The organism is Colwellia sp. MB3u-8 (assembly GCF_014076985.1).
Taxonomy (GTDB): Bacteria; Pseudomonadota; Gammaproteobacteria; order Enterobacterales; family Alteromonadaceae; genus Cognaticolwellia.
Genome location: NZ_JACGVA010000030.1, coordinates 1 through 57,671 on the forward strand (window position 1 = coordinate 1; position 57,671 = coordinate 57,671).

At 38.7% G+C, this 57,671-nt stretch carries 44 protein-coding genes and 10 tRNA genes (1 of these 54 running past the window's edge); 20 read left to right on the forward strand and 34 right to left on the reverse strand.

Annotated elements, in window-relative coordinates; translation table 11 throughout:
* Positions 1-373 precede the first annotated feature (373 nt).
* The 14 genes from H4J54_RS00220 to H4J54_RS00285 all read right to left on the reverse strand — a co-directional run bounded on the left by H4J54_RS00220 (position 374) and on the right by H4J54_RS00285 (position 12,508).
* On the reverse strand, positions 374-1,066 hold the full coding sequence (locus H4J54_RS00220; RefSeq protein ID WP_220464143.1) for a glycerophosphodiester phosphodiesterase family protein: 693 nt from the start codon (positions 1,064-1,066) through the stop codon (positions 374-376).
* Between the two features lie 134 nt (positions 1,067-1,200).
* Positions 1,201-3,177 carry a tetratricopeptide repeat-containing sulfotransferase family protein gene (locus H4J54_RS00225; RefSeq protein ID WP_182188845.1) on the reverse strand — a complete coding sequence of 659 codons (1,977 nt, stop codon included), beginning with the start codon at positions 3,175-3,177 and terminating at the stop codon, positions 1,201-1,203.
* 142 nt (positions 3,178-3,319) lie between these two features.
* Entirely contained in the window at positions 3,320-5,719 is a 2,400-nt protein-coding gene (locus tag H4J54_RS00230; RefSeq protein ID WP_182188846.1) for a TonB-dependent receptor, read from the reverse strand.
* A 398-nt stretch (positions 5,720-6,117) separates the two neighbouring features.
* Positions 6,118-7,455, reverse strand: a complete 1,338-nt coding sequence (locus H4J54_RS00235) for an MFS transporter (RefSeq protein ID WP_182188847.1) — start codon at positions 7,453-7,455, stop codon at positions 6,118-6,120.
* Positions 7,456-8,069: 614 nt separating this feature from the next.
* Positions 8,070-8,156: transfer RNA gene (locus tag H4J54_RS00240), tRNA-Leu, on the reverse strand.
* A gap of 62 nt (positions 8,157-8,218) precedes the next feature.
* Positions 8,219-8,294: transfer RNA gene (locus tag H4J54_RS00245), tRNA-Gly, on the reverse strand.
* A 69-nt stretch (positions 8,295-8,363) separates the two neighbouring features.
* Positions 8,364-8,439 (reverse strand) — tRNA-Gly (locus tag H4J54_RS00250).
* Between the two features lie 64 nt (positions 8,440-8,503).
* A tRNA-Leu gene (locus H4J54_RS00255) sits at positions 8,504-8,590 on the reverse strand.
* A gap of 4 nt (positions 8,591-8,594) precedes the next feature.
* A tRNA-Cys gene (locus tag H4J54_RS00260) sits at positions 8,595-8,668 on the reverse strand.
* Positions 8,669-8,739: 71 nt separating this feature from the next.
* A tRNA-Gly gene (locus tag H4J54_RS00265) sits at positions 8,740-8,815 on the reverse strand.
* Positions 8,816-8,957: 142 nt separating this feature from the next.
* Positions 8,958-9,542 carry a CDP-diacylglycerol--glycerol-3-phosphate 3-phosphatidyltransferase gene (pgsA, locus tag H4J54_RS00270; RefSeq protein WP_182137737.1) on the reverse strand — a complete coding sequence of 195 codons (585 nt, stop codon included), beginning with the start codon at positions 9,540-9,542 and terminating at the stop codon, positions 8,958-8,960.
* Between the two features lie 74 nt (positions 9,543-9,616).
* The gene (gene uvrC, locus H4J54_RS00275; protein WP_259366970.1) at positions 9,617-11,470 is read right to left on the reverse strand and encodes an excinuclease ABC subunit UvrC; all 1,854 of its coding nucleotides are present in this window, start codon (positions 11,468-11,470) and stop codon (positions 9,617-9,619) included.
* Positions 11,471-11,472: 2 nt separating this feature from the next.
* Positions 11,473-12,117 (reverse strand): UvrY/SirA/GacA family response regulator transcription factor, encoded by a 645-nt coding sequence (gene uvrY / locus H4J54_RS00280; RefSeq protein ID WP_182188848.1) that lies wholly within the window; start codon positions 12,115-12,117, stop codon positions 11,473-11,475.
* Between the two features lie 136 nt (positions 12,118-12,253).
* On the reverse strand, positions 12,254-12,508 hold the full coding sequence (locus tag H4J54_RS00285; RefSeq protein ID WP_182188849.1) for a hypothetical protein: 255 nt from the start codon (positions 12,506-12,508) through the stop codon (positions 12,254-12,256).
* 176 nt (positions 12,509-12,684) lie between these two features.
* Here H4J54_RS00285 and fabA point away from each other — a divergent pair, with 176 nt between their 5' ends.
* The gene (gene fabA / locus H4J54_RS00290; RefSeq protein ID WP_182137993.1) at positions 12,685-13,200 is read left to right on the forward strand and encodes a 3-hydroxyacyl-[acyl-carrier-protein] dehydratase FabA; all 516 of its coding nucleotides are present in this window, start codon (positions 12,685-12,687) and stop codon (positions 13,198-13,200) included.
* 122 nt (positions 13,201-13,322) lie between these two features.
* Here fabA and gltX read toward each other — a convergent pair whose 3' ends face one another.
* On the reverse strand, positions 13,323-14,735 hold the full coding sequence (gene gltX, locus H4J54_RS00295; RefSeq protein ID WP_182188850.1) for a glutamate--tRNA ligase: 1,413 nt from the start codon (positions 14,733-14,735) through the stop codon (positions 13,323-13,325).
* Positions 14,736-15,012: 277 nt separating this feature from the next.
* Here gltX and H4J54_RS00300 point away from each other — a divergent pair.
* From H4J54_RS00300 to H4J54_RS00315, 4 genes are all read left to right on the forward strand, one after another.
* Positions 15,013-15,088, forward strand: a tRNA-Val gene (locus H4J54_RS00300).
* A 31-nt stretch (positions 15,089-15,119) separates the two neighbouring features.
* A tRNA-Val gene (locus tag H4J54_RS00305) sits at positions 15,120-15,195 on the forward strand.
* Positions 15,196-15,227: 32 nt separating this feature from the next.
* Positions 15,228-15,303 (forward strand) — tRNA-Val (locus H4J54_RS00310).
* 32 nt (positions 15,304-15,335) lie between these two features.
* Positions 15,336-15,411: transfer RNA gene (locus tag H4J54_RS00315), tRNA-Val, on the forward strand.
* Between the two features lie 484 nt (positions 15,412-15,895).
* Here H4J54_RS00315 and H4J54_RS00320 read toward each other — a convergent pair.
* Both H4J54_RS00320 and H4J54_RS00325 read right to left on the reverse strand, forming a co-directional pair.
* The gene (locus H4J54_RS00320) at positions 15,896-17,467 is read right to left on the reverse strand and encodes a sulfotransferase (RefSeq protein ID WP_182188851.1); all 1,572 of its coding nucleotides are present in this window, start codon (positions 17,465-17,467) and stop codon (positions 15,896-15,898) included.
* Positions 17,468-17,846: 379 nt separating this feature from the next.
* Positions 17,847-20,336 (reverse strand): TonB-dependent receptor, encoded by a 2,490-nt coding sequence (locus H4J54_RS00325; RefSeq protein WP_182188852.1) that lies wholly within the window; start codon positions 20,334-20,336, stop codon positions 17,847-17,849.
* Between the two features lie 497 nt (positions 20,337-20,833).
* Between H4J54_RS00325 and H4J54_RS00330 the strand changes: the two genes are divergently transcribed.
* A complete protein-coding gene (locus H4J54_RS00330; protein ID WP_182188853.1) occupies positions 20,834-21,229 on the forward strand; it encodes an RNA-binding S4 domain-containing protein in 396 nt (131 codons plus the stop codon).
* Positions 21,230-21,567: 338 nt separating this feature from the next.
* Here H4J54_RS00330 and H4J54_RS00335 read toward each other — a convergent pair whose 3' ends face one another.
* Positions 21,568-24,474: a TonB-dependent siderophore receptor gene (locus H4J54_RS00335; protein ID WP_182188854.1), complete on the reverse strand. Its 2,907-nt coding sequence runs from the start codon at positions 24,472-24,474 to the stop codon at positions 21,568-21,570.
* A 399-nt stretch (positions 24,475-24,873) separates the two neighbouring features.
* On the opposite strand from H4J54_RS00335, the gene H4J54_RS19280 reads away from it, so the two are divergent.
* The 8 genes from H4J54_RS19280 (at position 24,874) to H4J54_RS00365 (ending at position 31,423) form a co-directional block, all read left to right on the forward strand.
* On the forward strand, positions 24,874-25,008 hold the full coding sequence (locus tag H4J54_RS19280) for a hypothetical protein (protein WP_259367389.1): 135 nt from the start codon (positions 24,874-24,876) through the stop codon (positions 25,006-25,008).
* A complete protein-coding gene (locus H4J54_RS19285) occupies positions 25,005-25,163 on the forward strand; it encodes a kelch motif-containing protein (protein ID WP_259366969.1) in 159 nt (52 codons plus the stop codon). The genes H4J54_RS19280 and H4J54_RS19285 overlap by 4 nt, the downstream gene beginning before the upstream one ends.
* On the forward strand, positions 25,160-25,954 hold the full coding sequence (locus tag H4J54_RS00340) for a kelch repeat-containing protein (RefSeq protein ID WP_259366968.1): 795 nt from the start codon (positions 25,160-25,162) through the stop codon (positions 25,952-25,954). Before H4J54_RS19285 ends, H4J54_RS00340 begins: the two co-directional genes overlap by 4 nt.
* Positions 25,955-26,071: 117 nt before the next feature.
* Complete coding sequence (locus tag H4J54_RS00345; RefSeq protein ID WP_182188855.1) at positions 26,072-27,781, forward strand: proline--tRNA ligase; 1,710 nt, start codon at positions 26,072-26,074, stop codon at positions 27,779-27,781.
* 798 nt (positions 27,782-28,579) lie between these two features.
* Entirely contained in the window at positions 28,580-29,806 is a 1,227-nt protein-coding gene (locus H4J54_RS00350) for a pyridoxal phosphate-dependent aminotransferase (protein WP_182188856.1), read from the forward strand.
* A gap of 9 nt (positions 29,807-29,815) precedes the next feature.
* Positions 29,816-30,421 (forward strand): 5'-deoxynucleotidase, encoded by a 606-nt coding sequence (gene yfbR / locus H4J54_RS00355; RefSeq protein WP_182188857.1) that lies wholly within the window; start codon positions 29,816-29,818, stop codon positions 30,419-30,421.
* 87 nt (positions 30,422-30,508) lie between these two features.
* Entirely contained in the window at positions 30,509-31,111 is a 603-nt protein-coding gene (locus tag H4J54_RS00360; protein WP_220464149.1) for a paraquat-inducible protein A, read from the forward strand.
* 78 nt (positions 31,112-31,189) lie between these two features.
* Positions 31,190-31,423, forward strand: a complete 234-nt coding sequence (locus H4J54_RS00365) for a DUF2789 domain-containing protein (RefSeq protein ID WP_182188858.1) — start codon at positions 31,190-31,192, stop codon at positions 31,421-31,423.
* A gap of 457 nt (positions 31,424-31,880) precedes the next feature.
* On the opposite strand, the gene H4J54_RS00370 is transcribed toward H4J54_RS00365, so the two are convergent.
* From H4J54_RS00370 to H4J54_RS00385, 4 genes are all read right to left on the reverse strand, one after another.
* Positions 31,881-32,318 carry a hypothetical protein gene (locus H4J54_RS00370; protein WP_182188859.1) on the reverse strand — a complete coding sequence of 146 codons (438 nt, stop codon included), beginning with the start codon at positions 32,316-32,318 and terminating at the stop codon, positions 31,881-31,883.
* Positions 32,319-32,538: 220 nt separating this feature from the next.
* Entirely contained in the window at positions 32,539-33,429 is an 891-nt protein-coding gene (locus H4J54_RS00375; protein WP_182188860.1) for a cation diffusion facilitator family transporter, read from the reverse strand.
* Between the two features lie 160 nt (positions 33,430-33,589).
* Complete coding sequence (locus H4J54_RS00380; protein ID WP_182188861.1) at positions 33,590-34,894, reverse strand: inosine/guanosine kinase; 1,305 nt, start codon at positions 34,892-34,894, stop codon at positions 33,590-33,592.
* Positions 34,895-35,105: 211 nt separating this feature from the next.
* A complete protein-coding gene (locus H4J54_RS00385) occupies positions 35,106-35,282 on the reverse strand; it encodes a DUF3545 family protein (protein WP_182188862.1) in 177 nt (58 codons plus the stop codon).
* Positions 35,283-35,671: 389 nt separating this feature from the next.
* On the opposite strand from H4J54_RS00385, the gene H4J54_RS00390 reads away from it, so the two are divergent.
* Positions 35,672-35,872, forward strand: coding sequence for a hypothetical protein (locus H4J54_RS00390; protein ID WP_182188863.1), 201 nt, complete (start codon positions 35,672-35,674; stop codon positions 35,870-35,872).
* A gap of 228 nt (positions 35,873-36,100) precedes the next feature.
* Here the strand turns inward: H4J54_RS00390 and H4J54_RS00395 are convergent, their stop codons facing one another.
* On the reverse strand, positions 36,101-36,592 hold the full coding sequence (locus H4J54_RS00395) for an EF-hand domain-containing protein (RefSeq protein ID WP_182188864.1): 492 nt from the start codon (positions 36,590-36,592) through the stop codon (positions 36,101-36,103).
* A gap of 420 nt (positions 36,593-37,012) precedes the next feature.
* Positions 37,013-37,336 (reverse strand): ribonuclease E inhibitor RraB, encoded by a 324-nt coding sequence (locus H4J54_RS00400; protein ID WP_182188865.1) that lies wholly within the window; start codon positions 37,334-37,336, stop codon positions 37,013-37,015.
* Between the two features lie 1,286 nt (positions 37,337-38,622).
* Here H4J54_RS00400 and H4J54_RS00405 point away from each other — a divergent pair.
* A complete protein-coding gene (locus H4J54_RS00405) occupies positions 38,623-39,198 on the forward strand; it encodes a hypothetical protein (RefSeq protein ID WP_182188866.1) in 576 nt (191 codons plus the stop codon).
* Positions 39,199-39,255: 57 nt separating this feature from the next.
* Here the strand turns inward: H4J54_RS00405 and sucD are convergent, their stop codons facing one another.
* From sucD to sdhC, 8 genes are all read right to left on the reverse strand, one after another.
* On the reverse strand, positions 39,256-40,128 hold the full coding sequence (sucD, locus tag H4J54_RS00410; protein WP_182188867.1) for a succinate--CoA ligase subunit alpha: 873 nt from the start codon (positions 40,126-40,128) through the stop codon (positions 39,256-39,258).
* Positions 40,128-41,294, reverse strand: coding sequence for an ADP-forming succinate--CoA ligase subunit beta (gene sucC / locus H4J54_RS00415; RefSeq protein ID WP_182188868.1), 1,167 nt, complete (start codon positions 41,292-41,294; stop codon positions 40,128-40,130). The genes sucD and sucC overlap by 1 nt, the downstream gene beginning before the upstream one ends.
* Before the next feature lie 161 nt (positions 41,295-41,455).
* Positions 41,456-42,973 (reverse strand): 2-oxoglutarate dehydrogenase complex dihydrolipoyllysine-residue succinyltransferase, encoded by a 1,518-nt coding sequence (gene odhB, locus H4J54_RS00420; protein WP_182188869.1) that lies wholly within the window; start codon positions 42,971-42,973, stop codon positions 41,456-41,458.
* A 51-nt stretch (positions 42,974-43,024) separates the two neighbouring features.
* Entirely contained in the window at positions 43,025-45,829 is a 2,805-nt protein-coding gene (locus tag H4J54_RS00425; protein WP_182188870.1) for a 2-oxoglutarate dehydrogenase E1 component, read from the reverse strand.
* A gap of 92 nt (positions 45,830-45,921) precedes the next feature.
* Positions 45,922-46,632 (reverse strand): succinate dehydrogenase iron-sulfur subunit, encoded by a 711-nt coding sequence (locus H4J54_RS00430; protein WP_182188871.1) that lies wholly within the window; start codon positions 46,630-46,632, stop codon positions 45,922-45,924.
* Between the two features lie 12 nt (positions 46,633-46,644).
* Positions 46,645-48,414 carry a succinate dehydrogenase flavoprotein subunit gene (sdhA, locus tag H4J54_RS00435; RefSeq protein ID WP_182188872.1) on the reverse strand — a complete coding sequence of 590 codons (1,770 nt, stop codon included), beginning with the start codon at positions 48,412-48,414 and terminating at the stop codon, positions 46,645-46,647.
* Positions 48,415-48,762, reverse strand: a complete 348-nt coding sequence (gene sdhD, locus H4J54_RS00440) for a succinate dehydrogenase, hydrophobic membrane anchor protein (protein ID WP_182188873.1) — start codon at positions 48,760-48,762, stop codon at positions 48,415-48,417. It abuts the gene before it with no gap.
* Positions 48,756-49,130: a succinate dehydrogenase, cytochrome b556 subunit gene (gene sdhC, locus H4J54_RS00445; RefSeq protein WP_182188874.1), complete on the reverse strand. Its 375-nt coding sequence runs from the start codon at positions 49,128-49,130 to the stop codon at positions 48,756-48,758. Before sdhC ends, sdhD begins: the two co-directional genes overlap by 7 nt.
* A 408-nt stretch (positions 49,131-49,538) precedes the next feature.
* Here sdhC and H4J54_RS00450 point away from each other — a divergent pair, with 408 nt between their 5' ends.
* The 3 genes from H4J54_RS00450 (at position 49,539) to tcdA (ending at position 54,100) form a co-directional block, all read left to right on the forward strand.
* Positions 49,539-50,825, forward strand: coding sequence for a citrate synthase (locus tag H4J54_RS00450; protein WP_182188875.1), 1,287 nt, complete (start codon positions 49,539-49,541; stop codon positions 50,823-50,825).
* A 210-nt stretch (positions 50,826-51,035) separates the two neighbouring features.
* A complete protein-coding gene (locus H4J54_RS00455; RefSeq protein ID WP_182188876.1) occupies positions 51,036-52,580 on the forward strand; it encodes a hybrid sensor histidine kinase/response regulator in 1,545 nt (514 codons plus the stop codon).
* A gap of 734 nt (positions 52,581-53,314) precedes the next feature.
* Positions 53,315-54,100 (forward strand): tRNA cyclic N6-threonylcarbamoyladenosine(37) synthase TcdA, encoded by a 786-nt coding sequence (gene tcdA / locus H4J54_RS00460; RefSeq protein WP_182188877.1) that lies wholly within the window; start codon positions 53,315-53,317, stop codon positions 54,098-54,100.
* A 37-nt stretch (positions 54,101-54,137) separates the two neighbouring features.
* Here the strand turns inward: tcdA and H4J54_RS00465 are convergent, their stop codons facing one another.
* Positions 54,138-55,829, reverse strand: a complete 1,692-nt coding sequence (locus H4J54_RS00465) for a SufS family cysteine desulfurase (protein ID WP_182188878.1) — start codon at positions 55,827-55,829, stop codon at positions 54,138-54,140.
* A 169-nt stretch (positions 55,830-55,998) separates the two neighbouring features.
* Here H4J54_RS00465 and H4J54_RS00470 point away from each other — a divergent pair, with 169 nt between their 5' ends.
* Complete coding sequence (locus H4J54_RS00470; RefSeq protein WP_182188879.1) at positions 55,999-56,241, forward strand: hypothetical protein; 243 nt, start codon at positions 55,999-56,001, stop codon at positions 56,239-56,241.
* A 198-nt stretch (positions 56,242-56,439) separates the two neighbouring features.
* Here the strand turns inward: H4J54_RS00470 and H4J54_RS00475 are convergent, their stop codons facing one another.
* Positions 56,440-57,671: the 3' portion of a lipopolysaccharide assembly protein LapB gene (locus H4J54_RS00475; protein WP_182188880.1), read on the reverse strand. 190 nt of this gene lie beyond the right edge of the window; 1,232 of the gene's 1,422 nt are visible here — the last part of the coding sequence; its start codon lies off the right edge, out of view; the stop codon is at positions 56,440-56,442.

Consider the following 57,671-nt stretch of genomic DNA (forward strand, 5'->3'; position numbering starts at 1 on the left):
TCAACAAAGGTGAATGTCCAACTAATGAATATTTATTCAAATTAATATACATAACTTAATATTAACATTCAACACGTTAATTTTACTTTTTGAATATAGCGATGTAGAAAGACAGATTAAATCCCGCTTTATACATAAAAGCGGGATATGAAGGTAGGCTGTATGTATATACAGTATTAATTTAAAATTAATAAGGAATGATTATGAAATCTGAATTGCTCTCGTATTTCAAATAAACTATGTGGACAGTATGTTTCGCCAAGTCGTAAACCCAACGAATATAGGTTTGTTGAGTTATCATTTAAAAGTGCCGTACTTGCATACAGTCAAGTAACGGTTGTTTGAGTGGTGTCATATAGTTAAGTGGCTTTGTTTAGTGTAATCTTTCTGGAAAATTACAAAAAATACCATCAATATTCAGTTTTTCCATTTCGGCAATATCATCATAATCATTAACCGTATACACATAAACTTTTAAACCGTTGTTATGGGCGTGGTTAACAAAGTCCTGGTTAATAAAGTCTACACTTAAATTAATCGACTGGGCATTAAGTTGAACCGCACAATCAGAATAAGAAAGTGGTATACCGTCAAGTAAGGCACCAATAGGTATTTGGGGAGCTAGCTGTTTAAATTTATTTAATTCATGATGATCGAATGAAGAAACCATAAAATCAAGCGCTGACCAAGCATGTTTTTTAATATATTTATCTATGACTTGATACGTTGCAAGGGCTGTGTTTCTGCCCTTTAGCTCTATATTTACCATCACTCTTTTATCAACAAAGTCTAAGACCTCTTCGAGTGTTGGGATAAGTTCACCTTTACCCGCATCTAGTTGTCTTAATTGTGCAAACGTTTTATCTTGGGTATAGCCAACACCATTAGTTGTTCTGTCTACTTTATCGTCATGGATAACGACAAGCTCACCTGTCTTGCATACGTATACATCTAACTCTATCGCATCAACATTTAATTCTATTGCTTTTTTAAAAGACCTTATCGTGTTTTCTGGCTCATGTCCCATTGCACCGCGATGTCCAATTTTTAGTATTTTTTTAGCCAAGATTGATTCCTTTATATTTTAGATATAATAATAGTTAACGGGTGCTAAAAGCTGCTGGTTAATTGCAGACACCGCGGCTTCTTTATTGACCCTTAATGCCAATAAAGAAAATGCAGTGCTTGCTTATTTGAGGCTTACTTAGGACTGCTTAATGCTTTTTTCAGTGGCCCTAGATGTGATTCATAGTTGCGCCATTGTTCCAGACCACTTTGATAAATAGGTTGGCGAACCTGCTCAGAACTTGGTGTACGAACAGCACGTTTATTGGTGTGAAAATCAATACAGGCCTGTTCAAAAGGCAAACCACAGTAGTCCAATATACGCCGAACTTGAGTGTCTAAATCAGCAACCACATCTTCATATTGTACCCGTAAAATTTTGCCTGGTAATGCTTTGTCCCAGTGGTCCATTATTTCAACATAGTTGCGATAATAATTGCCAATGTCCTCAAGATCATAGGAAAACTGTTGGCCTTCGCCAAAGAGTTGTTTATAACCGCTAAAACAACAAGATAAAGCGTCACGTCTGGCATCTATAATTTTAGCGTTAGGGAGAGTTAGATGGATAAGAGCGATATGTCTAAAATTGTTTGGCATCTTGTCGATGAAAAAAATCGCTCCTTGGCGATGATGCTGAGTGTCTTCAATATAACGTTCGCCCATTTTAGTCAGCTCATCAGCTGATAACTCTTTTAGGATGCTGGGATATCTCGGCTCATCCTGCTTGGCTTGTCGTCCATTCAAGCGGTGTGCTAAGCCGATGATATTGGCCAATTCCATCGTGCCATCAACCTGTGAGTGTGAAGCAAGAATTTGTTCTAAAAGTGTTGAACCCGCGCGTGGTAGTCCAACAATAAATATCGGATCAGGGGCAGAACAACCGGCAAGTTTATTACGTTCAAAAAACTCGGTATCAAAATTATTTTTCTGAAATTCAAACGATAATTCTAGAGATTTACGATCAAATTGGTCTTGTTCGCTTTTCAGTTTATTGCCGCGATGGTAAAAAAAGAAAGCTTCATCAAAGTGTTCGCTGTCCTCCAAGTCTTTACCTAGGGCAAAGCAGAAATGAATTTTATCATTTATCGCGGTTGTCGGGCTTGCTTCCTGATCCCGCATTTGCTGGCGTTCATTGGCAGTAAATCGGTAAGTTTTTAAATTGGCCAAACTCCAGAACGCATCGCCAAAATCAGGTTTGATACTATAGCTTTTACGGTACGCGGTAATAGCGTCGTCAACACGGCCCATTGTTTTTAAAGCATGGCCTAGGGTTAGGTAGATTGAATTATTGGCTGCGTTGTTATGCAATACACTTTCAAAGGTGCTAATAGCCGCTTCAAAATCTCCGGTTGCCTGTTGCGCATTGCCAAGGCCAATTTTAAAATTTGAATTTTTTGGGTCTGAATCTAACAGAATTTTTGCTTGCTCAAGTGCCTTTTGAAATTTTTGTCGCTTATGCAGCACATGAACATAGTCCAAACGGGCCCTTTTATAGTTTGGTTCAAATTCAAGGCAGCTAGCTAATAAGAATTCTGCGTCGTCAAGAATTTGAAACTTTGTCCCTAACTCAGCCAGTAAGCGCATAGCTTCTGGTTGATGTGGATTGTCTTTGAGAAAGTGACGACAGAGCCATTCTGCGCGATGTAATTGTTTTTGGTATATTAGGCTAGAAACAGAAACCAATGCCGGTGGCAGGCTAGAGAGCCATTCAACACGCTGCTTAGCTTCTTCACGCATTGGATAGTCAGGCTCTGCAGCAAGTACACGCCAACTGCCAAACAATGCTGGGTTTAAGGTAACCGCTTTTTCAAAGCACGCTATGGCTTGGCTAGTGTTTGCCATTGCTTTGTGAATATAACCTTGCTCTTGATGAGCTCTGCCGTGCTCAGGCATTTTTACTAGAATTTGATCAAGACTTGCCATGGCTTGGCTATGCTTTTGTTGTTTACGCTGACAAACGGCAAGACAATAAACACCTTCAATATGTCCTGGATTTTCCACCAACATATCTTCAAGATTTGCAGATGCTTGGCTTAAGTGGCCTTTCTTAATCAAGAGTTGACACTGTTTAATCACTTCGTCAGGTTGGAGGTTTTTCAATTGATTTGGCAAAATAATCTCTCGCTAAATATCAAGATACCATTGATATTATCTATGAAGGTTCAGAATCTATAAAGGTCCAGAAAAAAATAGGTCGGCGTGATTAAACGCCGACCCTAACCTATCTTAAAATACTTTAAAATAATGTCAAATGCTAATAATCATAGCTTAGTCTAAAGCCAATAGTACGAGGTCTTGTCGGTGAAACCCTGTAGATATTATCGGCTGAACCTGCGGCAACTTGTCCAAGAGAGTCGGTAGCATTGTCAATAAAGAACGTTGCTTTCCAGTCATCTTTGCCAATAGAGGCTGACAGGTTAACCTGAGTATAAGACGGTAATTCAACACGGTCAGCATCAACTAGACTGTTAAAACGTGAGTCTGTCCACTTGAATACGCCTTGGAAAACAGCAGAAAAATCGCCGATTTCTTGATAGTAACGTCCGCCAATAACGCCTTCACTTTCTGGTGCGTAAGGCAGGTTTGACCCTACCGGTGTGATATTCACTAGCGTATTTGGAATATCGGTCAATTCTGAATCTATATAGCTAAATGAGCCAAAAAGATCGACATTATCGGTCGCCGCCCAATTAAGTTCAGATTCAAGACCATTGATTTCAGACGATCCAACATTGTCAAAAAATGAGTTGTTGGCGATACTAAGATCTAGAACACCTTGCTGCATATCACTGAAGTCAACATGATATATAGCGCCGTTAAAACGTAATGTATTGTCAAGCCAAGCTGTTTTCCAGCCAAATTCAACACTGACGACAGTATCGGTATCAAAGGTCGCTGGAATGCCACCCGTGCCAGCTGAACGGTTGAATCCGCCGCCTCTAAAGCCTTCTGAATACGTGCCATAAAACATCGCGTCAGCATTCATTTTCCAGCGTATATTGGCTTTGTAAATAGTTCCTGATATCGTTGCAGGAGTCAAACCAGCCAGTCTTGAATCGACATTGGTTCCGGCATCAGCTTCTGGTCCAGATGCTCTTTGGCCAAAAGGCGATTGTCCCATTAAGCCCATTTCAATTTCGTAGTGACGAGCACCTAAGGTTACGGTGACATCGTCAGTAACATCGTAAGCAAGTTCACCAAATACCGATAGCTCTTCGCGATCTGTTTGGTAATCATTGAAGTAGGTTACGCCAGGAGGTCGAGCACTACCATCTGTATTAGTAAAAGCGCCCGGTATTGGGAAGTTTGGTGAGAAACCTGCAGCAATAGACCCAGCATAGTTGAAGTCAGTTAAGGTGTTAAGTTGCTGATCATCATAGAAAACACCACCAATCGCTCGAAAACGATCTTCAGCATTGGTTGCCACACGAATTTCGTGTACAACACGCTCTGTTTCGAATTGCTCAGAAGTCGTCATCACAGGACTAAAACATTCATCATAACCTGGGTAACTACAAGTGTAGTAAGGCACATATGGGCCTATTTCAATATAAGCCGTGTAATCAGTGTTACCTTGGAACGTTCGGTTGGTGAACGAGCCGTTATAGATAACTTCAAGTCCGCCAAGCATACCATTTAGCGTCCATTGTGTGAGGTCGACCTTATCATCACCTACAGTAGGAGAGAAAGTCGAAGCATTTAAGTCACCTTCAGAACTAATAGCCGGGTCGTATTCGAAAGAGCCTTCAGTATCAAGCTGTTGGTTTGTGTGTTGTACTAACAAATCCCAATCGTTATCGATTTGCCATAATGCACTAACTCTCATGCCTCTATGTGTCGCTTCATTGTAATCATCTTTTGCAAGCGTAGCGTTACTTACCACCTGTCGAGATGAAGGAACGCTGCCACCTAATGCTGGATTAGTCAATGGTAATTGAGTCGTGGCAAGGGCATTATCAATAAAGCCAGCATCGGTAGAATTATAAGCCGCAATTCGTATTGCAAATGTATCGTCTACAATGGGAAGATTGAGATAACCCTCAGTTTTATTACTGATGCCACCACTCTTAGTAGATGACATACCTACCTCACCACCTGCCCTGAATTCGTCTAATACCGGTTTATTGGTAATAAGACGTACAGTACCTGCCTGTGAACTAGCGCCAAATAATGTACCTTGAGGACCTTTTAAAACTTCAATGCGTTGTAGATCAACTGCATATAAGTCTATATTACGACCAGGCGTGGTGATTGGTGCTTCGTCGAGATAAAAGGCAACACTTGGCTCGCCGCCAATGCCAGCCAGTCTGACATCAGAACGACCCGCGGATACACCGCGGATATATGTTTCTTGTTTACCGGGACCTTGACCTTCAGAGCTAACACCTGGTAGCAATGCAATGTAGTCTTCAAAACTATCAATGCCTAGTTCTTGAAGTTTTGCACCACTCATCGCCTGTACAGCCAGCGGTACAGTTTGTTGGTTCTCTGCTCTTCGAGTTGAAGTAACAACTATAGTTTCGACCTGACGTTCGGTCTCAACTTTTTTGTCTTCTACTGTACTATTTTCTTGAGCTTGTACTGTGCCATTGCTCAATGCCAGAGCGATCGCCATAGTCAGTGCTGTTTTAGCGGGTCGGTTTATATGATACATGTATATCCTCGTTGATTATCTTCGTTGATTATCTTTTTGCAACTTAGCCAATTTTAATTGCTACTAAGTAAATTAATATCTTAATTGTGAAGCAAAGCGCTTATCAACAGCGACATCCTTTTGCCTCTTAGCGACAAACCGTTAACCATAATTAGAAAACGGCTCTAGCCTAGAAATTATATGTTTTATAACTCCATTATTTAATATGGCAGAAATTTTGACGCTATAGCATACTACAATGTTTAAAAAATTACTGGATTTAGGGGAAATAAACAGTAATCTTCGGTGAAAAGTCTCTATTTAGAAGAAGTTTTTTTGAGCCACCCGCCAATATTACTTGGGCGGATGGCGATAAAATTTTTACAAAAATTAAACAATTTACCTGATCAGCGCTTAATTCACACTTCCCCTGACTTTGCCGCTTTATGTTCTGCATGCATAAATGCCCAAACAGAGATAATACCAACCGCTGAAATCAATATAAGCATATTCATAAAACTGGACCAACCACCCGCACTATCTGCCAATCTTCCACCAATAAAAGCAAATGTTGCACTGGCCGCAAAGCCAAAAGCATCAATGAAACTCACCAGTTTTGCACTATGTGGGCCACCATATTCGATGGAGAATATTGACATAGGTAAGTAATAAGCGGGAGAAATTGAAAAAGCAAATAAGAAAATAGCACTCAAAGCCACTATGTAGTTCACCTCAACACTGAGGTTAAACCAAGTTAAATATTTCAAGGTCAGTACACTCAATAAACTCAGCGTCATCGCGATAGTTAATACTGTCCGTATGCCCTTTTTTGAAAAACGGTCGTAAAATGCGATCGACGCTAACAGTCCAGCTAAAGAACCGACAGGAAATATAGTAGAAGCCATTGCTGCCTGTGAGGGTGATAATTGGTAAGTTTCCATAAGATAAACCGCAACAAAGTCTAAAAAGGCCATCATACAAGTAAGCATCATTAGCATGAGCACGACCAACCAAACTCTAGGGCTTTTAACAAATGCCTGCATACCCGCTAGCATACTTGTGCCCTGAAGTGGGTGATTGTATTTGTTATCAATCGCCTGTTTTGATGCTTTCGCCAACTCTATACCTTCGGCGCTGGTGTCGGTATGATCACCTTCATTTTCTCTGAAAAAATTTGGGTTTTCAGGTTTTTCTTTCAGGAAAAAATAACAACCAATAAATATAACCAATGCAAAGGCCGCAGCGATGAAGGCTACTGAGCGCCAATGCATAAAGCTTAACAACCAACCAAAAAATAACGTCGCTAACACCACACTAAATCTAGAACTGGTGGAAATAATACTCCACACCCGCCCGTAATGATGAGGATGATACCATTCTCCAACCAGTTTAGTCATACCTGGCCAGCCTGAAGACTTTGTGCAGTAAAGCAAGAATGAAAAAACAGTAAAAGCCATTACATTAGGCGAAAGTCCAAAGGCGATGACAAACAGCGCAGTAAGAAAAATTCCAATTAAAAAAGTAAAGCGCCCACCAATCACATCAGCAAGAGGCCCCCAGATGAGTTTACCCACCAGTGCACCTAGTGTGCCATAAGCTGCAAAGTCTCCAAGATTTGTTTTTGTTAAGCCTAAGGTATCATCGGCAAGCATGGCAGGGCTTAGAATAGTAATCATTTGACGGCAGATCATCATGGCGGCATAACCAAGATACATGGCGATAATAATATTTAATTGTTTTGGGGGTCGGATAGACATAATTTCTCTGTGAACTGTTGCAATATAGTTGACGGGGCTGCTATAAAACTAGGGCTCTGTTGGGGTTAATTGTTATTATTATTGTTTAGACGAGACTATGTTGCTCAGTAGCTTACGTCAAATTAACGCATAAACAGTCAGCATTGAATGATACTAGACTTAAGTAAAATAAGGAAATTTCTCTCCGTACTATTTCTATTAGTCAGATTTTGGTAAATAAAGCTTAAATTTTTAGTCTCGATAATGTTAAAAATATTGTTATCGGTAGTAATAAATTCAAATGGCGTAAACGAAAATAGTGGTTGAATTTTTATTTAGGTGTTCGAGAGGTAGCATTGAAGGCTTGTGCTGATAGTCATGATACAAGTATGAGTGAATTTATGCGTGATGAACTTATGCGTGGTAAATTTAAACAAAGGTTTAAGTCGTTAAAAGCATAAAAATTTTCAGACAATCTAAATATTAATACAAAACATGAAATCTAGTCAGTGACTATTACAGAGAGGTAGTTAAAAATTTATATATACCATACTGGCAAGGTTTTGATTATATTGGGGGAAATTTGAATTGCTATAGAAGTTTTAATTTACTCAACAGAAGGTAAAATAAAAAGATGGTACCCGAGGCCGGACTTGAACCGGCACACTCTTACAAGCGAGGGATTTTAAATCCCTTGTGTCTACCAATTCCACCACTCGGGCATCGAGAGTATTTTTTATAGTAGAGATTGGGACCCTACTTTGACCGTAATAACTGTCATATTTGGAGCGGCTGACGAGACTCGAACTCGTGACATTCACGTTGGCAACGTGATGCTCTACCAGCTGAGCTACAGCCGCTTCATGGTCTTAATTTATAACTAGCAAAATTATCACTAGCAAACTAAGATTTTTAACACGTTTAAAATTTGGAGCGGCTGACGAGACTCGAACTCGTGACATTCACGTTGGCAACGTGATGCTCTACCAGCTGAGCTACAGCCGCTTCATTATTTTAAACTTTCCCATACATACGCCAATATGTATTAATTCTTACTGCACCAATGAAATGGTACCCGAGGCCGGACTTGAACCGGCACACTCTTACAAGCGAGGGATTTTAAATCCCTTGTGTCTACCAATTCCACCACTCGGGCAATGTGGAGGCGGGTCCCGGAGTCGAACCGAGGTACACGGATTTGCAATCCGCTGCATAGCCACTCTGCCAACCCGCCACTTACATCAAATACTACTTTCATTTACTACCCTAAGGTAGTCTTCCCTATATTTTTCTCTTAAGAGAAATTGGAGCGGCTGACGAGACTCGAACTCGTGACATTCACGTTGGCAACGTGATGCTCTACCAGCTGAGCTACAGCCGCTTCATGTGCTGACTCCCTGTCAACTGGAAACGCATTCTACATTGAAAAAATTATGAGTCAACCCTTTAATATCAATTTTATTTTGACTGCTCAAAAAGCGACTAATGTGGTGTTTTTTTAACTAAAAACAAGCTATTTAGCACTAATTAATCTTAGTTAACTCTGGCCAAGCCGCTTTGAAATAAATCACCATAGACCAAAAAGTAAGCACGGTGGCAATGGCATAAAAACTAAAAGCGGCAAAAAGTAAAATTTCATGGGGAAATTCAAACAAAATTAATGGGATATCATAAGTCGGATACCAAATTAATCCCATAATACCTAACATTTGTGTGGCCGTTTTATATTTACCCATTTGTGAAACAGCGATTATTTCTCTTTTACCTCGTGAAGACATGAACTCACGTAAAGCACTAATAAATATTTCGCGCGCGATCATTAATATCGCTGATATTGATATCCACCACACTTGAAGGTCTTGAATCAAAATTACCAGCGCAGCAACCACCATTAACTTATCAGCAACGGGATCAATAAAAGCACCAAAGGCAGACGACTGATTAAGTTTTCTTGCTAAATAACCATCAAGCGCATCACTCACAGCGGCAAACCAAAAAACAACAAAGGCACCAAAATGATTCCACGACACGGGCAAATAAAACACCACGATAAAAACCGGGATTAAAACAATTCTAAATAAAGTAATTTGGTTGGGGATTGTCCACATAATATGTCTTATATTCTTATCGTTAACTAATTAAAATTGTATCGAAGTAAAAGACATTTTACACAGATTGTGAGTTAATTGTCATGCAAGGCGTCATAAATATTTTCTGCCAATACTTTACTGATACCCGGCACTTTTTCTAGCGCGGTTCTGTCTGCCTTTAATACTTCTTGTAAGCCACCTAAATATTGTAAAAGCGCTTGTCTTTTCTTAGCCCCTATTCCTGGGATATCTTCTAATGTAGATTTTTTACTGGCTTTTTGTCGTTTCGCTCTGTGTCCCGTGATGGCAAACCGATGCGACTCATCTCGTATATGTTGTACAAGGTGCAGTGCAGGTGACGTAGCAGGTAACGATATGAGTTGATGACTACCGGCTAATATTAAGGTTTCTAGCCCTAGCTTTCTTGACTCACCTTTCGCAACCCCGACCAATAGCGGGGTTTTTACTTTATCTACGCCGGCAAAAAATTCTTCAGCTTTTGCCAACTGCCCTTTACCACCATCGATAAAAATAATGTCTGGCATTTTTTCTTCACTGGTGACTTTGCTATAGCGTTTATCTAAAGCAAATGCCATCGCGGCATAGTCATCACCTGGCGTAATGCCATGCACGTTGTAACGTCGATAATCACTTTTTAATGGCCCTTCTTGATTAAACACCACATTTGACGCGACGGTTTGTTGTCCCATAGTATGGCTAATATCAAAACATTCAATGCGTGATATACCATTGGTTAGTTCAAACACTTCATTTAATGCGACAAATCTTGCCTGCATTGATTCTTTATGAGAGTTTCTCGTCATTAAAGCCGTTGCAGCATTAGTGCAAGCTAATTTAAGGTATTGCGCGCGCTCGGTGCGAACATTATGTGATATTTTCACTTCATGCTCTGCTTGGGCGCTAATGACCTGAACTATGTCTTGTTGGTTTTCAATGGCCTCAGGGATAATAATTTCTTTTGGGATAGCGCCTAAGTTAAGTTCATTACCAATATAATGTTGGCTAATAAAAGCGGCCATTATTTCAGCATCGCTGGTATCAACGGGCACAGTTGGAAAATAACTTTTACTACCTAATATTTTATGTTCTCGAACAAATAATAAGTGAATACAAGCTTGAGACTTATGACGATGAAGCCCGATAACATCCATTTCCGCGGCAGAGCCACTGACAAACTGTTGCTGCTGAACTTTTCTTAAGGTCGCAATTTGATCTCGGTATTTTGCCGCATGTTCAAAATTGAGCGTTTTACTGGCGTTTTCCATATTCTCTACTAGGTGTTCAATCACAATCGAGCTTTTGCCCTTGAGAAACAATTTGGCTAACTGCACTTGCTTTTGATAATCCGTTGGCGATATTTTATCTACACAAGGTGCTGAACAACGGCCCAACTGGTGCTGTAAGCATGGCCGACTTCGGGCGCGATAGTAGCTGTCTTCACATTGTCTTAGTGGAAAAATTTTTTGCATTAAGCGCAAACTCTCCCAGACAGCACCTACCGTTGGGTATGGCCCAAAGTAATCACCTTTAACTTTTTTACCGCCACGGTGTAAACCTAATTTTGGATGTTTGTGATCTGTGATCAGTAAGTAGGGATAGGTTTTATCGTCGCGCAGTAAGATATTATATTTTGGTTGATACTTTTTAATATAATTGTTTTCGAGGATCAGCGCTTCGCCTTCCGTATGGGTTACGGTAACGTCAATAGCAGAAATTTGTTTAACCAGTGCGCGCGTTTTATTACTGCCCACATCTTTGCGAAAATAACTCGCTAAACGTTTTTTTAGTTGCTTAGCTTTTCCAACATAGATCACCGTTTGGGCTATGTTGTACATACGATAAACGCCAGCTTGTTCAGAAACGGCCGCTAGGAAGGCTTTATGATCAAATGAGCTTTCATCATTTGATAAAATTTTATCAGACAATGCTATAGCACTTCAGTTTTTAACATACCATGGCGAATAGCCAAATGCGTTAGCTCAACGTCATTACCGACATTAAGCTTATCAAACATACGATAGCGGTAGCTATTAATGGTTTTAGTACTTAGCACGAGTTGTTGTGAGATATCAGGTACTTTCTCGCCACGCGTGATCATTAACATGATTTGCAATTCACGTTCAGACAAACTACTGAACGGATTTTCATCTGGGGATTTGAATTGGCTTAACGCCATTTGCTGGGCAATCTCTGGTGTTATATAACGTTGACCACTATGAACAGCACGAATCGCATTGATCATTTCATCAGGACCGGCACCTTTGGTTAAATAACCTGCCGCGCCAATCTGCATAACTTTTGTCGGAATGGGGTCAGTGCAATAAACGGTTAACACAATAACTTTTACATCAGGTGCATAACGAATAATTTTTTTTGTTGCCTCTAAGCCACCAATGCCTGGCATGTTCATGTCCATAAGGACAACATCAGGCTCAACTTTACGACAAAATTGCACGGCTTCTTCGCCTGTTTTAGCTTCACCGATCACCTTAAGTCCTTTTACTTCGTCTAGGATTTTTCGTATTCCAGTACGAACCAACTCATGGTCATCAACTAACAAAACATTTATCAACGTAGAATTACCTTATTATCACTTTATAAAAAGCAGCAGAATTAATAAAAAGAATATAGCGAATTGGTCTCTAACACAATATAAATTCTTGCTTTTTCTCTAATTCATGACTTAATCAAGGTCGTTTCAGTCATGATTACAGCTCGTTTTTATTTAGCCAGTTATTTAACAAGTTAATTTGGCCATTTTTATATGCCGCATAAGTCAAACGCACGGCATTACTTAAAATGATACTGTCATTCCATTTTGTTTGCTCGGCAATCAGTTCGTAACATTTTTGCGCTTCTGGTGTCAGATAACCGCGCATTTCTTTTTTACCGCGAACTTTTTGCCGTTCACGATAACGTTTTTGTTTTTCCGCATTAGTTAATGCTTTCTTTTTTATATTCATCAATACCTTACCTATTAAAAGTTTAAAACCTTAGTAGTTATGTATAACCGATTCTTACAAAATATTTTGAATTTGTTAAGTCATATATCAATTTATTTAACTGTTCGGAGTTGTTTAGCGTACAAGTGTTAGCTAAAGTAAGGTCTTTGAAATTATTAATAAACGTAAGTGATGACATGGAACAACAAAATTCGTTCTCAAAAGAAGACCTAGTAAAAGCAGGTACTGGTGAAATGTTTGGCCCTGGCAACAGCCAGTTACCATCTGACAATATGTTAATGATGGATAGAATTGTTAGCATTAATGATGATGGCGGCGAACATGGCAAAGGCGAAATTATCGCTGAATTAGACATAAATCCAGATCTTTGGTTTTTTGATTGTCATTTCAAAGGTGACCCTGTTATGCCGGGTTGCCTTGGCTTAGATGCAATGTGGCAATTAACAGGTTTTTTCTTAGCATGGTCAGGTGGTCCAGGTCACGGTAGAGCTTTAGGTGTGGGTGAAGTTAAATTTACTGGCCAAATTTTGCCAACAGCTAAAAAAGTCACTTATAAAATCACCTTAAAACGCGTTATTAAGCGTAAATTATTTATGGGTATTGCTGACGGTACGGTTTCTGTTGATGGTCGTGTGATCTACACAGCGAAAGATTTAAAGGTGGGCTTGTTTACCGATACCACTAAGTTTTAATCACTATTTAACTAAGTGGTATTTAACTAAGTATTATCAGTAACATCGTTCTGAACATAAAAAGCCAGCAATTACGCTGGCTTTTGTTTATCCTTTTTTTCACAAATAGTTAATTTTATAAATTAACTATTTGCAATACGCGCATCAACCACGGCAATAGCTTGATCAATTCTAGCTAAAACTTTTTGCTGATCTAACAATGCTAAGGTAATGTCTAATGAGGGTGAATTGCCACCACCTGTGGCAGCAACACGCAAAGGCATGCCCACTTTACCCATGCCTACTTCAAGCTCTGTTGCTGTGTCGTTAATCGCGGCATGAATGGGTGCAGCTGACCAATCAGTCAAAGCCGCTAATTTCTCTTTTACTAACAACAGGGGTGCTTTTACTACTGGGCGTAAATGTTTTTTCACCGCACCCGCATCAAGTTCAGTAAAATCTTCATAAAAGTATCGGCTAATTTGTGCCATTTCTTTTAATGTTTTTACCCGGTCAGCTTGTATTTTTACAATTTCTTCAAGTGCTGGGCCATTTTCAACATTGATACCCTGCTCTTTCATATGCCAAGCAAGGTGAGTGGCAACATAAGCGGGATCGAGCGTTTTCATGTAATGCTGATTAACCCAGATAAGTTTGTCAGTATTAAAGCCTGAAGCTGCTCGGTTACAATCCTTAAGATCAAATAACTCAATCATTTCTTCACGAGAAAAAATTTCTTTATCACCATGTGACCAGCCTAAACGCACTAAATAATTCAATAGTGCTTCTGGTAAGAAACCGTCATCACGATATTGCATTACACCCACAGCGCCATGACGTTTTGATAAACGTTTACCGTCATCACCTAATATCATCGGGATATGAGCATATTCAGGTACAGTTGCGCCTAATGCTTTTAAGATATTAATTTGTTTTGGCGTATTGCTGATGTGATCATCACCGCGAACCACATGTGATACTTTCATATCCCAATCATCAACAACAACGGTTAAGTTATAAGTGGGTGTACCATCTGAGCGAGCAATAATTAAATCATCCAGTTGCTCATTACTAATAGTAATATCGCCCTTAACCATATCTTTGATAACAACATCGCCGCCTAATGGATTTTTAAAACGAATCGCATATGGCTTATCTGCTGGATAATCGGTACGTTCACGCCATAAACCATTGTATTTTTCAATTTCACCTTTCTCTTTCGCTTCTACACGCATAGCATCAACTTCTTCAGCAGTACTATAACAACGATAAGCGTTACCGGATGTTAGTAGTTGCTCAATCACTTCTTTGTAACGATCAAAACGTTGAGTTTGAAAATAAGGCCCATGAGTCCATGGTAGGTTTAACCAATTCATGCCGTCCATAATGGCGTCAACGGATGCCTGTGTTGAGCGCTCTAAATCCGTGTCTTCTATTCTAAGAATAAAGTCACCGCCATTTTTTTGCGCATAGAGCCAACTATATAAAGCAGTACGAGCACCACCAACATGTAAATATCCCGTAGGGCTAGGGGCGAATCGAGTTGTTAAAGTCATAAAAGTCTCAATGAAATATTTATTTGCGTAAGTCAGCAAATAAAACAAAGGTTATTAAAAAAGTTGCGGCATTTTATCAGGCAAGTGCATGAAATACACCTTTTAGCGCGTTAAATTTCCTGACGACCTGAGACAACAAATAAAAATAAAGTTCACAAAACCATCAGTCTGTCCAAATTTAAAGCATTCAAGCGCAATAGTGAAAATAAATATAAATAATTACTGAGTTTTGGTTGACAGCTTTTATGATCTCCCTATAATACGCCCCCACAGAGAAGGACGATTAGCTCAGTTGGGAGAGCACCGCCCTTACAAGGCGGGGGTCACTGGTTCAAGCCCAGTATCGTCCACCACTTCTCTGTGAGTACTGTTTAAATTTATATCGGACGATTAGCTCAGTTGGGAGAGCACCGCCCTTACAAGGCGGGGGTCACTGGTTCAAGCCCAGTATCGTCCACCACTTCTTTTACCATAAAGAAGCAAAACTAAAATGGACGATTAGCTCAGTTGGGAGAGCACCGCCCTTACAAGGCGGGGGTCACTGGTTCAAGCCCAGTATCGTCCACCACTTCTTTTGCCATAAAGAAGTAAAACTAAAATGGACGATTAGCTCAGTTGGGAGAGCACCGCCCTTACAAGGCGGGGGTCACTGGTTCAAGCCCAGTATCGTCCACCATCTTTATTTTCAGTTAAAATCTTCATATAATTAACACTCCTCTTAAAGTAAAACTAAAATCACCTTCACCTCTTTATTATCCGCGCCGGCTCACGGGTTCAAGCACATTATCGTCCACCATCTTTATTTCCAGTTAAAATTCCCATATTATTAACACTCCTCTTAAAGTAAAACTAAAAGCACCTTTACCTCTTTATTACTCGCGCCGGATCACGGGTTCAAGCCCAGTATCATCCACCATCTTTATTGCTTATTTAATTTCCTTATCATTAATATTAAAGTCATATCTGGTCTTTTGAATATTCACCTTCATCGTTGGCCGAAATGGCTCAATAAAGACTTTACGATGATATTCAAGAATCTACAAAGTGATTGATTAGTCGCTCAACATCATGTGTATTTTCTAGCTTTAGTGCTAATACATACGATTAATTTCTTTTAAAAATTCGCCAGATTTTTATAAAAATCAATCTAGATCAAAGCACTAAGTTTGCTCTCTGGTGGCTAATATCGCTTTTACGCCATCTAGATAAGCGTCATATTTTTTCCAGTTACCCACTGATCTATTATTAATTGGACTACGAACTTGCATTGCACTGGCTGTAGCGACAGGCGCAGAATTTTGGTCAATATCAACACATTGCTCTTGCCAAGAAAGATTACAAAATTCAATCAGCTGTTTGGCTTCATTTACTGGGTCATTAACCAACTTCTCATAATTAATCAAATAAAAATTTTCTGGAAAAAGTGCTAACCATAACGCCGCTAACTGTTTAAATAGTAAATAAAATTCTGTGGTGCTTTCTAAATCATATGAATAACTATAATAGGATTGATTAACCGCAAAAAGCTGCCGAAAATTACTCACTATGGTATCCAGTGGATTTCTATCTAAGCAGACAATTTTAGCTTTTGGTAATGCTTTTAAAATAAAACCAACATAAAGTACATTTAGCGGCATTTTATCGACAAATTTTTCTGTTTTTCCGGTTATTGCCCGCGTACTTTCAATATAATCTTCACCTAACTTGGCAAAATTTATATTTTCTGTCGCTGCTATTGTTTCTGCATCAATCACACGCTTGCTCGTGGTTTTAGCCATTTTTTTAAGTAGCAAACCAAAGTGCTGCAATTCACCTGCACTCGTTACTTCGCTATGCTGTGAAATAATTCGTTCAACCAGCGTTGTGCCTGATCTTGGCATACCAACGACAAATATGGGTTCATCTGTTTCAAAACCTTGAACCTTTGAGCTATCCACATTTTTAAAGTGACTTTCAAGCCGACTAAACAGCGCTTTATCTTCATCAAGATGGTAGTTAAATTGTTTGAGTTTACTTTTTTTTGCCGTATCCAAGTAGAAAAATGCTTTATCAAAATCTTTCAGTGCTTCATATTCTCGGGCAAGAGCATGGCCTATATATAAGCTGTCGTCTGCATGTTGCGTTTGTGAAAACAATTGTTCAAGTAGAGGAATATGGTTTGATGTTGCCGATATGCCGCCTAAACCCGTTAACGCGGCATGAGCTTTGTAATAATTTGGTGCTATGGCAATAGTTTTTTCATAGGCTTTTTTAGCGCCGTCAAAATCACCAATAAACTTGAGTGCTGCGCCTAAATTAAAGAAATAATTAGGATTTTTATCGTTAATAGTAACCGCTTGTTGAAAAAAAATTACCGCTTTTTCGTGTAAGCCAATTTTACTATATGCCACACCAAGCGTATCTAGCGTTAATGATGATTTTGAGGCAAGTTGAGCCGTAAGTTCAGCAAAGTACACCGCCTGCACATGATTATTTTCCAGTGCATAGTGCTTGGCCAATTGTGATAAATATTCGGCATTGTTAGGAGCAAGTTTGTTGGCTTGTTTAATTAACTCAATAGCTTTAAGAAAATTATGATGCGCACTAGCAATCATGGCTAGCAAAAAATAAGCATCTGCAAAATATTTATCTTGTTGTAAAATAGCGATTAGTTTTTGATGGGCTTGTTGATACAAACCTTGATTTAAAGCTTGTTGCGCCTGCTGATGCAATATTTTTGTTGTCTTAGACATACTTCAACTACTCAAATTTAGTTATTTTAAATCACACTTGTTGATATACTTTGCCAGTTTTTATCACAAAAAAATATCTACAAGGGTATTAATTCTTTCTATTGGATTATCATTAACCACAATAATATCCACAAAATTGCCCGCTTTTATTTATGCCACTTTTTTATCCGTTTAATCATCGCGCACTGTTAATAAGTCACGGCTTGCCTCGCTTGTAATGGTGTCATAACAAACTGTGCTATAAAGGTTTGGCGTTGTCGCTATGGGGATAAGTCGCTAAAAAAATGCTAAAAAGGCACAGTATCATTTAAACGTTTAACTGATACTGTGCCTTTGTTTTTTTATACTTTTTATTTAAGTAAAAATTATACTTAGATAATTACATATCGAATAAATATTCGAAACGTACACCTACTTTGCGTGGCGTGATTAAGTAATGTCCATAGTTACGCTGAAGACTCGCATCGTTCGAATTCATCACAGGAAACTTTGCTAAGCCAATATCACCTTGATCACGACGTACCGAGCTATAGGCATATTTATCAAACATATTATCCACGTATAAGGTTACCGACCAAGCACCTTCTGTTAATTTTGCTGACACATTACTTATCGCATAGCCGGCTAAAGCCTCACCATCTGCGCGTAAACCGACCTTAGAGTAAACATCACTTTGATAAGTCAAGCCGTAATTGATATCTAAACCTGTGCGACCAAAAATCTCGGTAGAATAGCTTGCGCCTAATGAAAACTGCTGTTCAGGTGAGCCGGGTAAACGATCACCATTTTTACCATCATAAAAACTTTGCTCTACACCTGCATCAAGCTGATCTTCACTTAAGACTTGAAATAGAAAAGGTGCGTCACTGGTTAATTCTGCATTGGTATAAGCGTAAGTAGCATAGGCGGTAATATTATCACTTAGCATGGCGCGAGTTGATATTTCAACCCCTTTTGATTCTGCTGCTGCGGCATTGCTGGTAATAGGTTGCTGACCATAGAAAGTAGCACCCGCGACTTGAGCATTGTCCCACTCAACCATAAATACCGCGGCATTAAAATGTAATTGGTTACTAAACCAAGTACTCTTAAAACCTAATTCATAATTAGTCGTGGTATCTGCTTCGTAAAGAGCTTCATCGGGTAAGGCACAAACATTTTGAAAGCCCGATTCTACGACGTCATCCGGGCAGGCCGCAACACCATTAGAGCCACCAATTCTAAAACCTTCACTTATCGTGGCATAGGCCATCACATCGTCACTAAACTGATAACTGGCATTCACTTTCAATAAGTTGCCATCACCATCAGCAGGTGGAGTGCTTTCAAGATCTAAATTGATTTCATTAGATGCATAATTATCAAATAAGGTGTAATACAAGGGTAAGTCTACTGCTGAAGACGAGTTAACTTCATAGTCATAAAAACGAGCACCCATCATCAGCGTTAATTTATCGGTTACGCTATAAGTTAACTCACCAAAAAGAGCTGATTCAGTGACTTCAGTATTATCCACCGAAATATACTCTAATGAATCAGGACGTAATTGATTGCCACCCCAGTTATCAACAGCATATTGATCGAAGCCTGGCGCATATTCACGGCTATCAACAAAACTTTCGAATTGGTTGTAGTAAGCACCTACAATCCAAGAAAGTGCTGAGTCTCCCGTTGATACTAAACGAATTTCTTGGGTAAAGTTTTCAGCCTCATCCACTTCTCGAGTAAAAGTAGAAAAACCTGGGAATTCTTCATAGCTGTAATCTAAACGGATAAGTAAGTCGGTTTGATCACGTTGCCCCAGTGCTTCAAATTCTGAATAACCGGTAGCTGAGGTCAGTTCAGCAAAACCTAAATCAAGGGTAATTTCTAAACTCAGTAAAGTGTCTTCTTTTTCTCTCGGTTCTTGGTAGCGATAACCTGAGTCATATTCTCCTATAACTGTCGTTAAAGGATTTGTCTCGCTTAAACTACTGTTATGAACAATAGAGCGACCGCCGATGTCTTGTTTTTGATAAAAATACGACAAGGTTGCATCAAAAACTTCATTCGGCTGCCAGCGGATCATCGCTTTAGCTGTACTCGTTTGTTCATCGTTAGCATCTTTTACCTGTTTTAGGTTAGCGCTAACTGCATCAGTATCTGACCAATCTGGATCAGGTAATGAAACACCTCCCTCGCGCACCACATAGTTGTAATCAATATAGCCAGGTTCATCTAAATAATTAAAGGCAAAACGCACGGCTAATTCATCTACAATTAATGGCGTGTTAAAAACAAAACCTGCTTCACCACCGGTATCATCACTTTCAGATAAAGTGAAAATGTCACCATAGAGCGAACCAGAGGTTACATCAAGTACGGGTTTATTCGGTAAATAGCGAATAGCGCCACCTAAAGTGCCTGCACCATATAAGGTCCCTTGTGGGCCAATTAATATTTCAACTCGTTCAACATCAATGAGTTTCATGTCAACGACTAGGGGAATTTCACCAATGTAAGTGGCCACAGTGCCACCATCAGAGCCAGGGCCTGATGAGTTAGTATTTAAACCTCGGACAACAATCGGAGAGCCCGTACGACCCCCTTGATCAGCAACACTTAAACCTGGTACCCAACGAGCAACATCTGATAATTGTGTAATATTTTGATCTTTCATCACATCACTATCAAGTGCAGTGATATTTAAAGGAGCTTCTTGCACAGTCGATGCACGACGTGAGGCCGTAACTTGAATGCGTTCAATGCCTTCAACAGCAAGTTTTCCAGCAGCTGCTTCAGCGTAACTATAGGTGGTTATAGATAATGCGGAACTGAGTGCTAAGCATACAACAGATTTTTTAAAGGTTTGCGAATTTTTTACATACATGGGTGGTTTCTCTTCCTCAGAGTTATTTATATAGCTTGTTACTATTTTTTATATTCAATTTTTTATATCAAGTGTTTTTATAATTGGTTTTTATTCGTTCAAATGTCGTTATTCATAAGTTTTAAAGCGTTACCATTAATTTTTTGATCAAAATTAACCACCAAACTTGTCAAATGAAAATATCGTTTAAAATGAAAAAACCTAATCTTTTAATGTGTTACATAATTTAGGCAACAAAAAAGCGGACAACAGCCCGCTTGTTTACATTAATAATTGCAATAATACTTTAATTTGACCATTAATGCATTTATTGCCGCTGCGGTTAATGCTGGCCAAATAATGGTTGCTAACGGGGATTTATCCTATTAGCTAGGCATTGATAATTGACGCTACTCTGGTTATTAACTTTACTTGCCATTCTCGCTAATACGACAACGACATCACAAAACAACTAAGATATAATCAGTTTTTTCGTTAACTACAAGAATAGACCTTACATGCCTTCAAATTTTCCACTTATTGATGTTTCTATACAACCTATTGAACTTTGCAAATTATTAAAAATAGCGAATATGGTCAGTGGTGGCGGTGAAGCTAAAATAGTGATCAGTGAGGGATATGTGTTATTGAATAACGAAGTAGAATTTCAAAAGCGCAAAAAAGTTTATCACGCCGATATTATAGAATTTAACAGTGAAATCATTCAGGTTAATGTGGTTAAGCTAGGTAAAGACGAACTCCCCCTAACAACAAAAAAACAAGCAGAGGCCACCTTAACTAAACAGAACGCGTTTAAAAAAGCTAAAAAGAAAAAATCCAGTAATAATGACAAAGCACAAAGTGTTCAAGTCACTGACAAAGCTAGATCAAAGCGTAAACCAATTTCTTTTTAATTTTGCTTAGTATGCGATTGTCGCCAGTAAGCGTGTAAACTGAACTTAGTGTTTTAAGTTGACTACATAAATCCCATCCTACAGCTAATATCGTGCCTATAAACGGCTTTACTCATTCAATTACTTAGCACAAAACGCTATAACTTAATTTTATATCAATCGCTCGCCAAAAATTTAACAAGCCAAACGGTATTAAGCAAATGAATGAATTGATTACCTTTACATCATCTAATTTTTTTTTGAAAGCCTAAGTTAACTTACTCAAAAAAAAAGCAATAATACCTCAGTATTATTGCTTTTATAATAAATTGGCTGTGTGCCAATTTATTGGTCAGCTATTAGAATCTTACGTTAACACCGGCAAATGCTCTACGACCAACTAAGTCATAAATAGCGTTTGCTGTATAGCCTGGCGCTAATTTGTCTGTTAGGTTTCGAATACCTGCGCTTACTGATACGTTATCATTTACTAGGTAATTAAATGATACGTCATGTGTCGTAACAGAACCAATATATGCAGGAGATGTATCTTCTGCTGTGTCGCCTGTAGGAGAAATATCGAGTGTAAAACTACGTTCGATAAAACGAGTTGACCAGCTTACAACTAAATCATCAATTTGATAATCTAAACCAAAGCGCAGTTGAAGTCCTGGATCACCTACTTCACCATCTTCAACGTTTATTTCGTCTGGACGGTCTTGAAATTCAAATCGTTCCAACTCTAGTAATTTACTCACCATTAGGTTAGTTTTTAACTCGCCTGGAAGATCAAAAGCGCTTAGATCTGTGGTATATCTAAACACAGCTTCAACACCTTTAGTATTTAACGCCGCAGCATTTAAATAACCAGAACGAACAAGTTCAATGTCATTTGTAGTTGAGTTACGATCGATTTGACTACAAAAACCTGCGTCAGGACCACCCGTTGCATCTACACAGTTATCAGCAACATTTTGTGCTGCAACGAATGTAATGGCGTCAGTGATTTCAATATCATAATAATCAACTGTAACAGAGAAGTCCTCAACAAACGAAGGAGTCCAAACAAAACCAACAGTCATAGACTCTGAGTCTTCCGATTGTAAATCCGGGTTACCGCCTGAAAGTAGATCTACCGATACATTATCGTTTGCTTGAAAATCAGCAGGAACACCCAAAGCAGCACAGTTGGCCGCGCGATCTGGATCATCTGAAATATTATCAGCATCACATGGATCACTAACGCGTGCAAAACCAGGAGAAATAGGGTCAAATGCTTCTGCGATATTTGGAGCACGTACGGCTTCACCTAATGTACCGCGAATACGCAAATCTTCGAATGGCGCATACATCAAACCAACTTTCCATGCTTCTGCCTTACCGGCATGAGAATAGTCAGCGGTACGAAACGCTGCATCTACAGTGAGTTCATGTGCGAATTTCATACCAGCAAGTAGAGGTAAACTTACTTCAACAAAAAATTCACTTACATCGTATTCACCGTATGAGTCTGGTGAAGCAGCACTCGTTAAAAAACCGCGCTGAGTGAATTCATCAGTAACTGACTCTGAAGACTCTTCACGATATTCAAAGCCCGCAGCAAAACCGATACCACCACCTTGTAATTCCATAAACTCTGCTGTATCAAACGAGATTGCACCACCAACAAATTCTTGCTTAATAGTATCCGATCGCGTTACATCTGCAGATACATAGTCACGAGCTTCTTGTGAAGCACTTTGACCAAATGGGTTGTAAGCAACACAATTATTACCATTTACAGAGGCTGGATCTTCGTAATCATCACCTTGAGCACTAGCTACTTGGCTACGACATGCTGCTTGGCCAGTATCAGGATCAATGACTGAGTCAACAGCTGCAACAAAGTTATCAGGTATTAAGTCATTAAGTGTTTTACGTTCGTTAGTTGTTTCACCGTTAACGTAATATAATTCCCAATCCATGGCAGTATTACTAACTGAAAACTGCCCTTCAAAACCTGCTGTATATCTAAATAAGTCACGGCGGTTAGCTGCAGAGCGGTTACCAAGCTCATCAAAAAACTTCGCCATACCTACATTAGTTTGATCCGCGTCTAATAATGTTTGACGTAAACCCCCATCTAGAAAGGCATTATCTTCTACATCAATAGCAATATTACCGAATCTAAATGAAGGTTGGAATTGTTGTACTACATCAGAACGAACGTATTTAAAATCACTGTTAAAAGAGATATTATCGGTAAGATCAAATCTTAATGTTGAACCTACGTTAATCTTCTTAACACCTGGTGAATAGTTTTCGTAATCTTCACCATTGAAACAGTACTGACAACCGTCAGGGAAATTACCAAAAGCAAAACTGTTACTAAATTCACGATCAGTTTGAACTATAGGGGAACCTGCATTGTCGAAAACAAAACGTCCCGCAGCACCGCCAAAAGGGTTAATAACACCATTTGCATGGATCATTTCTGATGATACGTTACGTCTTCTCAGTTTATCAGGAATACCGTCATCTTCACCGCCGTCATCTGGGTTTATGACTGTACCCCAACCTTCAAATTGGCGAATATCTGCAGACATCACCTCACCAACACGTTCAATACCAGTAAAGAATGTTAAGTTACCTTTACCATCAGCAAAGTCGGTACCCGCTAAAATATTGAAAGTGTGATTTCTGTCATTCACACCTTCAGTAGATTTAGTGCCGGTTAAGTTTGCTGAGAAACCCTCAAAATCTTTTTTCAATATAACGTTAATTACACCCGAAACAGCATCTGAACCATAGATAGCAGAAGCACCACCCGTGATAATTTCAACTCGTTGAATAAGCGCGGCAGGAATTGTTGATAAATCAACCGTTGATTCTCCAGGTGTGCCAGCTACATGGCGTTTACCATCGATTAAAACTAATGTTCTAGCTGAACCCAGACGACGTAAATCTGCAGAGCTTGTTCCTGCAGCTGCATTACTATTATTGTTACCGATTAAAGTGTCTGTTGAACCAATAGCTGGCAATTCACTTAAAATACTACCTAAGTCTGGTGAACCAAACTTAGCGATATCTTTAGCGTCAAGTACGATAATTGGTGTTGGTTGGGAAAGCTCTGAACGAGCAATACGTGAACCTGTAACCGCAATACGCTCTACTTCACTGACTGCTTGCTCTTGCTCTTGCTCTTCAAAAGCTAAAGCAGGCATGGTAATTATGCTGCCAAAAATAGCTAATGAAATAGCTTTTTTTATTTTTGTAAATTCTCTCATAGTTCTCTCTTAGGTTTAAAAAACTAACCTTCAAATTTATTAGTGTATTTAGATGAAGGACTAAAAAATAGTAATATAAATCAGCATGAAACTGATGATTTATATTAAAAGTCGCTAGCGATACCAACATCAGAATTAACACTTTTGAAACCTTTAATTACAACCAATTGACAAAAAAATTACAAATGACGACCTCGCTATTTACAACAAACTGACAATAGTACTCTAAGTCACATTTGATAAAATAATATCAATTAATGAGTTACTCAGCATAGAAAAATAAACAGTTAAGTGATTGAAAATTATTTAAATTTTAATTTTTTAGTAAGTATTCCTGCTCATTATATTCCATGGTAGGATTACTGATTAAATCGCTTAAATTAATTCCATGAGTCACCCATGCCAAAAGTACGACCTTTAATCTTGTTAGCCTTGTGTTTTGCTCTACCTACTGTGATTTTTCAAGTAATAGCCAAAGCCAGTGAGCACAGCCAACTACCGCAAGGCGTTAGCAATAATGCGTTGCGCAAGTGACAATTAATAATCAAGACTACATCATTTCGTTTTCCGGACTAGCGAACGGCAAAGGCTACCAAGATATTCATCATCACAGCTTTGTTTATAATGTAACTAAAAATCAATGGCGTGAGAAATCTGCTGTGCCAATAAAGAAACAGTCAATGGCTTGATTGGTCGCTTAGCAAGTGTTGCTACTGCCATTAATGAGGTAGCTTATGTTTTTGGTGGTTATACCCTTGCTAAAAATCATAGTGAAGTGTCGGTGCCTGACGTTTATGCTTATCATGTTTTAGAAGATCACTATCAAGCATTAACCCCTATGCCCGTGCCTGTTGATGACAGTATTGCGCTGCCTTATCAAAGCCGTTATATCTACTTAATCAGTGGTTGGCATAATGACGGTAACGTTAATTTAGTGCCATTGTATGATACAAAAACCAACCAATGGCAGCAGGCATACCCCTTTCCAGGTAAAACAGTATTTGGCCAAGCCGGTGGTATTATTGATAATAAAATACGGGTTTGTGATGGTGTTGGCATTGATGTTCACTTTAATAAACGTCGAAGCTCTGCGGCACAAAGTGCCTGCTATCGCGGGGAAATAAACCCGCAAAGTCCAAGTGAAATTTCGTGGTGTAGAGTTAAGCACCCAACGGGGCAATCACGATACCGTATGGCGGCAAAAGGCACGATAAATAACACATCGAACACACAAGAAATTGTTTTTATTGGTGGTAGTAATAATCCTTATAATTACAACGGCATAGGTTATAACGGCGAACCATCAAAGCCAAGCAATGAAGTCTGGCGCTATAATCTCGACACAGATAAATGGCAAGTTACTTATAGCAAAACCGTCACTATGGACCATAGTGGCCTATTAGAACTCAACGGAAAATTACTGACCATTGGCGGTATGGGCGAAAACCAACAAGTGCTTAAGGGTATTAACTACTATTAATCTTCATTTATAGGCAAATTTTATCTATTGGCGCGATTTAAACCTTTTGTGGCTGAAACTGCCCTGCTAGAATAAGCGTCATATTTTATACTTGTTTATTAATGGAATTTTTTCTCAATGCGTACAAGCCAATATTTACTTTCAACTTTGAAAGAAACCCCTGCTAGTGCTGAAGTTATCAGTCATCAATTAATGTTACGTGCTGGTTTAGTGCGTAATGTCGCATCAGGTTTATATACTTGGTTGCCGACAGGCTTAAAGGTACTTCGTAAAGTTGAAAACATTGTGCGTGAAGAAATGGAACGAGCTGGCGCATTAGAAGTACTAATGCCGATGGTTCAGCCGGCTGACTTATGGGAAGAGTCGGGGCGCTGGGAAGATTACGGCCCAGAGTTATTACGTTTAAATGACCGCCATAATCGTGCTTTTGTTTTAGGCCCAACGCATGAAGAAGTAATCACTAAGCTGGTTAGTAACGAAATTAGTAGTTATAAACAACTGCCATTAAACTTGTTTCAAATTCAAACGAAATTCCGTGATGAAATTCGTCCTCGTTTTGGCGTAATGCGTGGGCGTGAATTTTTAATGAAAGATGCTTACTCTTTTCATTTAGGTGACGAGTGTTTGAAAAAAACATATCAGGCGATGTTCGATGCCTATTGTCGTATTTTCGACCGTTTAGGCCTAGATTACCGCCCAGTTATTGCTGATACCGGCTCTATTGGTGGTGAAGCATCGCATGAATTTCACGTTTTAGCCGACTCAGGCGAAGATGACATCGCCTTTAGTGATGTTAGCGATTTCGCTGCTAACGTTGAAAAAGCAGAAGCGCTAGCGCCAACGGGTGAACGAGCTGCAGCAACACAAAGTTTAGCAAAGGTTTCAACCCCTAACGTGCATACAATAGAAGATCTTGCCAAGTGCTTATCTGTTGATGCGAGCCATACGGTTAAAACATTATTAATCCTTGGGGCAGCGACAAAAGAAAATAAAGCCCCTATTGTTGCTTTAGTCTTGCGTGGTGATCATCAGTTAAATGAAGTTAAAGCTGAAAATTTAGCACAAATTGCCTCGCCATTAACTTTTGCTACTGACGAACAAATTTTAGCCGCCGCTGGTTGTAATGCAGGCTCAATTGGTCCGGTTGGTTTAAGTATTGAGGTTATTGTTGACCGAAGTGCGGCGCATTTAGCTGACTTTGTTTGTGGTGCAAATACAAATGATATGCACTTAACCGGCGTAAACTGGGATCGTGACGCACAAAACTATAGCGTTGCCGACTTACGTAATGTGGTAGCGGGTGACCCTAGCCCTTGTGGTCAAGGTAGCATTGTGATTAAACGTGGTATTGAAGTAGGTCATATTTTCCAACTGGGTGAAAAGTACGCTCAAACAATGAACTGTGGCGTGTTAACAGAAAATGGTAAAAATCAAATTTTGACTATGGGTTGTTACGGTATTGGCGTTTCACGCATTGTTGCCGCTGCCATTGAACAAAACCACGATAAATATGGTATTAAATGGCCTGCAGCGATTGCACCTTACCAAGTTGCCATTGTACCCATGAACATGGCAAAGTCAGCTCGTGTTAAAGAAACTGCCGAAGCCTTATACGAACAACTACAAACCGCTGGTGTAGAAGTTATTTTTGATGATCGCAAAGAGCGCCCTGGGGTTATGTTTGCCGATCATGAATTAATTGGCACACCATTATTACTTATTATTGGTGAACGTAATCTCGATAACCAAGAAATTGAAGTAAAAAATCGTATTACTGGTGATAAGTCTATGTTGGCCATAAGCGATGTTATGTCTTTGTTTGCCTAATCACGGCTCTTTGCAAGTTTGGCCCTAAAGGTCAAATGAAGCTAAATATAATAACGGCTTTGCAGTTTATGCACAGCCGTTTTTTTATCTCATTATGTGACTAACTATGCCGCAAAAAATTGCAACTATCCCATCACAATAAAGCACTCGGTCAACCTATTGGCTAATGCTCCTGAACAACACTTATTATACCAAGTTGATTAATTACCTATTAATTTTTAATGGTTAAAATAAAAAACTGCAGCGTTATAAAGTTTATAACAAGAATAACTAGAATGAGTGCTTATAAATTTCATGCCTGATAACTATCGATTTTTTCTCATGAAAAGTAGATCACTTAATTAATCAAGTGGGTATTATTTATCAATAAATGACTAAACAATCATAATAACAAGATGATATAGTTATTAGCAATTTATTATAAATAAGTTGCAAGTAACTGTTTCAAAGTTAAGCAATATTCGCAACAATGGATTCAAGCAAATTAATGTCATACCACTGCCATTAAGTTTGTGAACTTGTTGTGTGCAAGGAAATAAATTAAGGTACGGCGCTCAATTGACCCATCACGAGCTATTGGGGTTGAGGACACTGGTTTTTAGTGCCTGACAACACCTAAATACTCACACCTATGTGAGCAGTACCTTAAGCTATTTTAACTAGCGTAAGTGGGTAATAACTGAATGAAATTATTATGAAATACGCTCACACAATGACTATAGCTTTATACTTAGCTTAATTTTCTTTTAACGATGACGATAACGTTAATTCACTTTTATCATTTATAAGACTGCCATTATGAAAACTATCACCAAATCTTCAAAATTAAAAAATGTCTACTACGAAATTCGTGGACAAGTTGCCGCAGAAGCCAAACGTTTAGAAGATGAAGGCTATAAAATTTTAAAACTTAATATTGGCAACCCTGCTCCCTTTGGCTTTGAAGCGCCTGATGATATTTTAAAAGATGTTATTCATAACCTGCCAACAGCTCAGGGTTACTGTGAATCAAAAGGGATCTACCCTGCACGCGTAGCCGTAATGCAGTATTTTCAACAACAAGGCATTTTAGATGTCAGTGTTGACGATATTTATATCGGTAACGGCGTTAGCGAACTTATTGTTATGGCGATGCAAGGTTTATTAGATAATGGTGATGAAGTGCTCATTCCAGCGCCTGATTACCCATTATGGACTGCAGCTGTTGCTCTGTCTGGCGGCAAACCTGTGCATTATCGTTGTGATGAAGAAAACCAGTGGTTTCCAGATCTGGAGGATATCGCCAGCAAAATATCGTCAAAAACCAAAGCTATTGTTTTGATCAACCCTAATAATCCTACGGGTGCCGTTTATAGCGAAGAAGTGCTTCAGGGTATTATCACACTTGCCCGTGAACATAATTTGATCATATTCAGTGATGAAATATACGATAAAATTCTTTATGACCAAGCACAACATATTCCAACGGCGAGTTTAGCAAGCGATGTTTTAATCATTACTATGGGTGGTTTATCTAAAAACTATCGTATCGCTGGCTTTCGTGCCGGTTGGATGGTGATTACTGGCCCTAAAATACATGCCGAAGATTATTTAAAAGGCTTAGATATTCTCTCTTCAATGCGCTTGTGTGCCAATGTGCCTGCCCAACATGCGATTCAAACCGCACTCGGTGGCTATCAAAGCATTAATGAATTAATTAAAAATGACGGCCGTTTAATAAAGCAGCGTAACCTTGCCTATGAAATGATCAACAACATTGATGGCCTTTCATGCAACCCCGCTATGGGCGCTTTATATTTGTTTGTTAAAGTAGACCAAGAAAAATTTAACATCCATGATGATGAAAAAATGGTTTTAGACTTACTCAAGCAAGAGAAAATACTCTTGGTGCACGGTCGCGCCTTTAATATTAAGCAAGACAATTACTTTCGCTTAGTGTTTCTTCCGCATGTCGACGAATTAAAACCTGCATTGGAAAAACTAGGCAAATTTTTCCGTACTTACCGTCAGTCAACAAGTGAATAAGGTTATATAATGCAAAGTACTTTTCTCGCCTGGATGTTCAGAATGCCACTGATTAAACGTTGGTCATTGATGTTTTGTGTTAAACCAGAAAATGTTGCTGAGCATTCTCACCAAGTGGCTATTGTCGCACATTTGCTGGCTGTGATTAAAAATCAAAAATTTTCGGGCAACATTAATGCTGATAAAGTGGCTACTGTTGCACTTTATCATGAAGCCAGTGAAACCCGTTTTGGTGATATTGTTAGCCCAACAAAATATGCTAATCCTGAGATTGCTCGAGAGTTTAAAAAAATTGAATATATAGCTGAAAAGCAATGTCTGCAGTCTTTGCCTGAAGAGTTTCAGGTAATGTTTGCCGATATCATTGTGCAAGATAACGTGGATGAACAATACAAAAAAATTGTCAAAGCGGCTGATATTTTAGTGGCTTATATTAAAGCGCTTGATGAATTAAATCATCAAAACCATGAGTTTGATCATGTCAAAGAACGCTTAGAATTGAAGCTAGAAAGCATTAAACAGCAAATGCCTGAAGTCGGCTATTTTATGGATGTTTTTCTGCAATCATGCTCAGCAACTGTTGATAAACTGACCGAAGTTCAAGTTAAAAAATAGTTGTAGATCACCCTTGATGCTTGCTAAAAATATCGCTAACAAGTTTATATACCTGTTCGACTTCATTTTGGAAAATTTTATAACATGATGATTAAAAAACATTTAGGTTTTTTCTTTAACCTTATTGCCATAGCATTATTTATTCCGGGTATATTATTGCCAATGTTTTCTCTCAATATGGCCATGACAGCTAATGTGAGTGGTGCAAAAGTCACTAATACAATCATTGATAAAAACTTGTCATTGTTGCAAACCATACAAGAGCTTTGGCAAGATGATCGCCTGTTAGTGGCGTTATTAATTTTTGCTTTTTCTATTTCAATACCGGTATTGAAATTTATTTTACTCAGTATTGCTTACGCCAATAAAAATTCTAGATTAGAGATTACCGTTTATAAGTTTATTAGCAAAATTGGCAAATGGTCAATGGCTGACGTTTTTGTTGTGGCCATTTTTCTTGCGGTACTATCAACCAATCACGCTGAAACCGCAGCACAACAACAATTAGCGTTATTTGGTTTTAAGTTAGATTTTATTGTTAGCAGTGAAACATTATCCGCATTAGGACCAGGCTTTTATTTCTTTACTGGCTATTGCCTATTATCTTTATTAGGGTCAAGTATTAGTAACAGTAGTATTAACACCAAGACCAAAAAGCTATCACCATCAGCTAACACCATGATAGATTAAAACTATACTGATAATATAGAGTAAGTTCTTCTATAGTTACTAAACTTAGGCACTTAACACTTAATACGGGAGTATTTTATGGATCTTTCAAAGCACAATATGGCAAGTTTATTCGCTCAATTGGGTATTAAAAATAGTGATGAGGAAATAGAGCGTTTTATTGCATCTAACCGTGGTATCCCAGAAAATCAGGCGCTTGCTGATGCTGATTTTTGGAGCAATGGCCAAGCGCAATTTTTACAAGAAGCTATTATGCTTGATTCTGATTGGAGTGAAGTTGTTGATAGCTTAGACGCCTTATTAAGAGACTAAACAATTAAAAAAGGCTTAGGTTCTTCTAAGCCGATGCGCTAAAACATACCTATTATAATTCTTCGACAGTCTCTTATAATTTATTAATCATCTGTTAATAAATATTTCACTATAGCACTTATCTTTATCTTACTGGACGTTAACCCTCTATTTATTAAGCTTAACTAACAATGACTTATGCCAATTTCATTAATTAGGTGGCCTACTTTATACCCAGGAAAAATGGCCAAATATAAGGTATTTATTTTAATAACGAGTTGTTCTAATTATTAAATAACGCAGTAGTGGGTTATTTTAACCAGTAAAAATGATCAGATAATTAGTGAGATTGGTATTATATAAGTTATCTAGGTTATATCCATTAACTGAATCTGATATTGTCCTATACTTTTTATTTTAAAATACATAACATCAGGTAGTTTATTTAATGTTTCTTTGAACTAAGTATGTGATTGAACTAAGCTTCTGATTTAATTATGTCATATAAAAATTGATCATGATTTAAAGAAAAACCTTCGGCGTCAAGCCAGTTAATGGCGTCATTTAAATTATCAAAGACAGCGCGTTCATAGCCTAACTGTGTGTGTGGTATCATTTTTTCTAATTGCATTTCTTTAACTGCACTAGGTCGGTAAACATGGCAGTCTTTAATACAACCCTGTGCTTTAAACCATTCACAATGCTCAACAACATGTTGTTCTATTTCTGGTACACCTAACTCCCACTGCTCAAAAATAGAAATTATTGCCCAATCACTACCCATCAAGGGTGCTGCCGCTGCTTTAAACTCTGTTACGTAAGCAATAATAGCTTCTTCATTCCATGAATCTGCAAACCACTGCATAAGTACTTTATCAGTAACCTTTATTTTCCAGCGACCGTGAATTTCTAACATAAAAAGTCCAAATGAAATAAAAGCTATTTACAATATAGCGTTTACGGTGTGCATAAGCTAACTCTGTTTCAAAAGACCACAAAAATCAATCATGTCATAAAGAACATTATGATAACCTAATGGCCAACTACTTAATTGGATCACTGAGTGGTTTTGAAAAAATTTCTTATAAGCAATCGTATCTTAAGTCTGATTTTTTTAGTGCTAACATCAAAGCTGATTAACTGTGCTTACAACCACTCGCTTCAATTTGCAGTACGCTGGTATTAACATCGAATTGTTCTTTTAGCATACGCTCGACTTGAAAGCGGCATACTTCATCGTGCTTTTCTAAAGTACATTGGTGTTTTAGCACGATATGAGCACCCACCACGACTTGGCCGTTGTCACTTTTAACGATTAAATTGTGCACATTGTCTATGTGCTCTAAACCTTGCAAGGCATTTTCAATTTTCTTCAATGCCGGTAAGCGAACGCCATTAAAAAATAAACCTTTAATACATTTATAAAGTAGTTTAGAGCCGGTATAAAGTACAAATACAGAAATAAGTATGCTCGACAACGAATCAACAATTGTCCAACCCGTAACATGAATGACAATGCTGGTGACGAATGTGACTATGGTAGATAGCAGATCAAAAAAGGTATGCAAAAACACCGCATAAACGTTAACACTATCTTTACGGCCTTTATATAAAACATAAGCTGACGCGCCGTGAAATAGAAAACCTAACGAGGCAACCGCCGACATAACAAAGGTGTTTATTTCATGTTCATCATGATGCTCGTGGCCAAATAATCGCTCAGCCCCTTGCAGTAAAATCCAACAACTGATCAGTAAATATAAGATACCGTTGACCAAACCACCTGAAAGCTCTAAACGACGATATCCATCACTGAACGTTCGACCAAATTTTATCGCTAAGGTCGAGGCTATTAAGGCAATAAATAGTGAACTATTATGCACAAACAAGTGCCCCGCATCTGCATATACCGCCAAAGAATTTGCATAGGTGGCGCCAACAAGCTGCAGCAACATAAATACACTGGTAATAGCCAGTGCAATCAGTAAACGACGTTGTGATGATTTATGTGTTGTTAGAGTAGTCATGCAAAAATCAATGTCTCATTAAAGTAATTAAATAGTATCTAGCAGGTACTTTTGCCCGTTAAAAAGCGTCGCTATTGTCGTCTTAATTTAGCTAATTAAATAATTGCCACCATAAAAGCGGCTAAACGCTACTGGATTATATTCGCAGGTTAACCGTTAACTACTGTGACCAATAGGCTTGGTCTAAACTGTCTTCTCGCTCCGGTAAACCACGCGACAAACGCGGTGAATGTTGTACTAATACCTCATAACTTACTCTGTTGGCGTATTTACTCATTTGCGATAACGACGAGTAAGTTAAGGCTAATTGCTCATGTTTGCTTGAGTTTGCCACAGTATTTTTATGATAAACATTGGCACTTAAGTCATGTAATATAGCCGCGAGCGCAGCGTCTCCAGCACCATTGGTATTTTTGATACTTTCGGGGCCCCCCATATAAGGTGCAGAATGGGTATATATTCGCATCGGTTGATGGCAATCTTTCAATAACATGGGACGAGAATATTCATAACGATTAAACTCATCTATCTCGCCCGATAATAATGGGTATTCACTTTCTCGTTTAAACGTTTCATCAACATAGCCCGCAATATATAAGCCGTGTTTACCGGCGGTGCAAATAACCATATCAACCCAATCCAAGCATTTATTCGCCGCGAGTAGTGGTTCTTCAATACCCGTTATAGCTAATGCTTCTTCTTCGTTCATGGTCAGTATGTTGACATGCTTTTGGACAAAATCACGCCAAAATTCAGGCTCTTCTTCAATTAAAAATTTAGTGCCTAAGGTCAGTACCACAGGTACGCCAGCAGCATTTGCACATTTTACCGCTTTAATTGCTGCTTCGGTCATGGTGTCGCCAGCTTGTGTGCGCATCAAATAAGAGCTAATAACCAGTGCTGAAGCCCCAGTAATTAATGACTCGTCAATAGAATCAGGATGTAGACGATTAATTAAGCCGGCATTAATACCAAAAGTGCGTTCACCGTGATCATCAATCAAGGTAAAACAACGACCAATAGGGCCGTCGACAGGCTGAAGATAGTTAAGATCAACACGTGAAGAGGTGTTACTTATAAACCGGTAAGCATAGTCACCAACATGTATATTTTTGGACATTACACCCAGCAAAACTGAACGGTCATCCGCTAGCACAGAGTAATTATGCATGGTATTACCAATAGTACCGCCGGCAAATTCGTAATTGATCAGCGATTCATCTTTCAAACGTTGATAAAGGCGCTGAGTAACTTCGTCTGAGATAACCTGTGACATACCAAGTTTTAAATCAAATTCATTCAAAAATGCTTGATCAACTTTAGCTTCAATATCCACTAAAACCTGATCTATACCAACAATATAGTTTTGAGCCGCTTGAGCGCTAGGATTTACTTGGTTTGTTAATGGGTTTTTATGGTCGACAGGAAAGTAATGTCGATGTTGACGGCGTCCGGGAAACTTCATGAAGTAATACACGGTTAATGACAAAAAACGGATTATAGCGCAATGCCATTTGGTTTGACCAGAACCATCACCTAAATTGTGGAGAAATGTCTATAATCGCTGGTTTGAATATCATGATCAGGACAAATGAAATTAAAGAGCGCAAACTACGACAACAAAATGTCAATCATTTGCGCTCCAACATAATATGGCTGAGTATTCACATTCCATATTAATGTGTTATGTAATCATCATAAGACGCCATTTCTCGCTGCATTCTTTTTTCTTCCTTAAAAGCCTCTATTTCTTGCCACTTACGCTTAGCCTGTTTACTACTTTTTTTCTTCTGATTATCGAAGTAAGCATCGATATCATTAAGGTTTTCTTCTTGCCATTCTTTAGATTGCATCACAAATACTCCTATTGATAGTTTCCTCTACACTAATCAACTTATATGACAGTTATTTGAATGAAATATGACAGTTGGGTTAACTATATAGGTTAACTTGGTTAGTTTTATTTGATAGCAACAAAAGCTTAGCAGCTTGCACTTAAGTATGGCCCAGTGCTGATAGTCGTTTTTATTGTCTACTTAGGTGTAAAGTTTTAAAGCAACTTTTAATCAAGACAGTTATGACATTACTAATACTTGTCACCTATTCATCACAAAAAATTTGCTAAATGGCCATCATGTTGTTCTAGCATGATATTTATCTAAACTATATTGTCAGATAAATTAGCTTGTTTGACACAGACTAATATAGGGAAGAAACATGAAAACTTACCACTGCAAACATCTTGAATTCAAAAATTTTAACCGCTTCAGTTCTTCAAGTAGGTTGTAACAATAATGACGATAGCGCTGATAAAGCCCTTGAATCAAATGTTATAATTGAGATTGGAGCAGTGGCTAAAGTAGGGGTAGGAGTAAAACTGTTATTGTTAATTAAAAAAATACAAATTGATAATGAAGCCTTCTGTATGTTGAATACCTCTTAAGTTATGCTGAAGAAAGAAAGCCCCCCAAGGTACTGGCTTTTAGAAGCGTTTATCAAGTACAACATAAAAATAACTAACCGTTACTTATTGCGTTATTTGCAGTAGTGAAGTGCAATAGTGAAGTGCAATAAAATTTATTTTTATTGCACTGTTAACTTAGCTAAATTATTGAGCCTATGTCATTAAAAATTCAACGAGGTTATATACCCCCTACCCTAAAGTCAGTATTTACTTTTTCATCATTTTTTTGCGTTGATTAACATAATACTGAGCAAACTCTTCCGACAATATTTCTCCGTTACCATCGCTGTCAATATCTTCAAAGCTAGGGGCATTAGCGAGATTGCGCATAGGATAACCTTGTTTGACACCCGCTTTGTTTCTTGCGGCTCTAGCATCAGAGAATTCCTGTTTTAAGATAACACCATCGCCATTTAAATCGAATTTGGTGAAGCTAGCCATATTTCTGCCTTTACTCATACCTTCTGCTTTTCTGCGCCCTGGTTCCATGCTGTGACCTTTGCCAGCTTTTTTCGTTGCCATACGCTCACTTCTGACTTGGTCAAACTCTTGCTCACTAATGACCCCGTCACCATTACTATCATAGGTAGCAAAAGTAATAGGGCCACGTACTGGCAACTCAGCTGAGAGCGTAGATACCGATATAACACTCAAAAAAGGGACTAAAATTAAGGGCATTACCTTGAATAGTTTTTTCATTATTACTTTCCTATAGATTGCTAATGAACTGTTTAAAGCTCTAATTTGCTAAAAATATAATAGATCAATTACACGAGAAAAACTAATCTAAGTCAAGCCTTATAGTGCATTTAACATCCGTGTAAATAGCCTGATGGTCGTAAGTTAGATTAGCTTAAATTTAAATTTTTCATTGAGCTATTTCGGCTCAATAAGCCTCAGTTTACTAAGCTAAATATGAGAAAGTTATTCTGGGTGGCATGATGAGTTTTTAACAGGGAGGAAAGCATAAGAAAGTAAGGAGTAAACTATTAATTTAAAACGTTTTATATTTCCTCTTTCAGTCTTCCTTGTTTTCTCCCTGTGATTAAGTTTTGTTGTGGTCAAAAATTTATTATGGGTGGCATGATAAGTTTTTATAAGTTATCAAACATGAGTAATTTAAGCTTCAATTCCCCAGCCATCCGTATATCCATTAAACTGAGTTACTATTTGTTCAAACTGAGCTTCTTGAGCAATAATTACATCATAAAGAGGGATCACTTTTATTGCACAATCTAAATCCCATGCTTTTGGATCTTCATCAATGTGAACATCACAAATAATATCAGGTGCTATTTCAGCAAGATGAGCTGCCATAGCCTCTGCTTGTTCTTGTGTTTCAAATAAGTGAAAAAAAACAATAGTATGCATTACGGTTAAATCGATACCCGCTTTTTGCATTTCAAACAATACTTTACCGGTTTCATCTTTTGGGAAGTTCATATTACTCTTCAAAGCTATAAAATTAATGACGGCATTATAAACGTCAATGTTTTAAATGAATAGAATAGAAGACAAAAGTAAGTGAAATCTTTTTAATGGGTGTAGTCGGCACGCCGATGCCAAACCAGTAAGCTGACTCCAAAATGCTAAATTAGAGTAAGTGGGATCTAATTTTATAAATTGAACAGCTTGGAGTTTAATTTTTCTGTCTGGCGTCGCGGTGGCGACTACACCCAGAGGGGCGTTACAGGCTGCTCATATTAAACTCGGCCTCTGGACTCCCCATGGCACCCTACTCAGCAAAACACTCCAACTCACTTTTCTTTAAACATAAGCGGTGTGATGTTCATTCCTGCCGAAAATCGTCCCTTCACACGGCAGTCTACGCCATCCATGGCTCCGATAGACATCGCACTTATCTAAATTAAGTTTACGTTGCTGAGACGGGATCAGGAGTTTGTTAGTTCTATGGTGTGATTATTTAACAGCTGTGTTTATCGTTGTTAAAATTCATGCGTGGCTTGATAAAATTAATAAAGTTACTAAAAAAATTAAAAAGAAACACAACAGATAAACCAGACACCAAGTCTGCTTCATTAAACGCCGGAATGATGACCAATATTCACGTATCACTGGCATGGATGCCAGTGAAAGCGATGTAGTGCATGGATGCACGTTCAGCGCTGGTACGTCGAAGAATATTGGACATCATGGAGGAAACACGTTTAATGTGGCAGCGCCGAGGGAGTCCAGAGGGAGGCCGGCGCTAGCCTCCCTTTGGGTGCAGTCGGCACCCCGACGCCAAACCATTTAACAAACTCCAAACCATTTATTTAGAATCCTTAATCATCTAAGAAAAATTATCATGGGTGGCTTGATAAAATTTTATGGGTGGCTTGATAAAATTAATAGAGGAAATACGTTTAATGCAGCAGCGCCGGGTGAGTCCAGAGAGCTTTACTTAAACATAGCGCGCTTAACCCTCTTTGGGTGTAGTCGGCACCCCGACGCCAAACCAGTAAACAAACTCCAAACCATTAATTTAGAGCCAGTAACAACTTAAACTCTAGTTTACTCAGCTAAATATGTGAAGATTATATTATGGGTGGCCTGATAAGTTATACCGACGGCAAACCAGTAAACAAACTCCAAGCCATTAATTTAGAGTGAGTGTCCGTTTAATTTTGTAGATTAAAATGTCTGCTGCCCAAATGTATTAAATTACACAAAATCATCCCCCTTTGATATATGAAAACTACCAATAATTCACTTCAATTAGGAAGAAAATGAAATTTTACATACCTAAATCAATTAGCTCAGATATAAGAAAAAAATTAGGTTCCGTTAAGGTTAAAAAGATTAAAGTCATAACTCATCCAAATTCAATTAAAGATGAATGCTTAGAAAATGTTCGCAGTTATATAGATAGTCATAAAGGAGAAGTTCAATTCGGCTGGAATTTTAGTCTATTAGGGAATGTAATACTTCGCTTGATCGCTCATGCAGTTGTAAAAAAAGAGAATAATGATTTGATTTGTATCTCACCAAATAATGATCTAAAAGAAATAAATTTTTTACCTGATAATTCAATCAAAAATATGATTGAGGGTAAATATCTTCCAGGGAAACATCTATCGTTAATTAATAATAAAAATGTCCAAGAATATGCTTTATTATTAGATAAAGCTGAAAAACTGAAATTTGAAATCTTACCAGAAAATATACAAGCTGAGCGTGATAAAATTAATGCTAAAGCCTCTTTCTATTTGCCTACAGTTTACAGTGAATCCATAAAAACAACTAAAATGGATGAATGTTGCTATTGTGGTTCAGGGGTTCTAAGAGCTTTTTGCCACAAATAAAAAAACCCGCTAAAAGCGGGTTTTTATTAGATAAAACAGTTTGCAATCAAAAGCTGATTACCAACCTGTTTTCTCTTTAAGTGCTGAGCCAATTTCAGCTAAAGAACGTACAGTTTTAACACCGGCCGCTTCTAGTGCTGCAAATTTCTCATCAGCTGTACCTTTACCACCGGCGATAATCGCGCCAGCGTGACCCATACGCTTACCTTCTGGTGCAGTAACACCAGCAATGTAAGATACTACAGGTTTAGTAACATGAGCTTTGATATATTCCGCAGCTTCTTCTTCAGCAGTTCCGCCAATTTCACCAATCATGACGATTGCTTCAGTTTGTGGATCGTTTTGGAACATTTCCAATACGTCGATGAAGTTAGTACCTGGAATAGGGTCGCCACCAATACCTACACAAGTAGATTGGCCAAAACCAGCATCAGTTGTTTGTTTAACGGCTTCGTACGTAAGCGTACCAGAACGTGAAACAATACCCACTTTACCTGGTAAATGGATGTGACCTGGCATGATACCAATCTTAGTTTCGCCCGGAGTGATAACACCTGGACAGTTAGGACCGATCATACGAACGCCAGATTGATCAAGCTTAGCTTTAACGTCAACCATATCTAAAGTTGGAATACCTTCAGTGATAGTAACGATAAGTGTAATGCCTGCATCAATAGCTTCTAAAATTGCATCTTTACAAAACGGAGCTGGAACGTAGATAACTGTTGCTGTTGCACCAGTTGCTTCTACTGCTTCACGTACTGTATTAAATACTGGTAGGCCTAAATGCGTTTGACCGCCTTTACCTGGGCTTACGCCACCAACCATTTGTGTACCGTACTCAAGTGCTTGTTCTGAATGGAATGTACCTTGACCACCAGTGAAACCTTGACAGATTACTTTAGTATCTTTGTTAATTAAGACAGACATTATTTGCCCTCCGCAGCTGCTACAACTTTAGTTGCTGCATCAGTTAATGACTCAGCAGCAATGATGTCTAAGCCAGAATTTTTAAGAACTTCACGACCTAACTCAGCATTAGTACCTTCTAAACGTACGACAACAGGTACTTTAACGCCGACTTCTTTAACCGCGCCAATAATACCTTCAGCGATCATGTCACAACGAACGATGCCACCAAAGATGTTAACTAAAACAGCTTTAACGTTGTCGTCAGAAAGAATGATTTTGAATGCTTCAGAAACACGTTCTTTAGTCGCCCCGCCGCCAACATCTAGGAAGTTAGCTGGCTTGCCGCCGTGTAAGTTAACGATATCCATAGTACCCATTGCTAGGCCTGCACCGTTAACCATACAACCAACGTTACCATCTAAGGCTACGTAGTTTAATTCAAAGCGTGCTGCATGAGCTTCACGCTCATCTTCTTGAGATGGATCGTGGAACGCGCGCATTTTAGGTTGACGGTATAAAGCATTACCATCGATACCAATTTTACCATCTAAACAGTGAAGATTACCTTCGTCAGTAATAACTAACGGGTTGATTTCTAGTAAGGCGAAATCGCAATCTTCAAACATTTTAGCCAGACCTAAAAAGATCTTAACAAATTGCTTCATTTGCGTTGGGTTTAAACCTAACTTGAAGCCTAATTCACGTGCTTGGTAAGGTTGAGCGCCAACTAGTGGATCGATTTCAGCTTGATGAATTAACTCAGGCGTTTCTTCAGCAATCTTCTCAATATCAACACCGCCTTCAGTAGAGGCCATGAATACTACTTTACGACTTGCGCGGTCAACAACAGCACCAAGATATAATTCGTTAGCAATATCTGTACAGCTTTCTACTAAAATTTTAGCTACTGGCTGACCGTTTGCGTCAGTTTGGTAAGTAACTAAGTTCTTACCTAACCAGTGTTGGGCGAAATCTTTGATTTCTTGTTTTGTTTTAACTAGCTTAACACCGCCAGCTTTACCACGGCCACCGGCGTGTACTTGAGTTTTAACAACCCACATAGTGCCGCCGATTTTATCAGCCGCTTCTGCCGCTTCCTGAGGAGTATCGCAAGCGAACCCTTCAGAAACTGGTAAACCATATTCAGCGAATAATTGTTTCGCTTGATATTCATGCAAATTCATGGTGTTTTATCCATTTATCTGTAGATGAAAATGGCAATAACTTTTAGTTACTACCATCGAAAAAAGTCGAAAGAGTATAGTACAAAAGCTCTGAAGAACATAGTCCTTAGAGCCTAATACTATAGTTTAGATCGAACAATAGATTTTATTATTACTACTTACTATATGTTCAGCAACAAGCGTGTTGGGTCTTCCAACAGCTCTTTAATTGTTACTAAGAAACCTACTGATTCTTTACCATCAACTAAACGATGGTCATAAGAAAGTGCTAGGTACATCATAGGTAAAATTTCAACTTTTCCGTCAACAGCCATTGGGCGGTCTTGGATTTTGTGCATACCTAAAATTGCCGCTTGTGGCAAGTTAAGTATAGGTGTTGAAATTAATGAACCAAAAACGCCGCCATTAGTGATAGTAAAATTACCACCTTGCATTTCGTCCATGGTTAATTTTCCGTCACGCCCTTTAATTGCTAAGGCGCGAATACCGTTCTCAATGCCCGCCATGCTAAGTTGATCTGCATCACGTAATACCGGTGTAACTAAGCCACGTGGCGTAGATACGGCAATCGATATATCAAAAAAGTTATGATAAACAATATCATCACCATCAATTGAGGCATTAATTGCTGGGTAGCGCTTAAGTGCTTCAGTGACCGCTTTAACGTAGAACGACATAAAACCTAAACGGGTATCATGCGTTTTCTCGAATACGTCTTTGTATTGCGTACGAAGATCCATAATTGGCTTCATGTTAACTTCGTTAAACGTGGTTAACATGGCCGTAGAATTTTTCGCTTCTAGTAAACGTGTCGCGATTGTTTTACGTAAACGTGTCATAGGTACACGTTTTTGTGTGCGTTCACCTAATGCGGCAGAAGCTGGTGCAGTTGACGCTGGCGCCGCTGCTTTAGCTGGTGCTGCTTTTGGCGCACTTTTAGCCGCAAGGGCAGCTGATTCTACGTCTTCTTTAGAAATACGACCGCCTTTACCTGTGCCAGTAACATGACTAGCCGTTAGACCTTTCTCGGTCATTAAACGACGTACTGATGGGCTAGCGAGTTCGTCAGAACCAATAGCTTCTTCAGCTGAAGCAACTGGCGCTGAGCTTGCTGTTGCACCGGCGTTAAGCTCACCAAGTTTTTGACTGCCTAAGACGGTATCACCTTCAACATGGATTATTTTACCAATAACACCATTTTCTTGTGCAACAACTTCTAAAACGACTTTATCAGTTTCAATATCAACTAAATTTTGGTCAACAGTAACTGTATCGCCTTCAGCAACATGCCAAGAAGCTACAGTTGCATCAGCAACTGATTCTGGCAATACCGGCACAACGATATCAATCACTTTAACTGCACTGTCTGATGCTTTAGGAGCACTTGCGGTGGCTGCAGTTTCTTCGTTCTTACTTTCAGATGCTTTACCTTCAGATGCTTTACCTTCAGACAAAATAGCAATAACTTGCTCGCCTAAAACCGTAGCACCTTCAGCTTGAGATATTTCAGTAATAACACCATCTGATGTTGCTGGTACTTCAAGTACCACCTTGTCAGTTTCGATATCTACTAATACTTGATCGCGAGTTACTTTATCGCCTACTTGTACATGCCAAGTCGCTATTGTTGCATCTGCAACTGATTCAGGTAAAACGGGAACCTTGATTTCGGTTGTCATTTATATAATTCCTTACACACTCTTAATTAATCTCTTTATAAAAAAGAGGGTCTATTCCACATTAAGCGCGTCATAAACTAGCGCCTGTTGTTCTTTTACATGTACTGACATATAACCTACAGCTGGTGCTGCAGAGGCATTACGACCTGCATATGTCAAATAGCCTTTCTCAGGGATAGCCGCTCTAAAGTGATGCTGTGAACAGTACCAAGCACCCTGATTTTGCGGTTCTTCCTGACACCAAACGAATTGCTTAACGTGCTGATATTTTGCAATTTCAACTTTTAGCTCATCTTCTGGGAACGGGTATAATTGTTCGACACGAATGATGGCAACATTAGTTTGCTCATTCTTACGGCGTTGATCCAGTAGTTCGTAGTAAACTTTACCACTACAGAAGACTACGCGTTCAACACTGTCAGCATCAAGCTCATCAACTTCACCTATCACATTATGGAAAACACCGGTAGAAAGCTCTTCTAATGAAGAAACGGCCATCGGGTGACGCAATAATGATTTAGGTGACATAACCACCAATGGACGACGCATAGGGCGAACCACTTGGCGTCGTAGCATATTAAACACTTGTGCAGGTGTTGTAGGTACACAAACTTGCATATTGTGATCAGCACACAGTTGTAAAAAGCGTTCTAAACGTGCAGATGAATGCTCTGGGCCTTGACCTTCATAGCCATGAGGTAACAACATAGTTAAGCCACATAAACGGCCCCACTTTTGTTCACCTGAACTGATAAATTGATCAAATACCACTTGTGCACAGTTAGCGAAATCACCAAATTGTGCTTCCCAAAGGGTTAAGCCACTTGGCTCTGCTGTAGTATAACCATATTCAAATGCTAGTACTGATACTTCTGATAATACTGAGTCATTGACATTAAATGGGCCTTGACCTTCTCTAATGTGTTGCAATGGTAAATGACAACTTGCATCGTCTTGATTATGTAAAACGGCATGACGATGGAAAAACGTACCACGACCTGAGTCTTGACCGGTCAAACGAACACGCTTGCCTAAATCAACAATTGAGGCATATGCTAAGTTTTCTGCCATGCCCCAATCTAGTAATTTTTCGCCACTGGCCATTTTCACACGATCATCGTAAATTTTATTTACGCGATTGTGTACTGGAAAACCTTCCGGGATAGTCGAAATTTTATTTGCAAGCTCTTTTAACTTCTCAAGCGAAATTTCTTTATCGTAGTCGTCATCCCAGTTATGACCAATATAAGGTGACCAATCAACAGAATGTTCTGTCATCGGACGCCACTGTTCTACAGTACATTGGCCTTCATCAAGCAATTTACGATAATAAGCGGTTAACTCATCAGTTCTCGCTTTGTTAAGCGAGTTTTCAGCATTAAGCTTATCGGCGTAAAGTTGACGGGGAGTCGCATGCTTTTTAATTTTTTTGTACATAACTGGCTGAGTGGCACTAGGCTCGTCAGCTTCGTTATGACCATGACGGCGGTAACAAACTAGATCGATTACCACATCACGTTTAAATTCATTACGATAATCAAGGGCGATTTGTGTTGCTAAGATCACCGCTTCAGGGTCATCACCATTAACGTGAAGAATCGGTGCTGAAACCATTTTTGCCACTTCAGTACAGTATTCACCACTGCGGGTATCTTCTGAACTTGATGTCGTAAAGCCTACTTGGTTATTCACCACGATACGAATAGTACCGCCAACTTTAAATGCCCGTGCTTGCGACATATTAAAGGTTTCTTGCACGACACCTTGGCCAGCAATTGCCGAGTCACCATGAATGGTGATGGGTAATACTAAATCACCCTCATTGCAATCACGACGGTCTAATCTTGCACGCACAGAACCGATAACCACAGGGTTAACAATTTCAAGATGCGATGGATTAAAGGCCAGTGCTAAATGAACATTGCCACCTGGGGTAACAAAGTCAGACGAGTAACCTTGATGATATTTAACATCACCAGAAGATAATATTTCGTCATGCTTACCCGCAAACTCGTCAAATAGCTTAGATGGGTTTTTACCCATAACATTAACTAACACATTTAAACGACCACGGTGAGCCATACCCATGACGACTTCTTTAGCACCTTGTGTACCGGCACGAGTGATGAGTTGTTTCAACATGGGGACTAGCGCATCAGCACCTTCAAGAGAGAAGCGTTTTGCACCTGGGAATTTTGCCCCTAAGTACTTTTCAAGTCCATCAGCCGCAACTAATCCCTTAAATATTTCTTCTTTCTCTTCAACGCTAAGTACAGCTTGTGACTGCACTGATTCCAGACGTTGTTGTAACCAACGCTTCTCATCAGTGGAGTTGATGTGCATATATTCTGCACCAATAGAGCCACAATAAGTCGTTTTAAGGGCTTTATATAAGTCACCAAGTTTCATTGAATCATGGCCAGTCGCCAAAGAGCCAATTTTAAACTCACGATCAAAATCATTTTCTGATAGATCATGGTGAGATAATTGCAAGTCACGTACTTTGTCACGTTTCCATAACCCTAAAGGGTCAAGGTTAGCATTTTGATGTCCACGAAAACGAAAAGCATTAATCAGTTGTAAAACTTTTACTTGCTTAGCATCACTGCCACCTGAAACAACCACGGTTTTATGTGTCTGCTGGGCCAGCTCTTTAAATTCATCGCGGATTTCAGAATGCCGATATTCAACGTCAGCACCTTCAATTTTAGGAAGTTGTTGGAAAATACCTCGCCACTCTGCAGTAACAGATTGTGAGTTATTAAGATAAGATTCGTATAATTCTTCAATATAAGCAGCGTTTGCACCACTTAAATGGGAAGACTCTATCCAAGCCTTCATAGCACCTTCGGGCATTGCCTGTTCCTTTATGGGATAAAAGCAATTAAAACAAATGGTTAAAATAAAATATCCGAGCACATTCGCTAGAAAGCGCTCGGATGATTAAATTAAACCGCTCTGGTTAGCAACATTGACTTAATATGGCCAATGGCTTTGGTTGGGTTTAATCCTTTCGGACAAACGTCAACACAGTTCATGATACCGTGACAGCGAAATACACTGTAAGCATCTTGTAGGTCATCTAAACGTTCTTCTGTCGCAGTATCACGGCTATCGATAAGAAAACGATAAGCATGTAATAAACCCGCTGGACCGATAAATTTATCAGGATTCCACCAGAAAGAAGGACAAGATGATGAGCAACACGCGCATAAAATACATTCATAAAGCCCGTCTAATTTTTCACGTTCTTCAATAGATTGCAAGTGTTCACGTGCAGGTGGCGCTTTACCATCGTTAATAAGGTAAGGTCTGATTTTTTCATATTGATTATAGAACTGAGTCATATCAATAACTAAATCACGTACTACCGGTAAACCTGGCAATGGGCGTAAAACAATCTTCTTTGCTGGAACAGCAGATAAAGGTGTAATACAAGCCAAACCATTTTTACCATTGATATTCATACCATCAGAGCCACAAACACCTTCACGACATGAACGACGAAATGATAATGATGGATCTTTTTCTTTTAATAACGTGATAGCGTCAAGTACCATCATGTCTGAGCCTTCTGGAATTTCCAGCTCATAGTCTTTCATGTAAGGCTTGTTATCAACATCAGGGTTGTAACGGTATATCGAAAAAATTTGTTTCATCGATAGTTCTCCTTAGTAAGTTCTTGCTTTCGGAGGGAAAGCTTCACGGTGGACCGGTGCCATATTTACTTGACGCTTAGACATAGATTCTGTCTCTGGCGTATAAATACTATGGCATAACCAATTTTCATCATCACGAACAGAAAAATCTGCACGCGCATGGGCACCGCGTGATTCAGTACGGAAATTCGAAGCTTTTGCCGTACAAAAAGCAGTTTCCATCAAGTTGTCTAATTCTAAACACTCGATACGCGCAGTATTAAATTCTGAAGACTTGTCATCAAGGCTAGCATGTTGAATACGTTCACGAATTTCTGTTAATTCTTTCATGCCTTCAGCCATGGCATCGCCATCACGAAACACTGAGAAATTATATTGCATGCACTTTTGCAGATCTTTACGGATCTGGAATGGACTTTCACCTTTATTAGATGACTCCCAACGATTTGTACGCGCTAATGAAGCCTCTAGATCAGACTCAGAAGCATCTTTACCCGCTTGAGTATCATTTAGGTAAGTGCCTAAAAAGTTACCTGCAGAACGACCAAATACCACTAAATCAAGTAAAGAGTTACCGCCTAAACGGTTTGCACCGTGAACGGATACACAAGCAATTTCACCAACAGCAAATAAGCCTTCTACAATCGTCTCTTTACCCGTTTCTGGGTTAAAGTTAATTGCTTGACCATTGACATTACAAGGTATTCCACCCATTTGGTAATGACAGGTTGGTATAACTGGAATAGGTTCTACCGCTGGATCAACATGGGCGAATGTTTTAGATAAATCACAAACACCTGGCAAACGTTTTTCTAGCGTTTCACGACCTAAATGATCAAGTTTAAGCTTAAGATGTGGACCCATAGGACCATCAAAACCACGACCTTCACGGATTTCTGTCATCATAGATCGAGCTACAACATCGCGTCCTGCTAAATCTTTAGCATTTGGCGCGTAACGCTCCATGAAACGTTCACCGTCTTTGTTAAGCAGGTAACCACCTTCGCCACGACAACCTTCAGTTACTAGCGTACCTGCACCGGCAATACCTGTTGGATGGAACTGCCACATTTCCATGTCTTGCATTTGTATGCCAGCACGAACCGCCATACCAACGCCGTCACCCGTGTTAATATGGGCATTAGTGGTTGATGCATAAATACGACCAGCACCACCAGTAGCAAGTACTGTTGCGCGGGCTTTAAAGTAAACTATTTCACCTGTTTCAATGCAAATAGCCGTACTACCAACAATGGCACCGTCACTATTTTTAACTAAATCTAAAGCGAACCATTCTGAGTAGACGTTAGTTTTGTTTTTAACATTTTGTTGATACAAGCAATGTAACAATGCATGACCGGTACGGTCAGCTGCTGCTGCTGTACGTGCGGCCTGTTCGCCACCAAAGTTTTTAGATTGACCACCGAATGGACGTTGGTAAATTTTACCTTCTTCGGTACGAGAAAAAGGTAAACCCATTTTCTCTAATTCGATAATGGATTCTGGACCCGTTTTACACATATATTCGATAGCGTCTTGGTCACCGATATAATCAGAACCTTTAACCGTATCGTACATATGTTGTTCCCAATGATCTTCATGAGCATTACCCAAGGCTACGGTAATACCGCCTTGCGCTGATACCGTATGAGAACGAGTAGGAAATACTTTTGAAATCAAAGCACAAGATTTGCCTGATTCTGATATTGCTAAGGCAGCGCGCATACCTGCACCACCTGCGCCAATAACAATGGCGTCGAATTCACGAATTGGAACGTTCACTTACACACCCCACACAGTTAATAAGCCTGCTACAAGATATACTAGCAACAGAACAGAAAAGAAAAATTGCAAACCACCACGTAAAAGCGCTGGTTTAATGTAATCAGAAAGTACTTGCCAGACACCAATCCACGCATGAACTAATAACGCAATAAGTGCTAAGATTGTAAATATTTTAGTGCCAAAACCACTAAAGAATGTCCGCCAGATTTCAAAAGTTACATCTGGGGTTATAACGAAAAAACCGACAAGATATAAAGTATAAAATGCTAGAATTATTGCACTTGCACGAACAAGTACAAAGTCATGTACGCCACTACGGCCTACTGTTGCTGCATTGTTTACCATAATTTAACTCCTACTACTACAGTAAGCACTAACCAAAGTGCGATAACAAATTTTGCTGTAGCATTACCCGAAGCTAACTCTTCAAAATAACCTAAATCCATAATTAAATGACGAATACCGCCAAGCAGATGATAGATAAGAGCAGAAAGCGTACCAAGGATAATTATTTTGAAGAATACACCACTAAGTAGTGTCTCTATTTGGCTGAAACCTTCAGCAGAAGATAGGGATAAAGAAAGCGTCCACAATAAAATACCAATAGCAAACACCATGATTACACCTGATACTCGGTGTAATATAGAAGCATTAGCTGCTGCATGCATTTTAATTGTTGACAAATCTAAGTTTACAGGACGTTGTTTTTTCACGATTGTCGCCTAAGGAGCTCTTGGAGCATTCAACTTATTTGTTTTTACGCTACCTAACTAATTTACTCAGTTAGATAACCCCCTTTCGATGCAAATTATATTTCTACACTTAATAATTGAATGCAAAAAAAAGAATTTAGATCGGCCCGATTATATAGGTGAAATCCATTAATTACAATTCTCTTGCCGACAAATTAGAGCCTATTTTCAAGGCTTACGACTAATGGCTAACCTTAGTTTACAAATATCTATTTACACATCTGACTTTAGTCTAGGTCTTCAACAAACGAATTGACTTATAGGGGGTGATCTGAAGTAGAATAGTGTCAGTTTTATATTAACAAAAATTGTATAAGCTCTTAATTTTCACGTTTTAACAATTTTCAATTTATAATGGGGACGAAACATATGGCTGATTCAAAAGCCTCTCTTAGTATCGACGGTAATGTAATTGCAGAATTGCCAATTCATAAAGGTAGTGCCGGTAACGATGTCATAGACATCCGTACTCTAGGTGCTGCAGGCTACTTTACCTATGACCCAGGTTTTATGGCAACAGCGTCTTGTGAGTCTGCGATCACTTTCATTGACGGTGATAAAGGTATCTTACAACACCGCGGTTATGCGATAGATAATCTAGCTAAGCAAGCAGATTACTTAGAAGTTTGTTATATTTTATTGCATGGCGAAGCGCCAAATAGAACGCAATACGATGAATTTAAAGGTATTATTAATAATCACACCATGGTACATGAGAAATTAGTACACTTTTTTCATGGTTTTCTACCTGATGCGCATCCTATGGCGATGCTATGTGGTGTGGTTGGCGCATTATCTTCGTTTTATCATAGTGACTTAGATATCCACGCACCTGATCAACGTATGCGTAGCGCACATCGCTTAATTGCCAAAATGCCAACTATTGCAGCAATGGCATACAAATATAGTATTGGACAACCATTCGTTTATCCGCGTAACGATTTAAATTATGCAGAAAACTTTTTGCATATGATGTTCTCTGTTCCAGCAGAACCCTATGTTGTTAGCCCAACAGTTGCGCGTGCGATGGATAGAATTTTTACGCTACACGCTGACCATGAGCAAAATGCATCAACGTCTACAGTGCGCTTAGCTGGTTCTTCTGGTGCTAATCCATATGCCTGCATTGCTGCGGGTGTTGCATCTTTATGGGGCCCTGCACACGGCGGCGCAAATGAAGCATGTTTAACTATGCTTACAGAAATTGGTTCTTTAGACCGTGTTGACGAATATGTTGCTAAAGCAAAAGATAAATCTGACCCTTTCCGTTTAATGGGCTTTGGTCATCGTGTTTATAAAAACTTCGATCCTCGTGCCACGGTAATGCGTGACACTTGTCACGAAGTGTTAAAAGAATTAGGTATTCAAGATCCCTTGCTTGACGTAGCAATGGCGTTAGAAAAAGTAGCGCTTGAAGACCCTTATTTCATTGAGAAAAAATTATACCCAAATGTTGATTTTTATTCAGGCATTATTCTAAAAGCGATTGGTATTCCAACGAATATGTTCACGGTAATCTTTGCCATGTCACGTAACGTTGGTTGGATTGCTCATTGGGATGAAATGCTAGGTCAAGCTGGACAAAAAATTGGTCGTCCTCGTCAAAAATATACTGGCGAAATCAACCGTAAATTTATCCCTCTAAGTGAGAGATAACAAAAGCTAAATCTTATTAGCTAACCCTTCATCTTAGATAAAAAAGGCAACCTCTTGGTTGCCTTTTTCAATTTATAATTTTGTTCAGTCCTGGAATAAGTTATTACGCAACTAATAACTTAATATATTGGGTCGACAAACTTCTAACATTGTTGTTTCAAACACTATATTGTTACAGCGATTTTTTATAATTTAAACGGTATCCTATTTGTGCTTGACCATATTTTAATCGTCGATGAAAGTCGCTTAGTTCGAGAAGCTCTAGCTAAAATATTACTCTCCTGTGGTATTAGCAAAAGTGCCATTGCTTGTATCGAAAATACTGAAGACGCCATTGAATATGCGCAATTTTCAGCCATAAGTTTGTTGATTTGTGCAGATAATTTAACCCGTGAAAATAGCTTAAATTTTCGTGACGAATTAGCAAAAGCATCCAATATAAAACAACTGCCTTTAATGGTACTCTCGCATCAAATTGATGAAAAAAATTCAGCCGTAAATTTAGACAAAGCCCATAATATAAAATGCACATTAACAAATAGCATCTCTCTATTTCCCCCCTTTAGAAAACAATATGTGATCCAAGCATTATTTGCCTTAACACAAAACGCTATATTTACCGCTAAAACTCATCAAGAAGATGATAGTGATGCGTTATCAAAGCCTGCTAGTAACACAGCACCTGTGTTACTAGAACAAAAGCCAACTATCCTGGTCGTTGACGATGAAAGCAGTAACATTGATGTAGCAGCCGGAAACCTGCGTGATCTTTACCGTGTAATGGCGGCAAAATCAGGTGAACATGCACTTAAAATAGTGGCCAATAATAAGTATAATATCCGGTTGATTTTACTTGATATTATGATGCCAAAAATGGATGGCTATCAAGTTTGTAAAAGCCTTAAAGACAATGTGGCAAGCGCCAGTATCCCGGTAATATTCCTTAGCGCTAAAGCACTCGTTGAAGATATAAAATATGGTTTTGATTTAGGTGCTGTAGATTATATTACCAAACCATTAAATGGTGATTTGCTGCGTGCTCGTGTTGCTACACACATACGCTTACAGCAGCAAAAGCTAGATCTGTCTGCGCAAGTAGCTACCCTTAAAGAAAATGCCAAGTTACGTGAAGATATTGAGAAAATAACGCATCACGATTTAAAAGCGCCCCTGAACAATATTTTATTTGAAACATATCGATTAGCTGATAAAAAAGCCGCAAAATCAATTAATCGAGCAGTAAATAATGTTGTTAACATGGTTAATAACTCACTCAATGTTTACAAAATTGAGCAAGGTATTTATACACTAGTGCCGCAGGCAACTAACTTAAACCTGTTAATTGACGATGCCATCAATGCGATATCCACTATTAGCCATGATAAAAAAGTCCACTTTGCATTAAGTGGCTTTGATAGTGAATATGCCATTATGGCTGAGCCTTTACTTTGTTTGTCAATTTTCAATAATTTGATCAAAAATGCAGTAGAGGCCTCACCTATAAATCACACGATAACGATAGAATTAACCCATGATAATAATGATATATGCTTTAAGCTCACTAACCACGGGATTATTGCTAAGCACTTACGCTCATCGTTATTTGAGAAGTACACTAGTTCAAACCATAGTACTGGCACAGGATTGGGCACCTATTCAGCTAAACTAATGACTGAGGTACAGCATGGTGAAATATCGTTTACTATTATCAATGAGCAGCAAACACAGTTTATAGTCAAACTGCCTGAGGCTTAACAGTATTGTTATAGATATTATTTAGCGATAGCACAAACAGCGCTTAGCAAATGGCTAGAAATTAAGGCTATATTCATATTACAGTGGCCAAAAACACCCTTAATTAATAGCCTGATTTTAATAGCATCTAACTAAAAGTCTTTGTAAATGGCTCAGTTCACCTGATAGAGCACTGAGTTAAACCACTTTAACTATCCTATGCACAAGCCAATAATGTGGCTAAACCATCAAGCAATAACCCTTAACAAAAATCAGCACATGGCTAATATAGCTAATACAGCTTGAATATTTGTTGTTTTTAGCCATGAAGATGTCAAAAATAACCTCATTTTATGGCGATTAAAAAGTAGTAAAGTGATATTTCGATAAATATCAGCGTTAATTAAGCAAATTATTTTATAAGGATGAGTCTTAATTTGCTAAAAAATGACATATTTACCTACATTTACACTTATATTTATCACAAACTTTTACACTATGACTAAAGCAAGCTTGATATGTGTTTAAAAAACCAACATCCTTGGCTATTTATCATCAAGATAGGTCTAATTTTCTATCAATACCCTAAATATTCATTATAAGGCTAATAAATACTAAATAGAGCAACAGGGTAAAAATTGCAGCTAAAAAAACTAAAATGATGTCTTTACTGAGCACTATATTATCTGCGCTCTTAGCTTTACTGAAAGGTACTGCTATAATGCGCAGCGAATTTTCAAGCGAGTGGATAAAAAATGTCAGATTATCAATTAAGGTTCGGTGGTATTGCCAGGTTATATGGTAACAGTCAAAGTGCAGCGCTACAGCAGGCAAATTTTTGTGTGATCGGTATCGGCGGTGTTGGTTCATGGGTAGCAGAAGCCTTAGCCCGTAATGGCATTGGGCAGATAACATTAATTGACCTAGATGATTTATGCGTCACCAATATTAATCGCCAAATTCATGCCTTAACCGATACCGTAGGCTTAAGTAAAGTTGACGTTATGCGCGATAGAATAAAGCAAATTAATCCAGAGTGCTTGGTTAGTACCATAGAAGACTTCATAACGCTGGAAAATGTCAGTGATTTACTGTCAAATTCGTTTGATTACGTTATTGATGCTATCGACTCTGTTAATGTTAAAACGGCGATTATTGCTCATTGTAAACGAAATAAATTACCGATTATTACCATTGGCGGTGCTGGTGGTCAAATTGATCCCAGTAAAATTGCCATTGCCGATTTAAGCCAAACATTTCAAGATCCGCTGCTAGCGAAAGTACGTAACCAACTGCGCAGAGAGTACAATTTTTCACGGAATGTGAAACGAAAATTTTCAATTGATGCGATATTTTCCACTGAACAACTACGTTACCCAGACTCCGAAGGTAATGTTTGCCATGCTAAGCAGTCAGGCGATGGATCGATGCGTTTAGATTGTAGTGGTGGCTTTGGCGCAGCAACTCATGTGACCGCTTGTTTTGCTTTTTTTGCGGTTGCCAAGGCAATGGATAAATATTTGAAAAAAGCGCTGAGTTAGCCTTTATATATCCTACCTAAAGGCTAATACGTCACTGTTATCCCTCTATCGAGTGCTGTATTTTCTGCACAATAGCCCTAAGCCCATTACCACGTGAAGGGCTTAAGTGTTGTAATAAGCCTAACTTAGCGAAATAACTGTCCATATCAAAAGCGCTTATTTGTGCTGCAGTTTTGTTATCAACCGCGGCCAATATAATGGCAAATAGGCCCCTGATAACTTTGGCGTCACTATCACCTTTAAAGCGAAATAAGTCATCTGCCTCTTGATAACACAACAACCATGCCTGACTTTCACAGCCAGAAATTAATGACAGTTCGGTTTTATCTTCATCAGGTAAGCGTAATTGCTTTTTACCCAACATCATAATTTCACGATGTTTACTGTCCCAACTTTTTGCTTTAGCGAACATAGCTAATATGTCATCAACCGCTAAATTCCTGTTGGCAAGCGCATCAACATTAATAATTTCATTCGGTTGTGAAGCACTTAAATCATCACTAACAGTCAATATTGACTCACTCAAGCTTTGTAATTTCTGCACAGTAAAGTCTATCTCTTGAAAGCTATTATATGCCGACAAAGATAAGCGGATGCAGCCATCAATATTGAGATATTGCATTAAAGGCATAGCACAATGATGCCCTGAGCGAACCGCAATCCCTACACTGTCTAGCGCAGTCGCAACATCATGATTATGTTGCCCTGCAAGGGTAAATGAAAATACCGGAATATCCGGAACTTCGTCAACAATAAAGTTTAACCCCTGCACGCTTGATAACTGCTCAAAGCAATATTGTGTTAATTGTCTTTCGTATTCAAGTATCCCTCTATGCCCTTGCTTTTCAACAAAACTAATCGCCGCACCTAAGGCTACAACACCAGCAATATTAGGAGTACCGGCCTCAAACTTATACGGTAAGTCATTAAATGTTGTTTGCTCAAAGCTCACCGTTTTGATCATTTCTCCACCGGCTTGATATGGTGGCATTTTCTCTAATAATTCCTGCTTACCATACAGCACACCAACACCGGTTGGGCCATACATTTTATGAGCAGAAAAAACATAAAAATCGCAGCCTAATGCGCTGACATCAACACTTAAATGAGCAATGGCCTGAGCGCCGTCAACTAAGGTTAATGCTTGATACTTATTCGCTACACGAATGATCTCTTCAATTGGATTAATTCGGCCAACAACATTAGAGATATGAGCAAAACAAACAATTTTGGTGCGTTCGCCAATAATTCCCTCTAATTGAGCAACATCTATTTCACCGGTTTGCGTTAGCGGTAATACTTTAATTTTAGCGCCCGTTTGCTTTGCAACAATTTGCCAAGGCACAATATTAGCGTGATGCTCGCTATAGCTTAAAACAATTTCATCATTGGGTTGTAATCTTGTTCGTCCCCAACTCTGCGCAACTAAATTAATACCTTCAGTACAACCTTTGGTCCAAATAATTTCTTTGCTGGTTTTAGCATGAATAAATTTCTGTGCTTTTTCTCTAACATTTTCATAAGCCACAGTTGCTCTGGCGCTTAAGGCATGGGAGGAGCGATGCACATTGGCATTATTCGATTGATAATAATTTTTATGGCTGTCAATAACACAGTTTGGTTTCTGAGTTGTGGCCGCATTGTCAAAATAAATTAACGGTTTGCCATTAACTTTACTGGCTAGAATAGGAAATTGTTGACGAAAGGAAGTAAAAGAAAATTTTTCCATAAAAATGTAATAGTAATGTCATTAAGTTGCCACAATTATATCTTAACTTGTTGGTTAAAATCTTTATAAGCGCGAGAAAATATTTATATAGATAAAATATTAAAGATCGTTCAGCAAAAAGAAATAATTTACGCTATACCTTAAGTGAGTAATTGGAGGAATAAATACTATGGCATTATTTTCATGGTTTCTTAGAAGGACAAAAGTTAGCTCCACTAAAAATAGTAAAGCGTTAATAGAGAAAGAACTATCAGTATTTAACAACAACACCATGTGGCCGATAGCTGAAGTAAGAATAAATACGGTATTACAGCAGGAATATGCAAATTCGGCAGCACATTTAAAAAAAGAAACTAAGTTCAATGCACTAAAGGAAGCTAAGATTAATGTACTTAAAGAACACATTAGCTGACACTAAGTTAACTAATAAAACTAATAAAACTAATAAAACTAAAAATATAACCATATAACCATATGGCCAATAAGTATAATGTTTAAGTTGGCTATATTTCAAGTTACTAGGTTTTAAGTTGCTAAGTTTTAAGTTGCTAAGTTTTAATTAATCAAATTGCTTAGCCTTTATTATACTTTCCACCTTGGCATAATCCCCTTAATGAGCTAAATCTCGCTTCAGATTAAAATGATAATTTGGCATTAAAAAAAGCCTGGGTGCTAACTCAATAATATTTAGATATATTTCTGGAAAATACAATTCAAAATACTCTAGCTTTGTACGCGAGGCTAAGGGTTTAAACGCTTGCGTTGTGCGCTGTTTATTACAAGAAGCTGTGGTAAACAGCCCTATTTCGTTTTGATATGTTACTGGTGTTCCTAACGTCCAGCCTTGCTGATACTTCGACAATATTGGTGTTGAGTGTTTAATTAAATTTCTCCATGGCACTTGAGACAGTATGCTTGTTCGCAACTTTTCACGCTCCCCTTGATAAAAATCAGTTAAAACAACCAAATTATGAGCAAAGGGGCTTTGCTGAACTTGCTGACACTTTTGATGTTGTTTTGGTAGCGGATATTCATCAACAAAACCAACAAAATGACTAAGTTCATGAATTAAAACATCAAGGTTGTCGTCCTGATCTATATACATAATACCCTGATCAACATTAGCACCACCTTGCTCGACAATAACACCAAGATAACGAGTATTAATGTCATTGCGTGTGATCCAAACGCTGGTATTACAGCTTATATTTTCACTAACACCATGCAGGCAATTAATGGCTTCGGCAGGTATATATTTAGGTGTTCGTAAACAAATATATTTTGCCAACTTATGATGCTCAAAGGCTGACATTAACTTTTGGCCATGTCGTAAACCTTTTAAGCTTGTGGCAAACAGTTGTACATCTACCGAACAAGCTGAATTTTTTTTTATATTATCTTCTATATTTTTTTCTATATTGTGCTCTATGTTGTACGCGAGTTTTTCTTCACCCTTCATTTGCTCTTGGCTTTCACTAAACACAGAAAACTGCTCAAGCTCATTGTACAAGCCAATATTTCCACCTTGCGATAGCCTGTTTTTATGCTCGGCAATAAAGGCTAGATCACCTTGATATAAGGCTATTTTATATAAAATGGCTAGCGCATTATTATTGCCCGCAATAGGCAATAATAATGGCTTAATGTCAGCATATTGTTGTTGTTTAAAATAAATATTTGCCAAGGCTATTCGCGCCGCAACATGCTGCTGACGTATCGCTACTCGATACCATAGTTCAGCTGATGTTATTTGCTTATCGCGACGAAAATATTCAGCTAATTGATAAGCCGTATTGGCGTCGGAATCGCCATGGAGTTTTGCTAAGTGTAGCCATGCCTTAT

What these genes read in the sequence shown, in the direction of transcription:
- H4J54_RS00230 (WP_182188846.1), bottom strand. Translation starts at nt 5,719, where the DNA reads ATGTATCATATAAACCGACCCGCTAAAACAGCACTGACTATGGCGATC.
- H4J54_RS00235 (WP_182188847.1), bottom strand. Translation starts at nt 7,455, where the DNA reads ATGTCTATCCGACCCCCAAAACAATTAAATATTATTATCGCCATGTAT.
- pgsA (WP_182137737.1), bottom strand. Translation starts at nt 9,542, where the DNA reads ATGTGGACAATCCCCAACCAAATTACTTTATTTAGAATTGTTTTAATC.
- H4J54_RS00285 (WP_182188849.1), bottom strand. Translation starts at nt 12,508, where the DNA reads ATGAATATAAAAAAGAAAGCATTAACTAATGCGGAAAAACAAAAACGT.
- fabA (WP_182137993.1), top strand. Translation starts at nt 12,685, where the DNA reads ATGGAACAACAAAATTCGTTCTCAAAAGAAGACCTAGTAAAAGCAGGT.
- gltX (WP_182188850.1), bottom strand. Translation starts at nt 14,735, where the DNA reads ATGACTTTAACAACTCGATTCGCCCCTAGCCCTACGGGATATTTACAT.
- H4J54_RS00320 (WP_182188851.1), bottom strand. Translation starts at nt 17,467, where the DNA reads ATGTCTAAGACAACAAAAATATTGCATCAGCAGGCGCAACAAGCTTTA.
- H4J54_RS00325 (WP_182188852.1), bottom strand. Translation starts at nt 20,336, where the DNA reads ATGTATGTAAAAAATTCGCAAACCTTTAAAAAATCTGTTGTATGCTTA.
- H4J54_RS00330 (WP_182188853.1), top strand. Translation starts at nt 20,834, where the DNA reads ATGCCTTCAAATTTTCCACTTATTGATGTTTCTATACAACCTATTGAA.
- H4J54_RS00335 (WP_182188854.1), bottom strand. Translation starts at nt 24,474, where the DNA reads ATGAGAGAATTTACAAAAATAAAAAAAGCTATTTCATTAGCTATTTTT.
- H4J54_RS19280 (WP_259367389.1), top strand. Translation starts at nt 24,874, where the DNA reads ATGCCAAAAGTACGACCTTTAATCTTGTTAGCCTTGTGTTTTGCTCTA.
- H4J54_RS00345 (WP_182188855.1), top strand. Translation starts at nt 26,072, where the DNA reads ATGCGTACAAGCCAATATTTACTTTCAACTTTGAAAGAAACCCCTGCT.
- H4J54_RS00350 (WP_182188856.1), top strand. Translation starts at nt 28,580, where the DNA reads ATGAAAACTATCACCAAATCTTCAAAATTAAAAAATGTCTACTACGAA.
- yfbR (WP_182188857.1), top strand. Translation starts at nt 29,816, where the DNA reads ATGCAAAGTACTTTTCTCGCCTGGATGTTCAGAATGCCACTGATTAAA.
- H4J54_RS00360 (WP_220464149.1), top strand. Translation starts at nt 30,509, where the DNA reads ATGATTAAAAAACATTTAGGTTTTTTCTTTAACCTTATTGCCATAGCA.
- H4J54_RS00365 (WP_182188858.1), top strand. Translation starts at nt 31,190, where the DNA reads ATGGATCTTTCAAAGCACAATATGGCAAGTTTATTCGCTCAATTGGGT.
- H4J54_RS00370 (WP_182188859.1), bottom strand. Translation starts at nt 32,318, where the DNA reads ATGTTAGAAATTCACGGTCGCTGGAAAATAAAGGTTACTGATAAAGTA.
- H4J54_RS00375 (WP_182188860.1), bottom strand. Translation starts at nt 33,429, where the DNA reads ATGACTACTCTAACAACACATAAATCATCACAACGTCGTTTACTGATT.
- H4J54_RS00380 (WP_182188861.1), bottom strand. Translation starts at nt 34,894, where the DNA reads ATGAAGTTTCCCGGACGCCGTCAACATCGACATTACTTTCCTGTCGAC.
- H4J54_RS00385 (WP_182188862.1), bottom strand. Translation starts at nt 35,282, where the DNA reads ATGCAATCTAAAGAATGGCAAGAAGAAAACCTTAATGATATCGATGCT.
- H4J54_RS00395 (WP_182188864.1), bottom strand. Translation starts at nt 36,592, where the DNA reads ATGAAAAAACTATTCAAGGTAATGCCCTTAATTTTAGTCCCTTTTTTG.
- H4J54_RS00400 (WP_182188865.1), bottom strand. Translation starts at nt 37,336, where the DNA reads ATGAACTTCCCAAAAGATGAAACCGGTAAAGTATTGTTTGAAATGCAA.
- H4J54_RS00405 (WP_182188866.1), top strand. Translation starts at nt 38,623, where the DNA reads ATGAAATTTTACATACCTAAATCAATTAGCTCAGATATAAGAAAAAAA.
- sucD (WP_182188867.1), bottom strand. Translation starts at nt 40,128, where the DNA reads ATGTCTGTCTTAATTAACAAAGATACTAAAGTAATCTGTCAAGGTTTC.
- sucC (WP_182188868.1), bottom strand. Translation starts at nt 41,294, where the DNA reads ATGAATTTGCATGAATATCAAGCGAAACAATTATTCGCTGAATATGGT.
- odhB (WP_182188869.1), bottom strand. Translation starts at nt 42,973, where the DNA reads ATGACAACCGAAATCAAGGTTCCCGTTTTACCTGAATCAGTTGCAGAT.
- H4J54_RS00425 (WP_182188870.1), bottom strand. Translation starts at nt 45,829, where the DNA reads ATGCCCGAAGGTGCTATGAAGGCTTGGATAGAGTCTTCCCATTTAAGT.
- H4J54_RS00430 (WP_182188871.1), bottom strand. Translation starts at nt 46,632, where the DNA reads ATGAAACAAATTTTTTCGATATACCGTTACAACCCTGATGTTGATAAC.
- sdhD (WP_182188873.1), bottom strand. Translation starts at nt 48,762, where the DNA reads ATGGTAAACAATGCAGCAACAGTAGGCCGTAGTGGCGTACATGACTTT.
- H4J54_RS00450 (WP_182188875.1), top strand. Translation starts at nt 49,539, where the DNA reads ATGGCTGATTCAAAAGCCTCTCTTAGTATCGACGGTAATGTAATTGCA.
- tcdA (WP_182188877.1), top strand. Translation starts at nt 53,315, where the DNA reads ATGTCAGATTATCAATTAAGGTTCGGTGGTATTGCCAGGTTATATGGT.
- H4J54_RS00465 (WP_182188878.1), bottom strand. Translation starts at nt 55,829, where the DNA reads ATGGAAAAATTTTCTTTTACTTCCTTTCGTCAACAATTTCCTATTCTA.
- H4J54_RS00470 (WP_182188879.1), top strand. Translation starts at nt 55,999, where the DNA reads ATGGCATTATTTTCATGGTTTCTTAGAAGGACAAAAGTTAGCTCCACT.